52 protein-coding genes, 4 pseudogenes and 1 other annotated feature (2 of these 57 running past the window's edge) are annotated in these 57,671 nt (G+C 35.3%); of the genes and pseudogenes, 49 read left to right on the forward strand and 7 right to left on the reverse strand.

What is annotated here, in order from left to right:
* From D0S48_RS02090 to wecB, 9 genes and pseudogenes are all read left to right on the forward strand, one after another.
* Positions 1-249 carry the 3' portion of an NUDIX domain-containing protein gene (locus D0S48_RS02090; RefSeq protein WP_144536319.1) on the forward strand. 174 nt of this gene lie to the left of the window's left edge, so 249 of the gene's 423 nt are visible here — the last part of the coding sequence; the start codon falls outside the window, past its left edge; its stop codon occupies positions 247-249.
* A 141-nt stretch (positions 250-390) separates the two neighbouring features.
* Positions 391-1,422: an LCP family protein gene (locus tag D0S48_RS02095; protein ID WP_225321668.1), complete on the forward strand. Its 1,032-nt coding sequence runs from the start codon at positions 391-393 to the stop codon at positions 1,420-1,422.
* A gap of 127 nt (positions 1,423-1,549) precedes the next feature.
* A complete protein-coding gene (locus D0S48_RS02100) occupies positions 1,550-2,131 on the forward strand; it encodes a TetR/AcrR family transcriptional regulator (RefSeq protein WP_151109756.1) in 582 nt (193 codons plus the stop codon).
* 22 nt (positions 2,132-2,153) lie between these two features.
* The gene (locus D0S48_RS02105; protein WP_151109758.1) at positions 2,154-3,356 is read left to right on the forward strand and encodes an MFS transporter; all 1,203 of its coding nucleotides are present in this window, start codon (positions 2,154-2,156) and stop codon (positions 3,354-3,356) included.
* A 409-nt stretch (positions 3,357-3,765) separates the two neighbouring features.
* Positions 3,766-4,340: pseudogene (locus tag D0S48_RS02110) on the forward strand (recombinase family protein).
* 63 nt (positions 4,341-4,403) lie between these two features.
* Positions 4,404-5,366: a helix-turn-helix transcriptional regulator gene (locus D0S48_RS02115; protein ID WP_151109760.1), complete on the forward strand. Its 963-nt coding sequence runs from the start codon at positions 4,404-4,406 to the stop codon at positions 5,364-5,366.
* 74 nt (positions 5,367-5,440) lie between these two features.
* The gene (locus tag D0S48_RS02120; protein ID WP_151109762.1) at positions 5,441-6,073 is read left to right on the forward strand and encodes a type 1 glutamine amidotransferase family protein; all 633 of its coding nucleotides are present in this window, start codon (positions 5,441-5,443) and stop codon (positions 6,071-6,073) included.
* Positions 6,074-6,319: 246 nt separating this feature from the next.
* Positions 6,320-7,945, forward strand: coding sequence for a glycosyltransferase family 2 protein (locus D0S48_RS02125; protein ID WP_151109764.1), 1,626 nt, complete (start codon positions 6,320-6,322; stop codon positions 7,943-7,945).
* Entirely contained in the window at positions 7,942-9,060 is a 1,119-nt protein-coding gene (gene wecB / locus D0S48_RS02130; protein ID WP_151109766.1) for a non-hydrolyzing UDP-N-acetylglucosamine 2-epimerase, read from the forward strand. Before D0S48_RS02125 ends, wecB begins: the two co-directional genes overlap by 4 nt.
* Positions 9,061-9,212: 152 nt before the next feature.
* On the opposite strand, the gene D0S48_RS02135 is transcribed toward wecB, so the two are convergent.
* Complete coding sequence (locus D0S48_RS02135) at positions 9,213-9,425, reverse strand: hypothetical protein (protein ID WP_225216013.1); 213 nt, start codon at positions 9,423-9,425, stop codon at positions 9,213-9,215.
* Positions 9,426-9,679: 254 nt separating this feature from the next.
* Between D0S48_RS02135 and D0S48_RS02140 the strand changes: the two genes are divergently transcribed.
* From D0S48_RS02140 to D0S48_RS02200, 13 genes and pseudogenes are all read left to right on the forward strand, one after another.
* Positions 9,680-10,726: an ArsR/SmtB family transcription factor gene (locus tag D0S48_RS02140; protein WP_151109770.1), complete on the forward strand. Its 1,047-nt coding sequence runs from the start codon at positions 9,680-9,682 to the stop codon at positions 10,724-10,726.
* Positions 10,723-11,943 carry an MFS transporter gene (locus D0S48_RS02145; RefSeq protein ID WP_151109772.1) on the forward strand — a complete coding sequence of 407 codons (1,221 nt, stop codon included), beginning with the start codon at positions 10,723-10,725 and terminating at the stop codon, positions 11,941-11,943. The genes D0S48_RS02140 and D0S48_RS02145 overlap by 4 nt, the downstream gene beginning before the upstream one ends.
* A 51-nt stretch (positions 11,944-11,994) precedes the next feature.
* Positions 11,995-12,345, forward strand: a complete 351-nt coding sequence (locus D0S48_RS02150; protein WP_186318063.1) for a hypothetical protein — start codon at positions 11,995-11,997, stop codon at positions 12,343-12,345.
* Positions 12,346-12,590: 245 nt separating this feature from the next.
* Positions 12,591-13,346 carry a class I SAM-dependent methyltransferase gene (locus D0S48_RS02155; protein ID WP_151109774.1) on the forward strand — a complete coding sequence of 252 codons (756 nt, stop codon included), beginning with the start codon at positions 12,591-12,593 and terminating at the stop codon, positions 13,344-13,346.
* 358 nt (positions 13,347-13,704) lie between these two features.
* Positions 13,705-15,726 carry a right-handed parallel beta-helix repeat-containing protein gene (locus tag D0S48_RS02160; protein WP_151109776.1) on the forward strand — a complete coding sequence of 674 codons (2,022 nt, stop codon included), beginning with the start codon at positions 13,705-13,707 and terminating at the stop codon, positions 15,724-15,726.
* Positions 15,727-15,865: 139 nt separating this feature from the next.
* Positions 15,866-16,084: a binding site (T-box leader), on the forward strand.
* Between the two features lie 75 nt (positions 16,085-16,159).
* A complete protein-coding gene (gene trpD / locus D0S48_RS02165) occupies positions 16,160-17,191 on the forward strand; it encodes an anthranilate phosphoribosyltransferase (RefSeq protein ID WP_151109778.1) in 1,032 nt (343 codons plus the stop codon).
* Positions 17,192-17,241: 50 nt separating this feature from the next.
* Positions 17,242-17,978, forward strand: a pseudogene (trpC, locus tag D0S48_RS02170) (indole-3-glycerol phosphate synthase TrpC).
* Entirely contained in the window at positions 17,975-18,589 is a 615-nt protein-coding gene (locus tag D0S48_RS02175; RefSeq protein WP_151109780.1) for a phosphoribosylanthranilate isomerase, read from the forward strand. Before trpC ends, D0S48_RS02175 begins: the two are co-directional and overlap by 4 nt.
* Positions 18,590-18,591: 2 nt before the next feature.
* Complete coding sequence (gene trpB / locus D0S48_RS02180; RefSeq protein ID WP_151109782.1) at positions 18,592-19,785, forward strand: tryptophan synthase subunit beta; 1,194 nt, start codon at positions 18,592-18,594, stop codon at positions 19,783-19,785.
* Entirely contained in the window at positions 19,778-20,566 is a 789-nt protein-coding gene (gene trpA / locus D0S48_RS02185) for a tryptophan synthase subunit alpha (protein WP_151109784.1), read from the forward strand. The genes trpB and trpA overlap by 8 nt, the downstream gene beginning before the upstream one ends.
* 364 nt (positions 20,567-20,930) lie before the next feature.
* Positions 20,931-21,803 (forward strand): GNAT family N-acetyltransferase, encoded by an 873-nt coding sequence (locus D0S48_RS02190; RefSeq protein ID WP_151109786.1) that lies wholly within the window; start codon positions 20,931-20,933, stop codon positions 21,801-21,803.
* A gap of 191 nt (positions 21,804-21,994) precedes the next feature.
* A complete protein-coding gene (locus D0S48_RS02195; RefSeq protein WP_151109788.1) occupies positions 21,995-22,594 on the forward strand; it encodes a lysophospholipid acyltransferase family protein in 600 nt (199 codons plus the stop codon).
* A gap of 283 nt (positions 22,595-22,877) precedes the next feature.
* The gene (locus tag D0S48_RS02200; RefSeq protein ID WP_151109790.1) at positions 22,878-23,675 is read left to right on the forward strand and encodes a DUF4097 family beta strand repeat-containing protein; all 798 of its coding nucleotides are present in this window, start codon (positions 22,878-22,880) and stop codon (positions 23,673-23,675) included.
* Positions 23,676-23,730: 55 nt separating this feature from the next.
* On the opposite strand, the gene D0S48_RS02205 is transcribed toward D0S48_RS02200, so the two are convergent.
* Entirely contained in the window at positions 23,731-24,222 is a 492-nt protein-coding gene (locus D0S48_RS02205) for a GNAT family N-acetyltransferase (protein ID WP_151109792.1), read from the reverse strand.
* A 183-nt stretch (positions 24,223-24,405) separates the two neighbouring features.
* Here D0S48_RS02205 and D0S48_RS02210 point away from each other — a divergent pair, with 183 nt between their 5' ends.
* From D0S48_RS02210 to D0S48_RS02250, 9 genes are all read left to right on the forward strand, one after another.
* Complete coding sequence (locus tag D0S48_RS02210) at positions 24,406-25,311, forward strand: aminoglycoside phosphotransferase family protein (RefSeq protein WP_151109794.1); 906 nt, start codon at positions 24,406-24,408, stop codon at positions 25,309-25,311.
* A 210-nt stretch (positions 25,312-25,521) separates the two neighbouring features.
* Positions 25,522-27,126, forward strand: a complete 1,605-nt coding sequence (locus D0S48_RS02215) for a spore germination protein (protein WP_151109796.1) — start codon at positions 25,522-25,524, stop codon at positions 27,124-27,126.
* A gap of 5 nt (positions 27,127-27,131) precedes the next feature.
* Positions 27,132-28,319, forward strand: coding sequence for a Ger(x)C family spore germination protein (locus tag D0S48_RS02220; RefSeq protein WP_151109798.1), 1,188 nt, complete (start codon positions 27,132-27,134; stop codon positions 28,317-28,319).
* 5 nt (positions 28,320-28,324) lie between these two features.
* Positions 28,325-28,555, forward strand: a complete 231-nt coding sequence (locus tag D0S48_RS02225; RefSeq protein WP_151109800.1) for a hypothetical protein — start codon at positions 28,325-28,327, stop codon at positions 28,553-28,555.
* A gap of 33 nt (positions 28,556-28,588) precedes the next feature.
* Positions 28,589-29,698, forward strand: coding sequence for a GerAB/ArcD/ProY family transporter (locus D0S48_RS02230; RefSeq protein WP_225321733.1), 1,110 nt, complete (start codon positions 28,589-28,591; stop codon positions 29,696-29,698).
* 111 nt (positions 29,699-29,809) lie between these two features.
* Positions 29,810-30,391 carry a hypothetical protein gene (locus D0S48_RS02235; protein WP_151109804.1) on the forward strand — a complete coding sequence of 194 codons (582 nt, stop codon included), beginning with the start codon at positions 29,810-29,812 and terminating at the stop codon, positions 30,389-30,391.
* A 215-nt stretch (positions 30,392-30,606) separates the two neighbouring features.
* Complete coding sequence (locus D0S48_RS02240; RefSeq protein ID WP_151109806.1) at positions 30,607-31,563, forward strand: tyrosine recombinase XerC; 957 nt, start codon at positions 30,607-30,609, stop codon at positions 31,561-31,563.
* A gap of 381 nt (positions 31,564-31,944) precedes the next feature.
* A complete protein-coding gene (locus D0S48_RS02245) occupies positions 31,945-32,811 on the forward strand; it encodes a GNAT family N-acetyltransferase (RefSeq protein WP_151109808.1) in 867 nt (288 codons plus the stop codon).
* A gap of 414 nt (positions 32,812-33,225) precedes the next feature.
* Positions 33,226-33,414: a hypothetical protein gene (locus D0S48_RS02250; RefSeq protein WP_144536379.1), complete on the forward strand. Its 189-nt coding sequence runs from the start codon at positions 33,226-33,228 to the stop codon at positions 33,412-33,414.
* An 11-nt stretch (positions 33,415-33,425) separates the two neighbouring features.
* On the opposite strand, the gene D0S48_RS02255 is transcribed toward D0S48_RS02250, so the two are convergent.
* The 3 genes from D0S48_RS02255 to D0S48_RS02265 form a co-directional block, all read right to left on the reverse strand.
* Positions 33,426-33,626 (reverse strand): hypothetical protein, encoded by a 201-nt coding sequence (locus D0S48_RS02255; RefSeq protein WP_151109810.1) that lies wholly within the window; start codon positions 33,624-33,626, stop codon positions 33,426-33,428.
* Positions 33,627-33,658: 32 nt separating this feature from the next.
* Complete coding sequence (locus D0S48_RS02260) at positions 33,659-34,549, reverse strand: hypothetical protein (protein ID WP_151109812.1); 891 nt, start codon at positions 34,547-34,549, stop codon at positions 33,659-33,661.
* A 358-nt stretch (positions 34,550-34,907) separates the two neighbouring features.
* A complete protein-coding gene (locus tag D0S48_RS02265) occupies positions 34,908-36,665 on the reverse strand; it encodes a glycoside hydrolase family 13 protein (RefSeq protein WP_151109814.1) in 1,758 nt (585 codons plus the stop codon).
* A 321-nt stretch (positions 36,666-36,986) separates the two neighbouring features.
* Between D0S48_RS02265 and D0S48_RS02270 the strand changes: the two genes are divergently transcribed.
* From D0S48_RS02270 to D0S48_RS02305, 8 genes and pseudogenes are all read left to right on the forward strand, one after another.
* Positions 36,987-38,279, forward strand: coding sequence for an extracellular solute-binding protein (locus D0S48_RS02270; protein WP_151109816.1), 1,293 nt, complete (start codon positions 36,987-36,989; stop codon positions 38,277-38,279).
* A gap of 132 nt (positions 38,280-38,411) precedes the next feature.
* Positions 38,412-39,692, forward strand: coding sequence for a carbohydrate ABC transporter permease (locus D0S48_RS02275; RefSeq protein WP_144537180.1), 1,281 nt, complete (start codon positions 38,412-38,414; stop codon positions 39,690-39,692).
* Between the two features lies 1 nt (position 39,693).
* Positions 39,694-40,536, forward strand: a complete 843-nt coding sequence (locus D0S48_RS02280; protein WP_144536394.1) for a sugar ABC transporter permease — start codon at positions 39,694-39,696, stop codon at positions 40,534-40,536.
* 35 nt (positions 40,537-40,571) lie between these two features.
* Positions 40,572-42,104 (forward strand): alpha-amylase family glycosyl hydrolase, encoded by a 1,533-nt coding sequence (locus D0S48_RS02285; RefSeq protein WP_151113660.1) that lies wholly within the window; start codon positions 40,572-40,574, stop codon positions 42,102-42,104.
* A 114-nt stretch (positions 42,105-42,218) separates the two neighbouring features.
* Positions 42,219-43,883 carry a glycoside hydrolase family 13 protein gene (locus D0S48_RS02290; RefSeq protein ID WP_151109818.1) on the forward strand — a complete coding sequence of 555 codons (1,665 nt, stop codon included), beginning with the start codon at positions 42,219-42,221 and terminating at the stop codon, positions 43,881-43,883.
* A gap of 135 nt (positions 43,884-44,018) precedes the next feature.
* Positions 44,019-45,062, forward strand: a complete 1,044-nt coding sequence (locus D0S48_RS02295) for a LacI family DNA-binding transcriptional regulator (protein WP_144536399.1) — start codon at positions 44,019-44,021, stop codon at positions 45,060-45,062.
* A 143-nt stretch (positions 45,063-45,205) separates the two neighbouring features.
* Positions 45,206-45,748, forward strand: coding sequence for a GNAT family N-acetyltransferase (locus tag D0S48_RS02300; protein WP_151109820.1), 543 nt, complete (start codon positions 45,206-45,208; stop codon positions 45,746-45,748).
* A gap of 103 nt (positions 45,749-45,851) precedes the next feature.
* Positions 45,852-46,666 (forward strand): annotated as a pseudogene (locus tag D0S48_RS02305) (ZIP family metal transporter).
* 144 nt (positions 46,667-46,810) lie between these two features.
* Here D0S48_RS02305 and D0S48_RS02310 read toward each other — a convergent pair.
* Entirely contained in the window at positions 46,811-48,481 is a 1,671-nt protein-coding gene (locus D0S48_RS02310; protein ID WP_144536403.1) for a ribonuclease J, read from the reverse strand.
* A 223-nt stretch (positions 48,482-48,704) separates the two neighbouring features.
* Between D0S48_RS02310 and D0S48_RS02315 the strand changes: the two genes are divergently transcribed.
* The 8 genes and pseudogenes from D0S48_RS02315 to D0S48_RS02350 all read left to right on the forward strand — a co-directional run bounded on the left by D0S48_RS02315 (position 48,705) and on the right by D0S48_RS02350 (position 55,796).
* Entirely contained in the window at positions 48,705-48,998 is a 294-nt protein-coding gene (locus D0S48_RS02315) for a PadR family transcriptional regulator (protein WP_151113662.1), read from the forward strand.
* Positions 48,995-50,065, forward strand: a complete 1,071-nt coding sequence (locus D0S48_RS02320) for a DUF2812 domain-containing protein (protein WP_151109822.1) — start codon at positions 48,995-48,997, stop codon at positions 50,063-50,065. The genes D0S48_RS02315 and D0S48_RS02320 overlap by 4 nt, the downstream gene beginning before the upstream one ends.
* A gap of 382 nt (positions 50,066-50,447) precedes the next feature.
* Entirely contained in the window at positions 50,448-51,503 is a 1,056-nt protein-coding gene (gene rsgA / locus D0S48_RS02325; protein WP_151109824.1) for a ribosome small subunit-dependent GTPase A, read from the forward strand.
* Positions 51,504-51,539: 36 nt separating this feature from the next.
* Entirely contained in the window at positions 51,540-52,523 is a 984-nt protein-coding gene (locus D0S48_RS02330; protein WP_151109826.1) for a phosphotransferase enzyme family protein, read from the forward strand.
* Positions 52,524-52,783: 260 nt separating this feature from the next.
* Positions 52,784-52,963 carry a hypothetical protein gene (locus tag D0S48_RS02335; protein WP_144536412.1) on the forward strand — a complete coding sequence of 60 codons (180 nt, stop codon included), beginning with the start codon at positions 52,784-52,786 and terminating at the stop codon, positions 52,961-52,963.
* A gap of 86 nt (positions 52,964-53,049) precedes the next feature.
* Positions 53,050-54,180 carry a serine hydrolase domain-containing protein gene (locus D0S48_RS02340; RefSeq protein WP_151109829.1) on the forward strand — a complete coding sequence of 377 codons (1,131 nt, stop codon included), beginning with the start codon at positions 53,050-53,052 and terminating at the stop codon, positions 54,178-54,180.
* An 80-nt stretch (positions 54,181-54,260) separates the two neighbouring features.
* Positions 54,261-54,953: an AIM24 family protein gene (locus D0S48_RS02345; RefSeq protein ID WP_151109831.1), complete on the forward strand. Its 693-nt coding sequence runs from the start codon at positions 54,261-54,263 to the stop codon at positions 54,951-54,953.
* A gap of 372 nt (positions 54,954-55,325) precedes the next feature.
* Positions 55,326-55,796 (forward strand): annotated as a pseudogene (locus D0S48_RS02350) (DinB family protein).
* Between the two features lie 167 nt (positions 55,797-55,963).
* On the opposite strand, the gene D0S48_RS02355 reads toward D0S48_RS02350, so the two are convergent.
* Positions 55,964-56,473: a DUF6944 family repetitive protein gene (locus D0S48_RS02355; protein WP_151109833.1), complete on the reverse strand. Its 510-nt coding sequence runs from the start codon at positions 56,471-56,473 to the stop codon at positions 55,964-55,966.
* 205 nt (positions 56,474-56,678) lie between these two features.
* On the opposite strand from D0S48_RS02355, the gene D0S48_RS02360 reads away from it, so the two are divergent.
* On the forward strand, positions 56,679-57,203 hold the full coding sequence (locus D0S48_RS02360) for an SMI1/KNR4 family protein (protein WP_151109835.1): 525 nt from the start codon (positions 56,679-56,681) through the stop codon (positions 57,201-57,203).
* A 143-nt stretch (positions 57,204-57,346) separates the two neighbouring features.
* Positions 57,347-57,671 carry the 5' end (the start) of an SH3 domain-containing protein gene (locus D0S48_RS02365; RefSeq protein WP_151109837.1) on the forward strand. It continues 908 nt past the right edge of the window, so 325 of the gene's 1,233 nt are visible here — the first part of the coding sequence; it begins with the start codon at positions 57,347-57,349; its stop codon lies beyond the right edge, outside the window.

A 57,671-nucleotide genomic window follows, 5' to 3' on the forward strand; every position in this document is an offset into this window, starting at 1 on the left:
GAAGAGGTAGGTATTGAAGTTACAAACCTTCAATATGTAAACAGTTCTTCCTTTATATCAGATACTGGAAAATCTGTTGTTGATATTGTCTTTGTCTGTGACCATTCATTTGGTGAACCATACGTCAAATGCAGAGAAGAAGTGGATGAAATAGTTTGGCTGACGACTGAGCAAATATTAAGTAGTGATGAATTCCCTGATTATTTCAAGAGAAATATTACTCTAGCAGACCAATTTAAAAATACATGAAAAAGTAAAATAGTCTCATGAATAAAACCTAAAAGTCTTTATAAACTTGTAATTAAAAATATAAATGGTATAATTTAGAAAAATAATTATAAGATAATTTCAAGAAAAACATATATTAGACTTAAGGGAGAAAAGAACAAGATGAAAAATTCTCGAAGTCGAGTGAATAGAAAGACTTTTAAAAGAAAGAAAGTTATTTATACTATAACGATTAGTTCTATTTTACTGATGTCTGCAGTCATTTTCTTTGCCATCAATTTATCGTGGGAGGCAAAGCATGCGAATAATAAAATATTTGCGCCATTGATTAAGGACCTTGAAGAAGACACAAGTACGAAAGAAGTAAAATCTAAGTCTCCGTTTTCAATACTTTTAGCTGGCATTGAGCATGGAGAAAATGAAAAGTATGGTCGATCAGATATGCTAATTGTTGCAACAGTCAATCCAACTACCAACAAAATGTCAATGGTTAGCATACCTAGAGACACTTTAGTTTATATAGAAGGATTAGATAAAGAAGACAAAATAAACCATGCTTATTCAAATGGTGGTATCAATTGGACAACTGATACAATAGAAAACATGTTAGGGATACCTATTGACTATTACGTATCGACAGATTTTCAGGGTTTCCAGGATATAGTTGATACTTTGGGAGGGGTCGAAGTCGACGTTCCTTTTACCTTTAAAATTCAACTCGCTAATTTTGAGTGGAAGACCTATACAGAGGGACCTATGTTTTTAGAGGGAGACGAGGCTCTAGCATATGTACGTATGCGTAAAAAAGATCCAGAGGGTGATAAAGGACGAAATGAAAGACAGAAGCAAGTCATCCAATCACTTTTAAGCGAAATGACCAATGTGAGTATGATTACTAAAATAGATGATTTAATCAAGGATGTTGGAGAAAATGTCAAAACCAATATTCCTTCCTCAGACTATATAAAGCTAGCTAAAATGTATCAGCAGATAAAAGGAACGCCCATTGAACACTTACAGTTAGATGGTACAGGTAAAACCATATACAATAAAGAGGCTGGCCATGATCTCTGGTATTTTATAGCAGATGAAAACTCTATAAACGAAGTAAGCAAAAAGCTTAAAACTAACTTAGAGGATATTACTTATAAGGCGAATTCAGATGAAGTAAAGGACTTAACAATAGGTAACTAAAGTGCATCAGGATTATATCCTGATGCTTTTTTGTGGAATTTTTTAATACTTTGATCTAATTAACTTGCTTCCATGATTAAATTTTGTTAATATAACTGACGAACGTTCGTTAAAAGGAGTGAGAGATGTGAAAAGCCAAGAGCTCAAAGAATCAGCTCTTAAATATTTTACAATTCACGGCTATGAAGGTGCTTCGCTTTCCCAAATCGCTGAAGATGTGGGTATGAAAAAACAGTCTATTTATGCACACTATAAAGGTAAGGATGACCTTTTTCTTCAGGTTTTAAGAGATGCCAAGCAAACTGAATTGGATACTAAGTTAGAGTACTTTCGTCCATTAAACTCTAAGGATCCCCAGAATGATTTGTATGGATTCCTGCAAATGGTCATTAATCTTTTTCAAAAAGATGAGCATTTAAAGTTTTGGTTACGTATGTCATTTTTCCCACCTGCTCACTTAGCGAAGGAAATTGAAGAGGATGTACTTGATATAGAGAAACAAGTGCAAGCTATGTTAGAAGACAAATTTAAACAATGGATGGATGAAAATTTGGTTATTGGTGAGTCCGCGTTAATATTGACTTATGCATTTCTAAGCATGGTAGATTCAATGATGCTTGAACTGGTATATGTCAATGAAGAAAAACGTTTACACGAGAGGCTAAATGCCTCGTGGAAAGTATTTTGGCGAGGCATATCTATTCATTGATAGTAAAGAAAGAAGTGTATATATGAATAAATCTATAAAAGAACAAAAATCAGTAATTATTATCTTATTAAGTAATATTTTCATCGCGTTTTTAGGAATAGGACTCATTATTCCTGTGATGCCATCGTTTATGAATATCATGCATTTGTCCGGAAGCACAATGGGTTATTTAGTAGCAGTGTTTGCTGTCGCTCAACTGATCACATCTCCATTTGCTGGCCGCTGGGTAGACCAATTTGGTCGTAAAAAAATGATTACCATCGGTTTACTATTATTTAGTGTTTCCGAGCTTATTTTTGGGGCGGGTACAAACGTCTGGGTACTATACCTTTCAAGAGTATTAGGAGGCGTTAGTGCTGCATTTATTATGCCGGGTGTTACAGCATATATTGCTGATATTACGACGATTCAGGAGAGACCTAAAGCAATGGGCTATATTTCAGCAGCCATTAGCACAGGTTTTATCATAGGGCCAGGGATTGGCGGATTTATAGCAGAATTTGGGGTTAGATTGCCATTCTACTTTGCAGCAGGAATAGCATTTATCGCCTGTATTTCCTCTTTGTTTATACTGAAAGAACCACTTTCAAAAGAAGAATTAGCGGAAATATCAGCTAACAGTAAACAAACCAATTTTGTAGGCGATTTAAAAAAATCACTAAAACCAATGTACTTTATAGCTTTCATTATTATATTTGTTTTAGCCTTTGGTCTATCTGCATACGAAACGGTTTTTAGCCTATTCTCTGATCATAAGTTTGGTTTTACACCAAAGGACATCGCTGTCATTATTACCATAAGTTCCATATTTGGAGTAGTAGTACAAGTATTTATGTTTGGAAAGTTAGTAGACCTTTTAGGCGAAAAAAAACTAATTCAAATTTGCCTAATTGTAGGAGTGATTTTGGCATTCATTTCTACGGTCATTTCTAGCTTTATAATAGTCCTTATAGTAACGAGCTTTATATTTCTTGCATTCGATTTACTCCGTCCAGCACTCACAACATTTTTATCCAGAGCAGGCGGAAAAGAACAAGGATTTGTTGCGGGCATGAACTCAACATATACGAGTTTAGGAAATATTATTGGACCTGCACTAGGTGGTATCTTGTTTGATGTTAACATCAATTTTCCATACATTTTCGCGGGTATAATCATGGCAGTCGGCCTAGGGATTACATTTATGTGGAAAGAACAACAATTCAAAGATAGTTTTCTTAGTTAACGATAAGTATAGTTCTAATAAGAAAAACACAATTTAGCATCTTTTCCTGTAATGAAGGTGAACACTACATTACAAAAGAAAAGATGCTCTTTTTAATTCATTAATTAGCATAATTGTAGCGGCAGGCGGCGACAACGGCGGGATTGTGAGCCAAATGAACCCAAATGTAGTAGGTTCCTAGCACCCACTCATCTTCAGGAATTTGCATAAGAGCCCGTCAATGTTCCGGTGTAAGAAATTCTCTACCTCTCGGAATTTTCATAAAGTATCATCTCATTTCTGTAATTATTCAGTTAATTAATTTAATTAAATAACAATAGAGTGTACTCTATTGATACAAGTGTCGGAGACAGATAAAATCATAGTTAAGAGTGTCTCATAAGACTTGTCTCAAAAACGAGGTGATATTTTGCGAAAAATCGGTTATATACGTGTCAGTTCAACTTGCCTGAATCCTTCAAGGCAATTTCAGCAACTGAACGTAATCGCAAGGGATATTATTTTTGAAGAAAAAATTTCCGGAGCAACAAAAGATCGTGAGCAACTTCAAAAAATGTTAGAGGATATACAAGAAGGTGACATCATTTATGTTCGGATTTAACTCGGATTACTCGTATTAAACAAGATTTATTTGAATTAATCGATAACATACGAAGTAAAAAGGCAATTTTAAAATCCTTAAAAGATACTTGGCTAGATTTATCAGAAAATAATCCCTACAGTCAATTCTTAATTACTGTTATGACGGGTGTAAACCAATTGGAACGTCATCTTATCCGTATACGGCACCATGTAGAGACTGAACTGGCTAAGAAAGAAGGAAAGTTTAAAGGTCGGTTAAAGAAGTACCATAAAAACCATGCAGGAATGAATTATGCAGTAAAGCTTTATAAAGAGGGAGAAATGACTGTAAATCAAATTTGTGAAATCACAAATGTATCTAGGATCTCATTATATAGAAAGCTATCGGAAAGGAAATTTTGATGAGATATACCAAAGAGCGGAAATATAGAATAGAAAATAAGTTCCATATAGAGGTGGGAATATATGCCTAAAATTGACAATCTGTTAGCGATTCTATGGATGCTTCGTTCAGGTGAAAAAATTACTGCAAAACAAATTTCAGAAAAGTTAGAGATGAATATAAGGACTGTGTATCGTTATATTGATACAATTTCAACGAGTGGCGTACCTATAATTTCAGAACCAGGACATAACGGTGGATACACTTTATTGAACAATTTTATTGAGGCACCTCTTTTTTTTGATTTTGAAGAGCAAACTTCACTATTTCACGCTGCTGTTTTTGCAGAAGAAGCCGGATATTATGGAGGTGAAGCACTAAATAGGGCCATTACAAAACTAAGTAAATACTCAAATCAAGAGCAGGAAACAAAGATAAACCAACATTTAACTAGTCTTGAAGTAATAAGTCGATTAAGTTCACTCTCTATGGAACCTTTTTTGAAGGAGTTGGAGCAGGCTGTAACTGACGGGTACTCAGTAAAAATTCTTTACCATAAAAGTGGCGAAAAGCAATTAAATTATAGATTGGTCGATCCGTACAGAATTATCTATTGGAATAATAAGTGGTATGTGATTGGCTTTTGTCATCTTAGGAATGATATCCGTAGTTTTAGAGTAAATCGAATTGAAAGTCTAATGCTAGCCGCAAAAAAGTTTAACCGACCAGAAAATTTTTCAGCACGTGACTTTTTTATGAAAAATCTCCTTCCTACTATAGAAGATAAGGAAGGGATTACTTCTTTAGTTATTAATGGAAATGAAAGTACGCTGAATGATGTTTGCCAACATTGGTTTTTAGGACATTATTTACATGAACGAAATTCAAATCAAGCAGTTTTCCTTCTTGAAAGAGATATAGTACATACATATATACCTCATTTACTTTTACCGTACGGTAAATCTATTCAAATTATAGAGCCAATAAGTCTAAAAAAAAGACTTATTGAAGTTCTGTCGGAATTAATAAAATTTCATCAAGTATGATAACTTCCCTGACGCTAGCTGTCAGGGAAGTTATATTATAATTAGTATATAAATGTGATTGGGAGTGTTATTCGATGCAAACAAAAAAAGTTTATCTATATGTATTTAACACAATGTCAGACTGGGAATATGGGTATTTAATTGCCGAACTAAACACAGGAAGATATTTCAAAAAAGATATAGTACCTTTAAAAGTAGTAACAGTAGGAGCTAATAACGAAATGATTACCACGATGGGGGGACTTAGTATAAAACCAGATATTTCCCTTGATGAGTGTACTCTTGAGAGTAAAGATCTTTTAGTTTTGCCTGGAGGGACTACTTGGGGAGAAGTTATTCATCAACCAATCATGAAAAAAATTGGCGAAGCCTTAAAGCTCGGCACTATTGTCGCTGCAATTTGTGGTGCAACTGAGGCTCTTGCGAATATGGGATACTTAGATTCTAGAAAACACACAAGCAATGACTTACAGTATATTAAAATGGTCTGCCCTAATTATAAAGGAGAAAAATATTATGAGATGAGACCTGCGGTATCTGGTGAGAATTTGGTTACTGCATCAGGGGTTGCACCTCTGGAATTTACGATAGAAGTATTAAAAAAATTAGATGTATTTGCACCAGATACATTACATTCCTGGTATAACCTAAATAAGACTCATAAACCTGAATACTTCTTCCAGTTAATGAATTCAATAAATAGATGAGCTAAAAAAATCAACTTAGCAGATTTATATAAGTTAAATAAAAACCATGCTTTAGACAATGTCAAAGCATGGTTTTTAGTATTGAAAATTCCTTAACGTTGTAAATCCGCATTTTCCTGATGGTACCCCTAGCGAAGTATTCCCATTAATTATTCACTAGATAAAAGCCGTGTTCTCTTAGAAAGGGTTTCATATACTACTTAACCGATGTGAAATTCGGTATAAATAATAGGAAGTAGTGAATATATGTTCTTTAAAAATAAAAAGCACTTTTGGTTACCAAGTAAGCCTAAAGATAAGCAAAGTCATTTAAAAACAAGTACAAAGCAAAATAATATCGAACGTATACCAAATAAGGTAGGTATTGTAATGCCTGTTTACAATCAAGAAAAACAATATTTGATTGAATGTGTACATGCTATTGAACAACAAACCTATAAAAATTTTTCACTTGTGATTGTAATTGATGGTGCAAATGAGGAAACCGTTAAAACCGTTTATGAATTATCCAGTTACTTAACTTGCGACTTCATCATAATCGATAGGAAGATAAACAAAGGAATTGCCTACTCATTAAATGAAGGATTTGACAAACTCAAAGATTGTTCCTATTTAACTTGGATCTCCAGTGACAATAGACAAGCTCCCAATTTCCTAGAAAAGTTAGTTGAAACTATGAACACTTCACCATCAAATACTGCTCTCGTTTACTCCATGTATAGTCCAATTGATGAAAATGGAATGCCGCATCCTTCCACTCCATATTTTTACCCAGCTCTATACAAGATGATGAATCGTTCAAAAGAAGAGATCATGATGGTCAGTTTCATCGGTGCATCTTTTCTTTATACAAGAGAGGCTTTTGAAAAGACTGGTGGCTATGATTCTAAATACGACTTAGTATCTGATTATGAATTTTGGATTAGATTAATGAAACAAGGAGAATTTGTTTTTATACCTGAACCCTTAATGGAATATCGCTTAAACGGCAAACACTCATTAACAACTCTTACTCCTCCTGAGGAACTATATCTTAACAGCATGTCTGCTAGCTTAGAACACCGAACGAAAAATGGAGACATACCTAAGGTTTCAGTAATAATTACTGCTCACAATCATGGGAACTTTATAAAAAAATGCTTACAAAGTGTTTTTGATCAAACTTTTAAAAACTTTCATGTAATAGTTGTAGACGTTGGCTCTACTGATAATACCTTAGAAGAGATATATAGTTTACATGATACCCGTACTATCCCTATTCATATTAAGCAACGGACTAAAGCAGATGCATTAAATATTGCTTTAGACTATGTGTTGGGTGAATATGTCCTTGAACTTGATGGTGATGACTGGATAGAACCCATTACTTTGGAGGTCATGATTAGTGAAATGGATAATTTATCCTCTAAAGTAGGGATGGTTTTTGCAAATAGAAGGCTCTGGTATGAGGAAAACGGCGTTTTAGTCGAGGGGGACATTTATAAAGGCTCACCATTAAAAGATAAATATAAAATTCTAGAGAGTTTTCAGACTCACTGCCCTAGAATGTATCGGTATTCTGCACTAAAAGAGCTAAGCGGATGGATGACTACTTTACGAGGAGAACCACTAATTGCTGAAGACTTCATGATGTTTTTACGAGTCGCAGAACGCTTCAAAGTTCACTGGATTGATCAAACCTTATATAATCAGCGCAGACATAATAAAAATATAACAATTATTCAGAAGGAAAATTTAAATAAACAGTTTCGTATGGTAGTTGATGAAATGCTTATCCGTTGGGGAGATTCCTATAAAGCAAATTTTGAAGAAAGTGATGGCTATATTACTAAAATAAAGCTTGAAAAACGGAGAAAAGGAGACAGACAATGAAAGTGATGATTATATTCGGTACAAGACCTGAAGGAATCAAATTCGCGCCTATTATTAAAGAGCTTCAAACGAATAATAAATTTGAAACTGTTTTGGTTAACACCGGGCAACATATAGAAATGCTCGACCAAGTTTTATCCTTATTCTCCATAAAACCCGAATACGAACTAAAGCTTATGAAAACAAATCAAAAGCTAGAGGAATTATCCGCAGAACTAATACAAAAACTAGGTGAGGTTTTGGATAAAGAAAAACCTGATCTTGTTTTTGTTCTAGGAGACACTGCGACTACATTTGCAGGAGCATATACATCGTTTTTAAAACGTATCTCGGTAGCACATGTGGAAGCAGGTCTACGCACACACAATATTTCTTCTCCTTTTCCCGAAGAAATGTACCGACGAATCGTAACTAAGTTAAGTGATTATCACTTTGCACCAACTGAAAAAAACAAAGAGAATTTATTAGCTGAAGGAATTCCACAAGAAAGAATTATAATAACAGGGAATTCAGTAATAGATGCTCTTTATGACATTACAAATAGACCATATGTCTTTCCTGATCATCTGCAAAAAATATTTGATAGAGGAAAGAGAATTCTATTAGTTACTACTCATCGACGTGAAAATTTTATAAAGCTAAAAGGAATATACGAAGCTCTTACCAGTCTAGTAGAAGAGTTTGAGGATATTGAAATTATTTTCCCGGTGCACCCGAACCCTAATGTCAGAAAAGAGGTTAAAGATCATTTTCTAGCAAGTACTAAGAGTTCCACTATTCATATTATCGAGCCGCTAGACTATGAATGTTTTGCACATGTTATGAAGAAATCCTATCTAGTAATCACAGATTCAGGAGGTATACAGGAAGAAGCTCCAGCATTAGATATACCCGTTTTAGTTATAAGGGAAAGTACAGAACGTACGGAAGGAGTAAAGGCAGGAACTTTAAAATTAGTTGGAACTGAGAAAGACGATATTTTACAAGCAACTCGAATGTTACTCAATAATCCACAAGCATATGAAAACATGGCTCAAGCTAATAATCCATATGGAGATGGTACCACTTCCGAACAAATCTCATCCTATCTTGATAAAATTGCAAAAAAGATATGAGCATCTGAACTCATATCTTTTTTAAATCGGCTATATTAAAGTGACAGGTTAATTTATAATTTTAAAAAATGAGTTGGAGATACATTTTCCAGCTCATTATTGTTTTGATTTGCTTTTTTATTAAAGCACTTGTTAGTTTAAATAAGAACTTTTTATATTTTATCTTCTTTTATCCATGTCCAAATTCGGTAACTTCCGAATACTGATACTAAAAAAAGTAAAATCATAAATATAACGTAAATGGATAATCTATTGATTTCTTGTAACCCTTCCCTGTTAGCCACTGTCCAAATGGATAAACCAAATAGCATCAAGTAACAAAATACATTAGGAATAATCCATGCGATTCTCTTTTTGTATTTCAAAAATATTCCCCCTCAAACTATATATGAATAACAGTATGAATAGATTCCAAATAAGCCGTTAGTTTAAGTGTACCATTACACAAACAATACCTCCTCATGAAAAACAACCTTTGTCGTTAACAGAGCCTTTATGTCCAACCTATAAACTCTAACCACCTAAGATAGAAGATTGTCCATTTTTATTAATATTCTATTGATTCTAAAAATATAGAATGTTATATTCTAAATAAATAGAATTATAAGGAGAGAAATGCATGGATGTTTTAAATCTTTCAAGTAAAGAAAGAGAAACTTATGAAGTAGAGATTAACTATTCAATATTATGGGAATCTGCCTTAGGTATTGCAGCAATTACTAATACACGTCTATTAAACACTCTAGAAAAGCAAGCATCTTTTTGGGATTCCATTAAAAGTAGTTTGTCAGCGGGAATACTAAAAGAGTTAAATTATGTTGAAGAAAATAATACTTGGAAAGCTTTGCTTTTACTTTTACATGTGAAGGATTTTAAGAGTCTTAAGGAATTTACTTCTTATATAGATGAGTTATCTGCAGAGGAACTAAGGTTGACTTGTATGCCATACTTAGGAATAAAACATCAATACCTAAGACAAAGTGCTTCATTGGGTGATTTGACTTCTTTACAAAAAATGAAGGAAATTGCTAAAGATAATCCATTTTACCCTGCTTATATTGATTTTGTCTGCCAAGTAGATGCAGATAAGCTTAAACAGCATTTGACTAAAATAATGAGCGTTTGGGTTGAAGAGGTTATAACAATTGATAAGCAGAAAGAGATTACTAAAATACTTCAGGCAGATTATGAATCAAAGAGTAAGATGAAAGAAACTTTAAATAGTTTTGAATTAGTGGAATGGGCTACAGGCGGAGTTACTTACCATCCGGAGCCGAGCGTCACAAAGGTATTATTAATTCCTCAGTACATCTATAGACCATGGAATATAGAAGCGGATTTAGAAGGTACAAAAGTATTTTATTATCCTGTGGCAAATGAAAGTATTACACCAGAGGACCCATATACACCCAATCATTCACTAGTTCTCAAATATAAGGCGCTGGGTGATGAGGTTAGATTACGAATGGTAAAAATGCTTTACGAAAATGACCATACATTACAGGAAATTACAGACCACTTAAACCTTGGGAAATCAACTGTTCATCATCATTTAAAAATATTAAGGTCAGCGAGAATTGTTGCAATAAAAGATAATAAATACACTTTAAAAAGAAAGCCTTTAGATTCCATTTATATGGAACTAAATTCCTTTCTAAATCAATGAAACAGAGTGTTGTTTTTCATAATAAGAGCTTTTTAGTACTATGGATAGGAAATATCATTTCGGAACTAGGAGGAGTCCTAGGTACACTATGTAACTCATTTTTAATCTATCAGCTAACCAATTCTACTTTAGCGCTTAGTAGTATGTGGCTTCTATATTTTATACCATCATTGATTCTTCAATTATTTATTGGCCCATTCATTGATCGTTGGAGCAGAAAATGGATCATGATTCTATCACAGTGGGCTAGGGGAATAATTTTTATTCTTCCATTAATAGCTCTTGCTTCAAATCAATTAGAAGTATGGCATATTTATTTAGTACAAATAGTTGTCGGATTAATCACACCGATCTATACACCAGCCAATCAAGCTATTACACCTACGATTGTTCCTGAAGAGCTTTTGACTTCAGCGAATGCATACAATGACGGTGCTATAAGATTAATGACATTTATAGTTCCTTTCGTTGGAGGTATGATCATTGAGTTTCTAGGGTTAATCCCCTCGTTATTAGTAGTATGCTTAACGCTACTTACTAGTGGTATTCTCTTATTGTCTTTACAGGAAAAAAGGAATGCATTTACTGTGAGGAAAACGTGGCTAGAGCAATTTACAGAAGGGATTTTATATTTTTTTAAGCAGCGTATAATAGTTTGGCTAGGGATTTTTTTAGCATTTGTGCAATTTGGTGTAGGAGTAACAATGGTTATTACTTTGCCTTATATTACAGATGAGCTTTCTGGCTCCTACACTCAAGTCGGATATTTTATGGCTAGCTTCCCACTAGGTTATGTGATTGGCACTATGTTGGTTGGAAAAGTAAAGGCTAAAAGCCGTAGAATGTTAATGCTAGGCTCCTTAGCTGTAGGCGGGCTAACATTTATCTTTCTTTGCTTCAATACAAGTATTGTCCTTGCTCTCTTAACGGAGGGGATAGCAGGAATTGCGTTGGCCTTCTTTGGAGTACATAATATCACCATTTTTCAAAAATCAGTTCCAAATGAATTGATGGGTAAAGTTGCTTCCGTCCGATTGCTTATTATTAGAGGCGCAATGCCAGTAGGTGTATTAGTGGGAGGACTTTTAAGTGAGACATGGGGGATACGGCCCTTATATTTCTTCATCGGTTCAATTATTTGTACGGTATCCATAATAGGCCTGACTTTTCCTTATTTTAAATTCTTAAACAATTCTTCGGGAATTGAAGGGAATTAGCTTCTATTGATTGAATACTTTATATAAGAGCATATATAGGAGGTATCTATTTTGAACAAATTTTACCTGGTACTCTTTTTAATATTTCTTTTAATGGGCTGCTCCGAAAATGGAAATCCTACCCCTAGAGAGTTGCTGGGCGAAGAGGATGTTGATATTTTCCTAATGAACGAAGTCGTTTATGCGAAAGCTAGTGATATTGATTGGGTCACTGAGTCTGAATATACAATTGGAGAGGAAGTTGCTGAAATTAGTAAGCAACAGAACCGTGCAATAGGATTCAACAATGGAACAGCCAATATACTACCGGTCGGCACCAAAATATACGAGACAGGTCAGGGATTTGTTATTGCAATTGTAGGGGAAAAAGAGGTGCCTTATATTGCTTTACTTGAAGGGTGAGAAATGTTAATTTACTGTCAGTTTCAAATAAAATTCAATTGATTCATTAAAAAAAACGGTTAATTTTTCAAATAAATTTATTAGGTAAACAAATACTTTAAAGGATGTGAACTAAGTGATTAGAAGCAAACGAGATAAATACTCGGTGCATTTTTGATGGATAGCAGCATGCAACCGAGTACTAATGCTATCACCTAGGCTGCACTATCTTATTTGTACTAACTAAGAATAGGAGCTTATCATAGATGAATATAGAAACTCTGAAAAAAGATTGGAAGATGGAAGAAATAGAAAGCTTTAAAGGGTGGGATTTTTCTCATTTGGAAGGTCGGTGGAAGGAACAAGCTACACCGTGGGATTATCGGAAAATCATCGATAAATATCTTTCTCCAGAGAACGTACTTCTGGATATGGGAACAGGTGGCGGTGAATTTCTGATAACATTAGGCCATCCCTTCGAACGGACTTCTGTTACAGAGGGATGGGAACCAAATGTGAATTTGTGTAAAGAAAAATTGGAACCTCTCGGAATTTGCGTTAAGCAGGTATTCAATGACTCTGAACTTCCCTTTGAGGATAATGTTTTTGATATTATTATTAATCGACATGAATCCTATGACGTAAATGAAATACGGAGAATCCTGAAAAAGGGAGGCATCTTTATAACCCAACAGGTTGGAGGTAAGAACAACGAGTGGCTGTCCAATGCATTAATAAATAACTTTCAGCCCCTATATCCTAGCTTAAATCTAGAGAATGAAACTAAAAGATTTACTTCTGAAGGCTTTGCTATTTTATATGAGGATGAGTATTTTCCATCTTTAAAGTTTTTGGATGTAGGTGCAATTGTTTACTACGCTAAAATTATAGAATGGGAATTTCCTGGGTTTACGGTCGATTCATGCCTTGAACGTCTAATAGAACTTGAAAAAGTGATGCAGCTTCAAGGATATGTAGAAAGCTATGAACATCGATTTATATTAGTTGCTCGTAAAAGCTGAATGGTAACTTATTATACTGAACGGTCATAAATTTTTTTATCCGGTCATAAATCCTACTTGAACGGTCATAAAAATTCCTATCCGGTCATAAAACTCGATTGAACGGTCATAACGACCAAATCTTCTTTGACAAATAGGAAATTAAGCATAGTATGGACTGGTCTTTTTAACTGAAATACAGATTCTACTAACAATTGTAAAGGAAAATACCCTCTACTTATCGAATTAGTAATTACTAATCCTGATAGTAGGGGGTTATTCGTTATTTAGCACACAAAAAGGGGGGAGATACGAAAGAAGATGTATATATAAACAGCCGGTTGATCTTAGAACAATAATTTAAAGGGGAGATATAAAAATGACCAATTATACACCCAAGAAAAAATATTATATTCCAACTAACATTGAGGACAAACTTTCAAAGGACTTCGTTCAGGGAATCACGCGTAATTTTGAAATGTTAGATGAGATGGAAGGTGGAACAGCTAAGACGATTAAGGCCGATACAACTGGACGTACACGGATTCAAGAATTAATTCAAATTGCTTTTGATCATGCTAGGGATGGGGATACCTTGATCCTTCCACCGGGCCGTTATTGGCTTGAGAAAAACACCAAACTGGATGATTTTCCAAACAATGACCAACCATGCTTGCTACTTAGGGGGAAAAAAAGAATTCATTTGGTTGGTTACGGTGCTGTGTTATTTACTAGAACACATGCCCAAGGGATCTTAGAGCTACAACAATGTGAAAATTGTATAATCGAAGGCATTAAGTTTGAGGGGTATGGGGAGTTTCCAGGAATAGACCCAGTGACTGGATATGGAGAAAAAGGGACCAAAGCTGGAGGCTATCCAACTTCAGGCTTTTGGAATTATAGAAAAAACAATAGCTTTGATACGAGTGAGCGCGCCAGAAATGATGGGAAGCCGTTTGGCATATTTGGTGGTGGATTTATAGGAAACGTAGGTAGTGGTGTTTTAGTACATCGAGGTTGCAAAAATATTATCTTTAGATCATGTGAGAGCAGTGGCTTTAACTTTTCCGGATTTGCGGTTGGACATCTAGGGGACTATTTGCCAACAGACTTAGAATACGAAAACAATGCCGACATTACCTTCGTAGAGTGTAATGCACACGACAATTACTCTAGCAATTTTGTGTTCTCAGCTGTTGAAAGACCTCGAGTGCTCAACTGTATAAGCGATCGGGCTGGACACCCGAATGCCTCGAAGCTCCATACTTACGTTGATCCAGGCTACGGTATAAATGCACTTGGAACAATGTTTCCTAAAGCAAATGATCTTTTAGTTTCTGGATGTACTTTAAGAGGAAACAAGCGGAAAGCTATTGATGGTCATGCTGCAGGCGGTTTAATCGCAACAGACAATTTAATATCAGACTCGATGGTCGGTGGTGTTTTCTATAAATGGACAAATGGAGACCAGTTTACAAAAGACTGCATCATAGTAAACAATAAAATCGAGGATTGTGGCTATGCCAAAAACCCTCTAGGAGCCATTTATATTGGCGGTGTTCAGCGAGAGTCAAAAGAAAATCAAGAAATGAACACTATCATATCTAACAATCATATAAAAAATTGCTTTGGCACAGAGGGTGTGATCTTTGCAGGAGCATTCGATCGTCTCATAATTGAGGGAAATATCATTCATGGAATACCAGTGGAGTTAGATACCACTAACACTATTTTTGAGCCATATGTCATATATGCAGGATATTCCATAGCTTCTCAGCCGAACTTTGCCGGCAATATTTCTAATAATGTAATAGATGTTAACCACCCAAGAATTGCAGGTGGAATATTAGTTAGAAATTTACAGGACGGTACTGTTCAGGGCAACACAATCAAAACCGTTAACTCTCTGACTTTATATGGCTTGAGATTATGGAACTGTAAAGAGGTTGGAGCAGTCGGCAACACAATAAAAATGGGCACAGAAGGTTTGCCTTTAGATGCAGAAACAACTGGAGTAGTTGCACACAACACCTTGGTTGGTGGAAATGCTGCATTTCAGCCTCTACAGGGTCAAGCCATTATATTTACTATAGAAGCAAATAAAGGAAATGGAAATGTTCGTTTTAAAAATGGACAATCATATGTGTCGATAATCGAGAGCCATGAAATGGGACTGGAGGTCAAACTTCAGAATATTTCGTCAGGCATTATACCTACGGTGAAAGTATCTCAAACAGGACAAAAAGGACTTCTAGGAGCTGAGCATTCAATCGACTATATTTACAGTTGTCAAGAATCTCATAAAAATGTCTTTATTGTTCTAAAGCCTTCAAAAGAATTAAGTCACATGCCTTTTTCAAGTATGACTAATGGTGGTCTTGAAATTGAAATCATGATTTAGTGATTAAAATGCTTAAAAATAATTTGACAATTTAAAGTATTCCTATTATCATAGACAATAACTTTTATGTTCGGGTATAGGTTGAAGACATTGAGAGCAATGTCGCCTTGAGAACAGACGAGCCGAGATGAGATAGCTGAGAAATTGTTTAAATAAGAGAAGTAGCATTAGTTCTGCAATTTAGAGAGTCAGTGGTTGGTGAGAACTGATTTGCAACTGATGTGAATGGACTTATGAGAGCCTCCTTGAGAATGTCTTTTTGTTTTAGAGGTGGACGTATTTCCTACGTTACAAGGAAAAAAGGGGGAGTATATATACTCCAACTAGAGGTGGCAACGCGGTTAACATCGTCCTCTTCATGGGAATTTTATATTCCTATGAAGGGGACTTTTTTTATTTAGCTTAGACGAGAAGAGAGCAGAGGAGAGATTAGATGAGAGAGTATATTGAACAGGTCCTTAGAAAAGAAGATTTATCATTCGAAGAAATGCAGGAAGCATCTAGAATTATTTTGGATGAGAGTACGGATATGCAATTGATAAAACAATTTTTAATTGCTTTAGCTATAAAAGGAGAAACAGCAAATGAGGTAGCTGCTCTTGCGACAGTAATTAAATCATTTGCAATCACTTTAAATGTTCCTGAAGGAAATTATATGGATAACTGTGGAACAGGTGGTGACGGATCAAATAGCTTTAACATTAGTACAGCATCTGCCATTGTAATAGCTGGAGCTGGCGTGAGTATAGCAAAGCATGGAAATAGAAAAATCTCTAGTTCATCTGGAAGTACAGATGTATTAGAGGCATTAGGTATTCAAACGAACTTAGATATCCAGGCTTCCTTGAATATATTAAACAAAGAAGGTATTACTTTTTTATATGCACCGACTGTACATCCAAAACTAAAAAGAATTGGACTGGTGAGACAACAAATTGGAAAACCGACTATCTTTAATCTTGTAGGGCCTCTTACCAATCCGGTTCCACTTCTCAGCCAGTACACTGGCATAAACCGTCCTGATTTTACAATAGAATACGCAAAAGTACTTCATATGCTTGGAAGAGAGAGAGCAATTGTAGTTTGTGGGACGGGTGGGATGGATGAAGCATCGCTTGTAGGAAAAAACTCTTTAGTATTAGTCGAAAAAGGTGACCTGATACCCTTCACCCTTAGTCCGGAGGATGTGGGACTTTCCTTTTATTCTCCTGCTGCTGTAAGAGGGGGTACAGCAGAGGAAAACGCTCAAATTATGTTGAATTTGCTTAACGGTAAACAGGATGCTTATTTTGATAGCGTAATTTTTAACGCAGGAATAGGACTCTACGCAAATGGAGCAGTGAATAATATACCTGAAGGTGTAAAACTAGCAAAAGACAGTATTCTCTCTGGCAAAGCACTTGATAAATTGAAAGCAGTTGTTGCTTATAGCAATCCTAATTTTGCTCAGGAGGTACTATCATGACAACTATTCTAGATAAAATTCTTAAAGAAAAAGAGACGCTCATCAATCAAATGATTCATGAAACAATTCCTGTATGTAAAAAGAGACTGAAAAGACCTTCGCTATTTGATAGGTTGTTTCAGAACAATAAGCTCCAAGTAATTGCCGAAATTAAACGAGCCTCTCCTTCAAAAGGGTTAATTCAAGGAATAGTAGATCCAGCAAAACAAGCATTAGTTTACCAAGAAGCTGGGGCTGCTGCAATATCTGTTTTGACAGATTCCCCTTTTTTCAAGGTTCTTTTAAGGATTTACAAGCAGTAGCAGAAACCGTAGATTTACCGATCTTGTGTAAGGACTTTATCATTCATAAAGTACAGATTGATTTTGCTAAAAGTGCTGGTGCCTCTGTTGTTCTTCTCATTGTCGCAGCATTATCAAAGGAAAAAATAAAAGAATTATACACATATGCAATAGCGAAAGGTCTCGAGGTGCTAGTAGAGGTTCACAATATCCAAGAGCTAGAGGTAGCACTTCAATTAGACACTAAGCTTATAGGTGTAAATAACAGAGATTTACGCACTTTCCAAGTAGATTTATCTCACACCGGTGAATTGGCAAGTAATTTCCCTTTTAACGAGGGACGGGTATTAATTAGTGAAAGTGGTATTTGCAATAATGTGGATGCAATACAGGTTGCAAAATACGGTGCAAGTGCTGTATTAGTAGGTGAAGCTTTAATGCGAAGTGATGATCCGTATAAGACACTTCGTACATTGCAGGTGGAACGTGAAGTGATGGTCCAATGACTAAGGTGAAGATATGTGGATTGATGGAGAAAGAACATGTGGTAGCAGCAATAGAAGCTGGCGCGGATGCTGTTGGATTTGTTTTTGCACCAAGTAAAAGGAGAGTCACATTATCACAGGCTCATGACTTAGCAAAATGCATCCCTAAAGAAGTGTTAAAAATTGGCGTTTTTGTCAATCCAAACAGCGATGAACTAGAACAGGCAATTCGAGAGATTCCGTTGGATTTAATTCAATTACATGGTAATGAGGAACCAGATTTTATAGAAAATATTAAGTTTCCAACCATTAAGGCCCTATCTATCAGAGAAAGTCGTGATGTGGAAAAAGCGAAAGTGTTTAATACCGATTATATGCTGTTCGATGCTCCAGGAAAAGATTTTAAAGGAGGAAGTGGAGTAACGTTTGATTGGCAACTGTTAAATGATCTCAGCATTTCCCCTAATCAGATAATTCTAGCTGGTGGTTTAAATGCATCAAATATAAAAGAAGCGATTAGAAGAGTGAAGCCCTTTATGGTGGATGTATCTAGTGGAGTAGAGGTAAATGGTAGAAAAGATGAGCAATTGATACGCGAATTCATTCAAACGGTCAAAGATGAGGAGAGATAAGCATGGTACAAACAAAAGCTGGGCGATATGGACGTTTCGGAGGTCAATTTGTTCCTGAGACACTTATGACTGCATTAGTAGAATTAGAGAATGCCTATAAAACAGCAATCGAAGATGCTTCCTTTTTAGAAGAGGTAGAATATTACTTAAAGGACTACGTGGGAAGAGAAACTCCTCTCTATTTTGCTGAACGTCTTACAAAGGAAATCGGTGGAGCAAAAATTTTATTGAAGAGGGAAGATTTAAATCATACAGGCGCTCATAAAATAAACAATACAATCGGCCAAGCGCTACTGGCAGTCAGAATGGGTAAGAAGAAAATTGTAGCAGAAACAGGTGCAGGCCAGCATGGAGTTGCTACTGCTACTGTTTGTGCACTGTTTAATCTCGAGTGCATTGTTTTTATGGGAAAAGAAGATGTTCGCAGACAGGAACTGAACGTTTTCCGGATGGAGCTACTCGGTGCAAAGGTTGTATCGGTAGACCAAGGCTCTGGAACTTTAAAGGACGCAGTCAACGAAGCACTTAGATATTGGGTTGCAAATGTCGAGGACACCCATTATATTTTAGGCTCAGCTCTTGGTCCCCATCCTTTTCCGAGAATTGTTCGGGATTTTCAACGTGTTATCGGTGTAGAGACTAAGAAGCAAGTACTAGAAAAGGATGGAAAACTCCCTAATGCCATCGTTGCCTGTGTAGGCGGAGGAAGCAATGCAATAGGAATGTTCCATCCCTTTATAGACGATTCAGAAGTGGCTTTGTACGGTGTTGAAGCAGCGGGAGAGGGAATTGAAACTGGGAGACATGCAGCGGCAATTGCCGGGGGGAAAGAAGGTGTATTGCATGGAGCTTATATGTACGTTCTGCAAAATGAAGACGGATTTATACAGGAAGCACATTCAATTTCCGCCGGTTTAGATTATCCTGCGGTTGGTCCGGAGCATAGCTATTTACATGACATTGGAAGAGTGAAGTATCTTTCTGTGAAGGATTCTGAGGCATTAGAAGGATTACAATTACTAGCTAGAACGGAAGGAATTATTCCAGCTCTAGAGAGTTCCCATGCTATATATTTTGCAGCTAAACTTGCTAAGAAAATGAGCCCAGAGGATACAATAGTTATTTGTCTTTCTGGTCGTGGTGATAAAGACGTACACACAGTTAGAGATGCATTAGGAGGCTCAAATCATGTCTAAAAGAAAACTTACAAATTCATTAGTTAATTGTTTAAGCAGCGGCGATAAAGTATTTATTCCTTATATTATGGCTGGGGACGGGGGGCTGGATCAGTTAAAGGAGAGAGTTCTACTTCTCCAAGAGGCTGGAGCAACAGCTATTGAATTAGGAATTCCATTTTCTGATCCAGTGGCCGATGGACCAACTATCCAACAAGCTGGTGAACGAGCACTTAAAGTAGATGCTACATTGAAAAATATCATTGCTGAACTGGAAGGAATCTATCAAAAGATCCATATTCCATTAGTTATTATGACGTATTATAATCCTATGTTGAGCTATGGATTGAGTAATTTTGCACAGGATTGTGAACGACTTGGTATTGCCGGGTTAATCGTACCGGATGTGCCCTATGAGGAGAGTGACATTTTGAGAATCGCCTTAAGAGAAACAGATGTAGCTTTAGTGCCTCTTGTGTCACTGACTAGCCCGAAAGAACGTATAGTTAAAATCGTGAATGCTGGAGAAGGTTTTATATACGCTGTCACGGTCAACGGAATAACTGGTACTCGTGAAAAGTTCAATAAAGACTTAGTAGAGCATTTGAAATCTATCAAAGAACTTAGTAATATACCAGTGATGGCAGGATTCGGCATATCATCTCCTGAGCAAGTAGAGGAAATGACTAGTATGGCTGATGGAGTCATTGTCGGAAGTGCAATTGTAGAGGCATTTCATAAAAAAGATTTGAATAAAATTAAAATCTTGGTGAAAGCTTCTAAACGAAAAATTATATCTTAAAAACATAGACACATAAACGTCTTTCTTACAGACTAACAATTAATAAAATGATCTTAAGCAATCCGAAATAATGCTATCTCGGATTGCTTTTTTATTGAAGCATTTATTTTTAAATGGGAATAAAAAGGATTTTTAAAGGAAAGCTAGAATTTATTATAAAAGCTGCGAAATTAATCTCCAGTTGAATGGTTTCGAACAAGGATTTTCTCTTGAAAAAGATTACTAGTGATTAAGATGGATATTAATTTCAAGATTATTAGAAACAAATGATATTACTTGTCCCTAAGAGTAGAAAAAAGATTGTTCAAAACTAAAGGCGGTTGAAATACAATCACAAAAAATACTGATGAGTAGGTGCGGTTAAATGTTAAAGATAAAGAATCCAAAAGATATTCATCTTCTTTCGGAATTTCTCGAGAAATTGAATCTCCAGCCTGAGTATCATATCGGTTATTGTGGAGTTATTGCTAAAGAAATTGAAGATACTATTCTACATGATTTCTCTGACTTAGACTTTGAGCACTCATTTGTCATTGCCACTGAACATGCCATTATTAAAGGTGCTCTTGGCTTTGATGTGGATGAGCAATTAAGAACTATTGAAGTTTGGGGACCATTTGTTTTAGCTTCAGAGGAATACCGGGAGATAGCAGATGGAATGTGGAATCATTTAGTTTCACAGATGCCATTTGACGTAAAATCCTTTCAGTTCTTTGTTCATAAGGAGAATTTTCTTACAAGAGAGTACATTCGGGAAAAAGGGGGAGTGGAAATAGGACAGCATCTGATATTATCTATCATTAAGAAAAACCACTCATTTCCGCAAAACATCAAAATTATACAATACAGCCCATCATTCGAAGATTCCTTTACAGCTCTCCATACTGCATCATTTTCTAATACTTACTATAATAGCTCCGATATTCTGAGACGTTTGGACAATAAAAATAAGCTTTTTATATTTGCAGAGGGTCTAGAAAAAGTTAAAGGATATGTTTACGTAGAGATAGAATCAAGTCAAAACAATGGCTCTATTGAATATATAGCAGTTTCCAGTGAGTATCAGAAGCAAGGAATCGGGACTCAACTTATTCAATCCGCTCTCAATTACTTATTTTCTTATGACACTATTAAAGAAATTACATTGAGTGTCAGAGCTGAAAATGACAAAGCATTGGCTTTATATAAATCGGTAGGTTTTGAATTGAAGTATGAGCTCATAGCCTATAGGAAATAGTAGAAACACAAGGTCAACAGTCTGCTCCGATATTCAAACAATGAAAAAAGCAAGAACCCCCTGAAAGGATTAGTAAGAATATGAATCTAGTAGACAAGTAGATAAGTGAAAATTAAAAAAACCTAGTAATTTCCCGATATTTACTCTACAATTAGCACTAGGTGCTAATCGTAGATAATAAGGTGGGTTATATGTATAAATTTGTATTAAGTATTGCTAAAATAATTGTAAGGATATTCGGGAAAGTAGAAGTGCTAAACAAGGAACTGTTGCCGCAACAAGAAGCATACATTGTTACTTGTACTCATAGGGGCTGGCTAGAAATTGTTATATTAGGAATTGCTATTCCAAGACCAGTTCATTTCATGGCAAAAAAAGAACTATTTGATAATCCGATAATCGGAATTCTTTTACGCAAAATCAATGCATTTCCGGTAGATAGAGAAAATCCTTCTCCTAGCACTATTAAAATTCCCGTTAAACTATTAAAAAGAAAAGAAGTTGTCGGCATTTTCCCAAGCGGAACTCGAAATTCAGAGGGAGCGCCCTTAAAAAGAGGCGCAGTAACTATTGCAAACTTGTCGAAATCCCCGATTGTTCCAGCCTATTATTACGGTCCTCGAACATTGAAGGAGTTAAAAAGAATGAAAAAAGCTGTAATAATGTTTGGTGAACCAATTTTCATAAATGTTCAAAAAAAAGACGAACTAGCTAGCTATACAGAACTACTTAATGAAAGAACAAAATTATTAGAAGAAGAAATACAAACTACATTAGAAAATAAGAAATAATAATCAGACCTAAGCCTTACATAACAAGAGACTTAGGTCTATTTTTAACATTACATATTTTTATTATAATTTGGTAAATGTTAACTTTTGAAGGTTATTAGTAGCAAATAGCTCCTGGATATATCTTGCTTTTTCTAGGTGGAAGTCGATAAAACCATTCTATAACAATAATATGAAGAGCATATATTAAGCTATATACGGCTTAGGTCTTACACTTAAACAGCTCTTCAGACCATTTATATGTTTTTCAAACACACTATAATGAAGTTAAGGAGGGAAATATATGAACTTAAAAAAAATTATTATCTTATGTGTATCAATTTTACTCGTAGGAGCTATCATCAATATTGGTTTTGATATAAAAGGTCTATTTCAAGCAGACGCAGCTAAAGTGTCAACTATAGCAGAGACGTATGAAAATGTGGGGGTTGTATCAGACAATGCTTCCATTACAGTTTTACCTACAACCGATTCAAACACTAAGGTAGAATATACAGGAAATACAAAACAGAAGAAGAAATATAAGTTTTCAGCAAAAGTTAAGGGTGATACTCTTTATGTAGAGTTGTTAGAAAAAAGATGGAATACTTTTCAATTTGGTATTAATTCGGGTAGCACGAAACTAACGATTTATCTTCCAGAAAAGGTTTATGATGATATTAATCTTTCAACTTCAAATGGAAGTATCAAAGCAAACAATATTCAGGGTGATCAACTTATTTTTGAATCCAATAACGGGTCAGTATTACTAGAAGATATCGTTGGGAAAAATGTTCATGCTGAAACGGATAACGGAAAAGTTGCTTTGAAAAATATAGCTGGAATCATTGTGGCTGATTCAGATAACGGTGCGATAAGTCTAGAAACGAAAAATCTTGATCAACATATTAACCTCAGCACTGATAATGGAGCTATTGAAGTAAAGACAGAGAATGAACCGACGAATGCAACTATTCAAGCAAAAAACGACTTAGGCGGAATCGATCTTTTCGGTTCATCTGATTCTTCTATCACTTACGGTAAGGGAGAATATCTCATCAAACTTGATACTGATTTAGGTAGAATTTCTGTTCGAAAGTAGAATAATAAGTGAGCGGACTATGAATTTTCTATTTATAGTCCATTTTCTCATTATATTATTTTTCGGTTTCTCTTTCTAAGCTTATCGTCATTTTCCTGCTGATAGTTTCCATTCCTAACTTTTCATAAAAGGCAATAGCACTTTCATTGAAGTTCCACACATTAAGTTCCAAGGCTGTTGCTCCTTTACTATTTGCCCAGTACGTACACCCTTCAAATAGTACTTTTCCTATACCCATTCTTTTATGACTGCTTTTTACTCCAAAATCGTTTATGTATGCATATTTTCTTGGAGCAAGTGAGTCGAAAGGTGGAGCCTCCATTACCTCCAATATAGCGAAACCTAGGATTTGATTATTTTTTCTAACTACTAATACTTCACTTGCTGGTTCGATTAATAACGATTGAAAGTAATCGTGTGGCATTACTTGGTCGACTCTGCTAAAAATATGGGGTAAAGCTCGGTGGTGTTCATCTTGACTCTCTTTTACTATGGAGTTAACCTCATCAAAATCAGCTATGGTTGCAGTTTCTATTGCAATAGTCATTTTATCTCCAACTTTCAGTAGTTATTTCATTCTATTTTACTAAAGTATTTTTTAAATATAAATAACAATTCTCACAAATTAAATAAGAAGCACCAAAGATATTAGTAATTATTTTATACTTATAAGAGAAACTAATATATTTTAGAAATGGTAAATTAAGAGCTAGAGAATGGAGGTAGGGTTATGGAGTATCCCCAATCGTTTGTGCAAAAGATAAAGGGGGCATTTGGAGAAGAAGGCATACAATGGCTTAGTCATTTACATCAAATCATAGAAGTTTACGAAAAAAAGTGGGAACTAACAATATTAAGCCCGGTAGATAACTTATCCTACAACTATGTATTAAATGTTAAGCAAATAAACGGCTGTCCAGCAATTTTAAAAATCGGTGTCCCCAATATAGATTTTTCAAATGAAATCAACACCCTTGCTTCATATGATGGAAATGGAAGCGTAAAACTTTTGCGATATGAAAAGAAAGATGGAATAATGCTACTGGAGAAAATTATTCCAGGCAACATGCTGTTTGATTTATCAGAAGAAGAAGCAATTGAACAATACGCCACTGTGTGGTCAAAACTCCCTAGGAAGGTAAATCTATCACTTACGACGCCCAATATTAGTAATTGGTTCTCCGCCTTTGACCGATATGTAGAAAGTGATTATGACTTTGTCGAATATCCTCCAAAGAAGTTTGTACTTGAAGCAAAGCTTCATTCTCTGGACTTTATGAATCCATCCAATGAATTTCTTTTACATGGTGATTTACACCATGAAAACATCCTTTACTCAGATGAAAAAGGATGGACCGTAATTGATCCAAAAGGAGTGGTAGGTCATCTTTACTTAGACTTCACCTCTTTTATGGTTAATCATCTGCCAAAAAACAAAGATGTAAAACAGGTTCTCAATAATCGAATTAACCGTTTATCAAATCTTTTACACTTAGACAAACAAAAATTAGTTGAAGCTAGTTTCGTAATGGCAACCTTAAGCATGTGTTGGGCAATTGAAGATAATGATTCCTATTGGAGAAAGGTATATTATTGTGCCCAATGTTTTAAAGAACTTCTTATAGAGGATTGTTAATATAATAAGTAGTTGAAAACTTAAAAGTGGACAACAAAGGTTCGAGCACAACTTAAAAAGATGGAGAAAATGAATCATTTTCTCCATCTTTTTGTATTTAGGACTATTTAGACTTACCTAATTTTACTGTATATTGCAGTTTGATTTTGAATAAATAATGCATAAAATGGAAACACTTTTTCGTAGGATACTCACGAAAAGAGGGAAGAAATGTTTTTTTTAAAACGAAAGAAGAAAGTCGTATTATCATCATCGAGCACTGGTGATCGATTTGATTCGAAACAATTCGATAAACAACAATCCCTCAAGCAACAACTTGATGAAAATCTCAAGACTATAACAAGCTCCCTTGGTAATAGTAATGATATTATCATTCGAGAAATAAAAATTGGAACAAACGGAATTTTAAAAGCTGCAATTATATATACAGATGGACTTAGTGATGCTAATGCTATACAAGAATTTGTAATGGAATCATTAATGATTGATTTGAATGATATTCCAATTGGCGAAACTTTGATGAATGAATCTGAAATTATGAATACATTAAAGAATTATGCATTAACTGTTGGAGAATTAAAAGAAGTGAAAGATTTTAATGTGTTGTTCACCTCTTTACTATCAGGAAACACTATCTTATTGATTGACGGTGCAGAATTAGGTTTTATAATCGGAAACAAAAATTGGCAGCAACGTGCGGTAGCAGAGCCGACTTCACAAACTGTCATAAGAGGTCCTAAAGAAGCTTTTACAGAAAATTTAAGAGTTAATACTGCCCTAATCAGAAGAATTATAAAGGATACAAATCTATGGATGGAACAAGTTGAGCTGGGTACAAGGACCAAAACCAATATTGCCATTATGTATATTAACGGAGTTGCAGAAGAGTCTGTTATTAAAGAGGTTCATGCACGTTTGAATGAAATTAATATTGATGGAATATTAGAGAGTGCTTATGTCGAAGAATTAATACAGGATGAACCCAACACCCCTTTTCCAACAATCTATAATACGGAGCGACCTGATTCTGTAGCTGCTTGCTTGTTAGAAGGTAGGGTAGCAATTTTTGTAGATGGTTCTCCTTATGCTCTTATAGTACCTACATTATTTGTTCAATTTTTTCATTCCCCAGAGGACTTTTATCAAAGGCATTGGATGGCTACTTTTGTTCGATTATTGAGATTTTTCGCCTTTAGTATATCCTTGTTATTTCCCGCCATGTTCATAGCCTTAGTAAACTTTCATAGAGAAATGTTACCTACTGAATTATTAGTAAGTATAGCTTCTCAAAAAGAAAATACACCTTTTTCTACGCTTACTGAGGTAGTCGTGATGGAAATAGCTTTTGAACTTTTAAGAGAGGCAGGTCTCCGGATGCCTCGAGTTATAGGATCTGCGATGTCAATTGTCGGAGCTTTTGTAATAGGAACAGCAGCAGTAGAAGCTGGGTTAATATCTGCGGTAATGGTAATTGTAGTCTCGCTCACTGCAATTGCTAGCTTTGTAGCACCGACCTATAACATTGCAATCTCAGGAAGATTACTACGTTTTGGTTTTATATTATTGGCTGGTATGTTCGGATTATTTGGTATTGTACTAGGACTAATTTTGTTGATACTTCATTTATGTCATCTTAAATCTTTCGGAATCCCATATATGTATCCATTTGCGCCATTTCATTTAGTTGGACAGAAAGACACAGTATTGCGTTCACCTCTTCAGAAAATGACTCATCGTTCTTCCTACTTTTCTAAGAATTTGGTGAGACAACATGCTCCTAGCACTAAAGAGAAAAAGAGTAAGGGGAAAACATAAAAATTATGACAAAAAAAATGGCCTTAATGATTTGTTTATTGTTACTTTCCGGGTGTTGGGATAAATCAGAGTTAAATGAAATAGCAATAGCATTGGCTATTGGTATCGATTTAATAGATGATGAATACGTGGTAACAGCTCAAGTCATTGTACCATCAGAACTTTCTCAAAATGGGGGGACTGGGAACTCGCAAATTACAATGCTGAAAGCAAAAGATAAAAGTGTCATCGGAGCAATTAATAAAGTCACCGAAGCTTCACCTCGTGCAATATATCCTGGTCACCTTCAAATATTAATCTTTGGTGAAACATTAGCTCGAGAAAAAGGAATTGTAGAGACAGTTGATTCATTCACTAGAAATTGGGAGGTTCGGTCTGATTTTTTTATTGCTGTAGCAAAGGATACTAATGCAGAGGAGATATTAAAGGTACAGACCCCTCTTGAAATTGCTCCTATTCATATGTTTTACAGCATCCAGCAAACTGCCCAAAATAGTGGTAAAAGCGTTAGGATTTCATTAATCGAAATTGCACAAGAGTTAGAGAAGGTTGGAAAACAACCAGTATTAGCAAAAGTAGAATTAAAAGGGGATACAAAAAAAGGGGCAAGTAAACAAAATTTAGAAGGGATAAATCCAGAGGCTCATCTTAACATGTCAGGACTTAGTGTATTTAAAAAGGATAAATTAGTTGGATGGTTAGAGCAAGAGGATACAGTCAATTTTAACATTATAACGAATCATCTAAAATCAACAGTAGGTACTGTTTCTTGTCCTAAAGAAGGAAATATTGAACTAAGAATAAACAAGGCTAAATCCAAATTGAAAGGCAATGTTATCAATGGTCAGCCAAAAATTGATATGAACATAAAATTATCAGGAAATATAAATGCAATTGCTTGTGACATTGATCTCCAAGATGAAAATATCATTAAGGAATTAGAAACAAACTACGAAAAACAACTGAAAGCCTCTATGCTAAAAACAATAAAAAAATTACAGGACGAGCATCATTCAGATATATTCGGTTTTGGGAGGACTATATATGAAAATGATCCAAAGGGTTGGAACAAAATAAAAGAACAGTGGACAGAGGAATTATTCGCAGAGCTGGAAGTAAATATTGAAGTGGAAGCAACAATAAAAAATACAGGAATAACCAATAACTCTCTTTTGGGTAATGTAAAGGATTAAATTGAATGGTAAATAGCTTAATTATCATATCTATTGGGGTATTAATCATCAAATTGGATTTACCTTTATTGAAAAATAAATCAGGGAAAAAAGAGAAATTTTTATATTGGATTTTATTTTTTTTAGGATTGGGTCTTTGCTTTTTTATAGCATTCAGTATTCCAATTCCATTAGCAGATTTTTTGTCCAAATTATTTAAGCCTATTAGCAATTTACTTATGGACGAAAAATTGTAAAGAAAGGAGCGAAACATTATAACTTCCTATAACATAAATTCATTTCAATTTTTTGTGCTCGTTCTTTTTTTTACAATTGGTTCTAGCATCATATTCGTTCCGTCACATCTGGCACAGCATTCCGAGCAAGATGCCTGGATAGCTAGTATTATGGGAATACTGGGGAGTATAGTAATTGTCTATATGTATACCTTATTAGCTGGCTGGTTTCCAGGTTTAAATTATATTGCTATTAATAAGAAAATATTTGGAGGTTTTCTCGGGTCCATTTTTTCTATTTTCTTTATTATTTTGGTAATCATTTTCGCTGCAATATTACTGGCAGATGCGGGTTCATTTCTCACCACACAGATGCTACCTAAAACACCTCCGGTTATTATTAATGCCTTACTCGCATTATTGGTGGTAGTAGCTCTTAGATTAGGATTGAATACACTTGCACTTTCCGCAGAAATATTATTATTTATATTTCTCATCTTCTTTTCCTTTCTAGTGCTGTCTACTTTATCAATAGTAGATACACATAATTTATTGCCAGTGTTTCAGAAAAATATTGGCACTTTAGCAGATTCCTCTTTATTTTACATTGTAATATCCACTACCAATTCACTCGTTTTACTTATGGTTTACCCTTACGTTTCAGAAGGCGTGAAGAAGGCGAAAAAAGCTTATCTTTTCGGTAACTTTGTAGGGGGAGTATTAGTATTTATTGTTACTATCTTGTGCATTGCTGTACTAAGTGCACCTTTAACCTCCAGATTGACTTATCCAAGCTATTACCTTGCAAAACAAATTACGATTGGAGATGCAGTAAGCCGTATTGAAGCCTTGATGGCTGGTATTTGGATTATTAGTATATTCTTGAAGTTATGTTTATATTTTTTTGCTGCAATATTTGGGATTGTCCATCTTTTCAGATTGAAAAATTATAAATTACTTTGTTATCCCATTGGAATAATTGTTACCGCTCTTTCCATAATCATATTTCCAAATGTAGTAGTGCAACGAAATTTTGTTGGGAGTACTGTCGTTTCTATGAGTATTTTTGGCTTTTTATTCATCCCAATCTTAATGATGCTTGTGTATTCTATCCGCAGAAAATCATTAAAGGCACAAAATAAAACACTTGAAACAGATCCGTGATGAGTTAATTCATTGCTGGGTCTTTTTTTATTCCAATTTTTAAAAATTTATTGTTTACTACGTTCTACTCAGGGAAACCAATTAATAATGATAGGAAAAGGGGGGAAGAATATGAACGCTGCAATCCAATATAACGGATTGGTATTACTTTATGGCTATCTTCAAAGGTTATACGTTCATGAAAGAACAAAAGGGCTGCTTGATAATGGAGCTTTTAACGTGGAGAAAATAGATATTATTACACAACATTTAAAGAAAATACATGACATTACAGATGTATTTGACAACAATAAAAAATTAGATGAAACAAATCAGGCTTTGTTGTTAGACATAGCTAATGTTTGCAGCGAAATGTCTGATGAATACAAAAATGAAATCTTAAATAGCAAAACCTTTAAGGATGAGCTCGCAGTAGTTGCCTCTACCATTTACGCCGAGGAGCATATAAATAATGGAATCATAAAAATGGGCGAGTTATTTAATCCAGAAATTCAAGATCGGTTCATGCAACAAATATTATATTACAGAAATCGAGTAGCACTTGTAAATGCTGTAGTACAAAAAGAAACAGAAGGCAAAGAGATATCAGAAAAAGAAAAGGAACAAATAAAAAATTGGTACATGGAAACTTCGCAAACCTCTAGTTACATGAAAAAGGATTTTGATTCCATTAAGGAGTACATTCAAAGCTAAAAAGAGAATTATACTAGATTAGATTGAGAGCTCCCTTCAAGGTAATTATACGGAAATGATTTTCTAAAGTACTCTCAGAGCCAATCTCAAGCATTCATAAAAAACGACAAAAATCCTAAATAAAGTAAAATATTTAAAGAAATTTTAAAAAGGTTCCCAAATTCATATTTGGGAACCTTATTTTGTGATAAAATGGGTGTTATGAGGTGAGCGAATTGCAACGAGAAATCCCAAGATTACTTAAGGACTTTTTAGTATATTTAACAACAATTAAAGGGAAATCTCCCCGTACGAGAAAAGAGTATGAATATGATATAAGTTTGTTTCTTCGATTTATTAAATCATTGGATGATGATATACCAGCTAGGAAAATAGACGAGATAAACATAAAAGATGTTACCATTGATCGAATACGTAAAATTACATTAGAAGATTTATACATGTTTATAGAATTTTGTGAGATACAAAGAAACAATAGTGCTGCTACAAGAGCAAGAAAGGTAGCTACACTAAAATCTTTTTTCAAATATTTAAAAGGGAAAAGAAAATTATTGGAGGATAATCCTGCTGATGAGCTGGAAAGCCCCAAGATAGGAAAAAAATCTCCTATTTACATGAACCAAGGAGAGGCAGAGCAGTTTATAGCAGCTATCAAGCATAGCAACCACTATTACCGTAACTATTGCATGGTAATACTCTTTTTAAATTTAGGACTCCGAGTATCGGAGCTATGTGGCTTAAACATTAATTCGATTCATGATCGAACACTTCGAATTGTAGGTAAAGGAGACAAGGAGCGCACGGTATATTTAAATAATGCCTGTCTCAGCTCTATTCGCAATTATTTTGAAAAGGAAAGATCATCTATACATGGGGCGAATAGTAATACTGCTTTATTTCTATCCCAAAAAGGGACACGCCTAACTAGACAAACTGTGGCTAAAATTATTAAACAGATCAATATGGATTCTGGACTAAAAAACGATAATATCACTCCACATAAGCTGCGCCATTCAGCTGCAACCATTATGTATAAACACGGAGCTGATATTAGAAGCCTGCAGCAAATTTTAGGTCATACAAGTGTCTCTACCACTCAAATCTATACACATGTTGAAGATAAAGAGATTCAACATGTTTTGGAGAGTAATCCATTCAATCAAACTAATTAATAGGTTTACATAATATTATTATGTAAACCTATTTTTTAAAATCCATAACATTGTATTAACTTAACAGCAGGGAGTTTATACATTTTATATTGGTTCTTTATACATTCAAATATTCCTTTTTAATCATGTAAAAGTATGCAGAACGAAATAAGGACTTGATTTTACAACTTACTTACTAGATGTGACGATCTTATTTCAACGTCATCGAAAAATTATTAAATTTAAGGAGGATAATGCTCTTACATTGTCAAATAGAATTCTTAATATATTTTGGTGATGATACTTTAGAAATAGACTTGGGACTTAATACAAGCTATTCCAAGTAATGATGCTAAATATGGAATATAAGGGCATTAGTACAAACATAAAGGGGAATATGTAATGGAAATAAAGACATTAGCTAAATGCACTTTAGATGAGATCACTGAAGCATGGAATAAAGGATTTGAAGGTTATTTATTGCCTGCTACGATGGATACTCACTCATTAATCAAGAAAATAGTAGGTGAGGAGCTTTCGACTGATTTTTCTATCGTCGGTTTTATGGAAGGCAAACCAGTTGGCATTATTTTAACTGGCATAAGGGAAGATGGCGGCAAAAAATTAGCCTGGAATGGTGGAACAGGTGTTGCTCCTTCCTATAGAGGCAAAGGAGCTGCACTTAAAATGATGGAAGCACTTTTTGAAATCTATCGGAAAAATAATGTTTCAACAGCAACTCTTGAGGCACTTGAAAAAAATGAAAGAGCGATCGCTTTATATAAAAAGTTAGGATATGAAGTGAAGGATTATTTATTATTCATAAGTAAAAAGATTAATAGCGATGAATTTCCATTGCAAAATAACAAGTGGACAATGGAAGCAGTTTTACCTGAACAGCTTGCTAAAATTGATTTCTATACATCTAATATTCCATGGCAGTGCCAGTGGCAGAGCCTCAAACACGGGGATGCCTTTGTTGTTAAAGATCAGCTGGGAGGCAGTGTAGGCTATGGTCTTTACAAAAAAGTGATAAATGCAGAAGGCAAGGTTGAAAAGGTCAACATCTACGATTTGAATTATCAACCTGAAAAAATAAATAGTACAGAATTTACGAGGAAGTTTATATCTTACTTAGCAGCAAGTATGGAGAATTCGATTGAACTATCAACATTTAACTTTCCATCAAATAATCCTCTAGCAGAAGTTCTTATGGAGATTGGATTTGAAAAGAAAATTGTCCAAGTATATATGGAGAAGCTGATGTAATACCATTGCCGATAAATATACGAAAGAAAAGCGATTGCTTATATAATTAAAAACGGTCTCCATTTCTCATGAATTGAATTTGAGAAATGGAGATTTTCGTAATTCGAATCGCATACATCTGCTTAAAATGAGAGAAAAGTGATATTTATATGCGTTTATTCTAATAGAACTTCTATGTACGTCTGGAGCTTAAAATATCAAGACTAACCACCCTAGATGGTGCATGAGTATGGTTTATACTAATAGCTCCTGCTTTTTATGCATGTTCCATTTCATGTTCCACTTCCACTAAATTACTATAATAATATTATGTAAACTAATTATTATCTTCCATATTATGCAAGCAAGTACATACGTCTAATTAGCATAACTGAATATACTACAAAAGGAATATGTAGAAAACGAGGGGAAGCAATGAAAATAAGGGATATTTATGAGCGACTTCTAAGGGGAGAGAAGTTCAAAGGAGTAAATGAAATAAAGTTAAACCACTTACCCGTAAAACGACCAGCAGATTTGGTTGGGCCTTCGCCAATTATGCAGGAGATAGCTGAAAAGCACTCCAAACATTTTAAAGAAAAAAATAGAAAGTACCCACTTTGAACAAGTGGGTACTAACTGTTGTTTTGAAAATAAGTCATTCTCTTTACTAGCGGCTCGGACTTGTTTACATGGATTGGTTTAACTAAATCTCCGGTTATTGCAGCAGTCTTTAAAGGTTTCGAACTTTTTTTTGTCGTATTGAATCTACCCAGTTTTCTTGCTGCCCGATTTTTAACATCCTCGGTGCAAATAGGTACCTTTTCACTTAGCATACTCAACACTCCTTTAATGTATAAATTATATTTTATTGGTTTTCAATTGATTCTGAGTTAGTCAATGCCACCATGTATTCAATATTTTCAATATTTTTGGCAATTGTTTTATGAAGAAGCTCAAAAAGATATTTATCAATAATATCAAACGAGTAAGTAAAGCTTTCAATCACTGTCGTAAATTCTAAATTGTCATATGCAAAATAGTAAACTAAATAATTTTTCTTCCATACATTTAAGTCATCTGTCCTATTAAATACTACTGCCTCTCCAGTTTCCGTTGATTCATCTATTAGGTCCACAAACTTTTCAGGGGTGTCTCCTGTATACACAGCAAAAGAAAACGCACCGTTGATTGGTTGATTTTTGTAACCGATTTGTGTCTCCTCTAAAAAATATTCTAAAACCTCTTTAAAATCGATTGCCGACCTGAATAAGAACTCCAGAGTTCTTCCAGAGGCGTCGTCACCTGTAAAATAAGCCATGAGCTTTGCTTTTGTACCACTGATTTCCACTGTTTCAATAGCGGCTTGCTCAATATTATCTACTTCAAATTCTAAATTCAAAAACTTAAACCTTTTCAATCTCTTAAAAGCAACTGGGATTATTAAAAATAATAAAAACCATATAAATAGTAAAAAGAGTCCTCTAAAAATGACTTGGTTAAAATTTGATTCAACAAAGGGTTTTATAATAAGTGAAAAAGCAGTTTCTTGAACAGTTTGTACTGTATTAGAATTATCTACCTCGATTTCCTGAAGAAAAAATGCTTTAGGGTTCTCCTGCCATGTCGAAATGCCAATGATCAGGGAGGAGGTGGCCATCCACACCAAAATTAACAGAATTCCTATCGTATAAATATAGGGAATCATCATGTTTATCCATTGAAAGAGAGTACGTTTTTCTTGAAAACGGGAATTCATATGGGCTACGCCTCCGTCATATAAAACGAGTTGTCTATTTGTTTTATCAATTGATTGTATGTGACAGAGCCCAAAATATTACCTGATTCCTCTTTATCATATGAAAGGTTGCTCCAAAAATTGATAGTAGCGATAGAATAATAGAATGGAAAAATTTAAGGGGGGTGACCTAGTAGCTAAAAATGCATTTAATGTGCTATTATCCAGACATGCGAGAACAACGGACAGACCATAGACATAAAATAACGTTAAAAAAGATGGTGAGACCTTATGTCACACCATCCTCTCTATATTTTTCTATTAGTTAGAGTTTATTGTACATACTAAACATTTTTTATTTGATTAATTGAAGTTATGCTCATACCACAACGCTTGCATTTTTCTTTATAATTGCGAAACCATAACCATTTAAGCTTATTGCGGTGCTATTGAAACTTTTAGTATCGCTATATAATAGATCATATTTGCTTGTTTGGTCTAAATCCAGGGCCTGCTCCGTTTGTGATGGATTAAATAATACTAGTACGGAATAATCATCATTGAATTTCTCATAACCAAAAATACCATTTTCAGAAGAAGGACGGATAAATCTCACAGAGCCTTCGTTCGCAAGCAGCTTCTCTTGTTTTCTTAATTTAATTAGTGTTTTAATATGGGTTTTCATCTCCAGATTATGCTTTGATTCATCCCATTCCATACATTCTCTACAGCCAGGGTCTTGACCACCAGTTAATCCGATTTCATCTCCATAATAGATACAAGGTGTACCCATAAAGGTTAAAAGAACAGTGAAGATTTGTTTCGTTTTGTTAATATTGTTATCACATTCTGTTAATACTCTTGCCGTATCATGACTTCCAACAAGGTTAAAAGTATAGTCAAAAACATTTTTAGGATAGTTGTAATAAACTTGAGTAATATTTTCTACAAACTGTCGAGAACTAATACTTCCATTTACTAAAAGATTAAACAAATTGGTTTTAAAGGGATAGTTCATGACCGCATCAAACTCATCTCCTCGAAGCCAAGGCATCGAATCATGCCAAATCTCCCCTAATATATATATATCTGGCTTAATATTTTTTACTACAGTTCTAAACTCTCGCCAGAAATGATGATCCACTTCATTAGCAACATCTAATCTCCAGCCGTCTATGTCATACTCCTCAATCCAGTAAGCTCCTACATCTAATAAGTATTTCTTTACTTCAGGATTAGCTGTATTTAACTTTGGCATAGACTCTACAAAACCAAACGCCTCATAATTTGGTCTCTCTCCACCTCGGACAGGGAAGTCATGAATATGGAACCAATCCTTATAATGAGAACTTTCTCCATTTTTTAATACATCTTGAAAAGGGGGGAAGTAGTACCCACTATGATTGAAAACAGCATCTAGCATCACCTTTATGCCACGTTTATGACATTCTTTCACAAGAAGCTTTAAGGATTCTTTATCACCAAATTGAGGATCGATTTCTAAGTAGTTGATTGTGTCATACTTATGGTTGGAACTAGCTTGGAATACAGGTGTAAAATATATTCCATTTATACCCAAGTCATTTAAATAATCCAAATGTTGAATGACCCCGGCAAAGTCCCCACCAAAAAAATTATTTATTGCAGGAGGCTCGGAACCCCATGCCTTAGCGGTTGGAGGATTAATAGAGGGATCACCGTTTGCAAAGCGCTCTGGGAAAATTTGATACCAAACAGTGTCTTTTACCCAGGAAGGGGCCTCAAAAATATCATTGCTGTGCAAATATGGAAAACAAAAATAGTAGTCGGAATCATTAGGAGCTTCCGAGTAGAACCCTTTTTCTGTATAAACAATTTGCTCATCATTTGAAATTAACTTAAAGCCATAACGGATTCTATTCGTCTCAGAGAAAACCTTAATCTCCCAGTAATCATGCACTTCATCAGATCCTACCAAATACATTCTAGCCACGTTATATTTCCATTCTCCATTTTCCCAAATGTATGGATCTCCATGGATTAGTAATGCTTCGTTAAGATCATTTGCTTTCGTCTTTAAGCGTATATGCATTGTTTTTTCTTCTAATAGATACGCTAAGTTGTCTACCGGTCTATGAAATACAGCAGCTCTTTCCATATAACTCCCCTTTTCCAATTATCACTTCTACTAATTTGACTATATTTTTACACAAATAAAATATTTTTTAAAAAATTTAAAAAAGTGTTTGTGTAAACTTACTTTAAATGTATAATAAAACCATAAGTTGTGCAATCGCTTTCATAAAATTTAGTTGAAATAATATTTTTCTATTTAACTTACATACCATGCAATAACAGGAATAAATAGAAAATTATTTTCATAGATAAATTTTATGTTAGCGTTTTCATTAAATTTATTGTGCAAACGGTTGTACAACTTTGGTAAAAAAGAGAGACACAAATTGGGAGGGTTAAAGAAATGAAAAAGTCACTATCATTCTTATCTATTTTGGTTCTACTGATGGCTATTTTAGCAGCATGTGGACCAGATAGAGAAACTAACACGGGCACGTCTACTTCAAACAATAATGAAAATGCTGGTAGCTCGGATGAACCTGCTAAACCAGAAAAGCTAATTGTATGGGAAGATACAGATAAATCTGTAGCCTTAAAACCTGCAATAGAGTCTTTTGAAAAAGAATATGGTATTAAAGTAGAATTCAAAGAATTAGGTATGGCTGATAAAATGCGTGATCAGCTTCGTATGGACGGTCCATCTGGAACTGGTGCAGACGTAGTTACTTTACCTCATGACCAAATCGGCCAGGTAGTAACAGAAGGTCTTATACAAGAAATTGAAGTAAGTGATGAAGTTCTATCAATCTTCAGTGATTCTTCTGTAAATGCACAAAAATACGATGGCAAGCTTTATGGGCTTCCTAAAGCGACTGAGACACCAGTATTCATCTATAACAAGGCATTAATGTCTGAAGCACCGGAAACTATGGATGAGGTATATGAGTTTTCAAAAGGTTTTACAGATGGCAAACAATTTGGATTTATCGCAACTTGGGATGATTTCTATTTTGCACATGGGGTAATTGCTGGTATGGGCGGATACGTTTTCAAGGAAAATGATGGCGCTCTTGACAGAGACGATATCGGTTTAAATAACGAGGGAGCAATTGAAGGAGCTTCTTACATTCAAAAATGGTATTCAGAAGGATTATTCCCTAAAGGAATTATTGGGGAAAGTGGTGGTTCTACTAGAGACGGTCTATTCAACGAAGGAAAAATTGCTTCAGTTATGAATGGTCCATGGTCTTTCCAAAGCATGAAGGATGCTGGAATAGATATCGGTATTTCAGCAATGCCAAAGCTTCCGAATGGTGAACCAATGAAAACGTTCATGGGAGTTAAAGGATGGCATGTAACTGCTTTTACAGAACATAAATACTGGTCTACTAAATTAGTCGAGTGGTTAACAAACGAAGAAAATGCAAAAATTCGTTTTGAAACTACACAAGAAATTCCACCAGTTAAAACACTAGTAGAAGATCCAATCATTGCAGATAACGAAGGAGCTAAAGCTGTAGCACTTCAATCTCAATATGCAGTTCCAATGCCAAACATTCCAGAAATGGCTGAAGTATGGAGTCCGGCTGCTTCTGCATTGCAAACTATTGCAACTGGAAAAGCTGAGCCTAAGGCCGCAATGGATGATGCAGTTAAAAACATCAAAACAAATATTGAAACAAATCACCCTAAATGATTTTAAATGATTTTTAATCGCAAAGGCATGTTTCCTACACGGGGGCATGGCTTTGCTTATATTTAAAGGATTGTGAATACAATTTTGAGAGAAAATACTCCTTTCAAAGGAAAGAAGGAGGCCGCATTAGCAATGGACAGTAATGCCACCAACAAACATAGAAAAACAGCTGGGTTATTATCGATTATTCCAGGCATTGGTCAGTTTTACAATAAACAATATGTTAAAGGAATCATTTTCTTAGTTTTAACAGCCGCATTTTTTAGTAGTTTTTATCAAACGCTTAATTGGGGCTTTTGGGGATTGTTCACACTTGGAGAAATACCAGGTCTAGACCACTCCGTATTCTTATTAGTAGATGGAGTCATAGCCTTGCTAGTAGCAGCAATCGGTTTAGGTATTTATGCATTTAACATTTACGATGCGTATAACAACGGAAAAAAAAGAGATAAAGGCTTCGAGTTAAACAGTGTAAGAGAGCAATATCATAATTTAATAGACAATGGTTTTCCTTATCTTATGATTTCCCCTGGTTTTTTACTGTTAATCTTTGTTGTAATTTTCCCTATCTTTTTCGTAATATTACTTTCTTTTACTAACTATGATTTATACCACACGCCACCGGCTAAATTAGTCGATTGGGTAGGAATACAAAACTATATTGATATTTTCAAACTAGAGTTATGGCGCTCTACTTTCTTTAGTGTTCTTGGATGGACGATTGTATGGACTTTTGGAGCAACAACAATCCAGGTAGCAATCGGTATATTCCTCGCAGTTGTGATTAACCAAAAGGATTTAAAAGGAAAAGCTGTTTTCCGTACGATTTTAATACTTCCTTGGGCAGTACCAGCATTTATCTCGATTTTGATATTCTCTGGAATGTTCAATGAATCATTCGGAGTAATAAATGATGGCATACTAAGCTTTTTTGGAATAGATCCTGTCCCATGGATGACTTCTGAAATGTGGACCCGTATCGCCTTAATAGGTATACAATCGTGGCTTGGATTTCCTTTTATATTTGCTATGACAACTGGTGTTCTACAGTCTATTCCTGATGAATTATATGAGGCAGCTAACGTGGATGGTGCTTCTATTTGGCAAAAGTTTCGAAGCATCACATTACCGATGGTACTTTATGCGACTGCTCCGATTTTAATCACGCAATATACATTTAACTTTAATAATTTCAACGTTATTTTCTTATTCAACGGCGGTGGGCCAGCATTGCCTGGGCAAAATGCTGGAGGGACAGACATTTTAATCTCATGGATTTACAAGTTAACGATGACTTCCGCTCAGTATGGTAAAGCTGCAGCCATAACGATGCTATTATCCTTAGTTGTTGTAGCCGTTGCCCTATGGCAGTTTAAACGCACAAATTCATTTAAAGAGGAGGATATGATGTGATATGAATATGAAGACTGAAAAAATCATCAGACTGACACTTTCATACTTTATTCTCCTGGTAGCTGCTGTAGTTGTTATTTATCCACTTCTTTGGGTTATTGGTTCATCACTCAATCCGGGTCAAAGCCTTTCGGGATCTACCATGTTTCCTGAAAATCCGACTTTCAAACATTACTTAGACCTGTTCGATATGGAAAACTCTAACTATGTACTATGGTATATCAACTCAATGAAAATTAGCTTGATCACAATGGCTTTAGCTGTAATTAGTGTATCTCTAACTGCATACGCCTTCTCTAGATACCGATTTGTGGGCCGTAAGAATGGATTATTAACGTTCTTAGTACTTCAAATGATCCCTAACTTTGCAGCTCTTATAGCAATTTTTGTTCTTGCACAAAGAACAGAACTTTTAGATACTCATTTAGGATTAATCCTAATTTATACAGGTGGGCAAATCCCTATGAATACATGGCTTATGAAGGGATATTTAGATACTATCCCTAAAGAGCTTGATGAATCTGCAAGGATGGACGGCGCAAGTCACCTCCGTATATTCTGGCAAATCATTATGCCATTAGCTAAGCCAATTATTGCCGTAGTTGCTTTGTTCTCCTTTATAGCACCGTTCGGAGACTTTATACTTGCCCGTGTAATGCTACGCTCCGAGGAAAAATTTACGATGGGCGTAGGACTGTATGAATTAGTATCTAAGCAATTTGGTAATGAGTTTACGACATTTGCAGCTGGTTCCGTTTTAATCGCAATTCCTATAACAATTTTGTTCTTAACTTTCCAAAAGTATTTTATCTCTGGATTGACTGCTGGTGGAACAAAAGGCTGACAATAGTTCATGGAAATTGGCGGGGGTGTGTGACTATAAAAAGGTGTTTACATTTACTAATATTGCTAGTGCTTTTAGTTAGCTTCAATCCCTATCATGCTTCTGCTAATGTAGATGCTACAATGCAGGATGAGATTGTCTATATGATTATGGTGGACAGATTTAATAATGGTGACACTTCAAATGATAAGGACGCTAACCTAGAAGATCCTTATGCCTATCATGGTGGGGATTTTAAAGGAATAATGGATAAGCTTGATTATATAAAAGAAATGGGTTTTACAGCTATTTGGCTGACGCCCATCTTCGAGAACACTCCAAAAGGGTACCATGGGTATTGGACAAAAGATTATTATAAAACTAACGAGTATTTCGGTACAATGGAAGAATTTAAAGCGTTAGTGCAAGAAGCTCATGAAAGAGACATAAAGATTATCTTAGATTTTGTTGTGAATCATGTTGGACCGAATCATGAATGGCTAAATGATCCCTCTAAGGAAGAGTGGTTTCATCCAAATCAGCCAATTTCTAATTGGAATGACCAAGCTGAAGTTGAAAACGGCTGGTTGTATGACCTCCCTGATTTAAATCAAAGCAATCCAGAAGTAGCTGCATATTTGATAGAAGCTGCAAAGTGGTGGATCAAGGAAACCGATATAGACGGTTATCGTTTAGATACAGTTAAGCATGTTCCTAAGGAATATTGGATCGATTTCTCGAGTGCTATTAAAGCTGAAAAGGAAAACTTTTATCTTATAGGTGAGGTATGGCATGATAATCCAAATGTAATTGCTGAATATGAAGAAACAGGGATTGATGGCTTTTTTGATTTTTCTCAAAATGATAGCCTTCGTACAGCTTTTGAGAAATCTAACCAATCACTTGGCTGGTTATTTTCAAACGTCGAAAGAAACGAAAAATTATTTAATCGTTCCAATTTTCTCGGCCAATTTATTGATAACCATGACATGACTAGATTTAGTAATTTGGTACTTAACCAAAAAGAAGAGCCTAAATCTCAACTCAAGAAGAGTCTTACTTATTTGTACACCGCTCCTGGTATACCGATAATTTATTATGGGACTGAAATAGCGATGGATGGCGGAAATGACCCTGACAATCGAAGAATGATGCAATTTGATAGTGAAAACAATTTAGTTGACTATATTTCCAAACTTGGGTCGTTAAGGACAGAACATCTTTCCCTTACAAGAGGAAAAATGGAGGTCCTTCACGAGGAGGAAGGAATAGCTATATATTCTAGAGTGTATGAAGAAGAAACAATTGTGGTGGCTATTAATAACACTTCAGAGCAACAAAGGGTCGTTCTAGAGGGAAAGCTGGAAAATGGAAAAAGATTAATGAGCTTGCTGTCGGACTCTGTTATTAAATCCAACGGCAACCAGTACACGATTAATATAGAAAGCGGTCAATCAGAAATATACGAGCTAACGGAGAAAGCCGACACTAACTGGTTGTTTATAGTCTTATCTTCAGCCGTATTAGGTTCATTTATATTAATTCTCACATTGGGAATTAGAGAAGTTAAAAAACGATCAGTATTTTAGTTTATGCTAACCCTCTCTGTATACCGCGGATAGCATGATGCTTTCACTCGGATAGCCGATTGGTTGTGGCTACATATACTTAAAAAAGTTCAAGCGAGAGGAGTTTTTCATTACATGAAGAGAAATTGGTGGAAAGAAGCAGTCAGCTATCAGGTATACCCTAGAAGCTTTATGGATAGTAACGGGGACGGAATAGGTGATCTGCGTGGAGTAATCTCAAAACTAGATTACTTGAAGGATTTAGGTATAGACGTAATATGGGTATCTCCATTTTACAAATCTCCAAATGCCGATAATGGTTACGATATAAGTGATTACCAAGGTATTTCAGAGCAGTATGGAGACATGAAGGATTTTGATGAGTTATTGGCAGAAACTCATGCCCGTGACATGAAACTTATTCTAGATCTTGTTATTAATCATACAAGTGACGAGCATCCTTGGTTTGTTGAATCACGTTCTTCTATAGATAACCCAAAAAGAGATTGGTATATATGGAGAGACGGTAAAGGTACTGAGCCGCCAAACAATTGGGAGAGTATTTTTTCTGGTAGTGCTTGGGAATACGATACAGCGACAGCGCAGTATTATATGCACCTTTTTGCCATTAAACAACCAGACTTAAATTGGGAAAACAAAGAAGTAAGAATAGCATTACATAAGATGGTCAATTGGTGGTTGGACAAAGGAATCGATGGTTTTCGTGTAGACGCTATCAGTCATATTAAAAAACGTGAGGGTTTTCCTGATATGCCAAATCCAGAAGGCAATCAGTACGTTTCCTCATTTGACATGCATACTAACCAACCAGGTATACAGACATTCCTAAGCGAATTAAAAGAAGAAACGTTCGCAAAATATGATATTATGACGGTCGGAGAAGCTAATGGCGTTGGTATAGACGAGGCAGACGAATGGGTTGGTGAGACAAACGGGAAGTTTGATATGATTTTTCAGTTTGAACACCTTGGACTTTGGAATAAGGATAAAAATAAGACTGTTGATGTGCTCGGACTTAAAAAAACACTAACAAAATGGCAAAAGGGACTTCACGAAAGAGGTTGGAATGCACTCTTTCTAGAAAACCATGACCAAACAAGAAGTGTTTCTAGCTGGGGAAATGACCAGGAATATTGGAATGAAAGTGCAAAAATGCTGGGTGCTTGTTATTTCTTAATGCAGGGTACACCTTTTATCTATCAGGGCCAAGAAATTGGTATGACGAATGTTCAGTTCCCTTCTATAGAAGATTATGACGATATCGGTATGCAAAATTTTTATGAGATCGAAATTGCAAAAGGTCGTCCTCATTTGGAAGTAATGGAAACCATTTGGACAAACGGAAGGGACAACTCACGAACTCCTATGCAATGGGATAATACTGAGAATGCTGGATTTACAAGTGGGACTCCTTGGATGAAGGTTAACCCGAACTTTTCTAGTATTAATGTTCAGGCCCAACTTAAGGATGAGAATTCCATCTATCACTTCTTTAAAAATATGATTAAACTTCGCAAGGAAAATGAAGTTTTTGTATATGGCTCTTATGATCTATTATTAGAAAATGACCCAGATGTATATATCTATAAACGTTGTCTGAATGAAAAGACAGCAGTTGTCCTATGCAACTTCCGTAACAAAACGGTAGAAGTTAATCTACACGAGTTGGAGCAAAAGGATTACCATCTTATGTTAAGCAATTATAAAAAAACACCTGATTCACTAACAGAGAAAGTGATATTAAAGCCATACGAAACGAGAATATATTTGTCAAAGTAAGAAAGCTCTGATGAATAGATACAGTCACTAACAATTGGTCATATGACTTAATTGGGCTAGTTAATAATAACACTTATCTATATAATTATATTTTACAGAAACATTATGAAAACAGAAAAAGAGTGGTGATATCCTGTGGCAATTACGATTAAAGATGTAGCAAAATTAGCAAATGTCGCTCCCTCAACCGTCTCTCGGGTAATTGCCAATAATCCCCGGATTAGTGAGAAGACAAAGAAGTGTGTTAGAGAAGCAATGGAGCAGCTAGGATATCATCCTAATTTTATTGCACGTAGTCTTGCTAGCCAATCGACAAAGGTAATCGGTCTAGTATTGCCTCCATCGACTGGTGCATTCTTTCAAAACCCATTCTTTGCTGAGGTTATGCACGGATTAAGTGAAGGAGTGCATGAAAAGCATTATGCACTTCAGATGACTACTGGAACGACTGAGGAAGAACTATTCAATGGTGTAGTGCAGATGGTTCAGGGGGGTAGAGTGGATGGAATTATACTCCTTTACTCTCGAATAAATGACGATATCTTAAACTATTTGAGATCTAGAAACTTTCCATTTGTAATGATTGGGAAGCCTTATGAGCATGTGGCAAAAATCACTCATGTAGATAATGATAACTTCCTAGCAGCGAAAGAGGCAACAGAGTACCTTATCGGTCTTGGACATGAGAATATCGGCTTTATCGGGGGCAGTCCTAACCTCACAGTAACTTTGGACAGACTCCATGGCTATAAGGCAGCTCTGCAAGAAAATGATATATCTTTGCAAGAAGATTATATTATACATTCTGAACAATTTCTAAGAGAGGGTGGCCAGAAAGCAGTAAGTAAACTTTTCTCGGGTACCATTTCTCCTACAGCGTTAATCGTTACAGATGACTTGATAGCGCTAGGAGTTGTAAACTCTCTTACAGAAATGGCAATTGACATTCCGAGTCAGGTTTCCATTATAAGCTTCAATAATGCTTTGTTTGCGGAAATGTCTCGTCCACCTCTAACATCCATTAATATCAACATAGTTGAATTAGGATATCAGGCAGCCAGAAGCCTGATTCAGGTGTTGGAGAATGAAAATGAACCAGTAAAGCGTATTATCATTCCGCATCAACTAGTAGTTCGTAACTCATGTGCAGTGTCACAAAAAAACGTTTTCGAAAGATAGTAGTCCATTTTAAAAAGTAAAATGGTTATCCGAATAATTTGGATAACCATTTTTATGTTTGATAATATTATTATGTAAACAAATAAAATATTTCCATTATTGTAAAGTTAATTTATAATGCTCTATAAGGAGGGAGATATACTATGTTTACATTTAATATTGACGAAAAAACTAAACTAAAAATGCTAGATTTACGGGACTCGGAACAAGTGTTCGAATTGACTATCATGTCCAAGGATACATTAAAGGAATGGTTACCTTTTATTGATTTTACAAAAACTGTTTCTGACACGGAGAATTTCATCAAATCTACTATGAAACAGTTTAGTGAAAATAATGGAATCCAAGCAGGGATTTGGTATGAAGACAATCTTGCTGGTATAATTGGTTTTCATAAAATTGACTGGAACAACAAATCTACGAGCATTGGATATTGGTTGGGCGATGCCTTTGTTGGCTATGGTCTAATGACTAAATCAGTAAAGGCATTTGTAGATTATGCATTAATCGATTTAGGATTAAATCGTGTAGAAATCCGAGCTGCGGTTGAGAATAAGAAAAGCAGAGCAATTCCTGAAAGACTTGGGTTTACCCATGAGGGAACTATTCGTCAATCAGAGTGGCTATACGACCATTATGTCGATCATGAGGTCTACGGCATGCTAGCAGCCGATTGGAAGAAATAATGATTTAAATAACCAGGTTGGTACCGTTTAATTTCTTTATTATTAAATTCTCTACAAAATCATATAGTGATAATAAAAGAAGACAAAGAAGGGACAGGAAATGATGATTGCGTACATATCCACGCTTAGCCCAGTTATGCAGGCATTATTAGCAACTTTGTTTACTTGGGGAATGACAGCGCTAGGCGCCTCCCTAGTGTTTACAACAAAGACAGTAAACCAAAAATTAATGGATGGTATGCTTGGCTCTGCTGGAGGAATAATGATTGCAGCAAGCTTTTGGTCGCTTCTTTCCCCTGCTATAGAGATGTCAAAAGAAGGCCCTTTTCCAGTTTGGTTTCCAGCAGCTGCTGGATTCCTCTTGGGTGGATTTTTCCTTTGGATCGCAGATAAAATCATCCCCCATATGCACCCTTCCTCTCACACCAATCAAACCGAAGGGATTAATCCGAAGGGGAAAAGAAGAAGTACACTGCTTGTCTTTGCAATCACTTTACATAATATTCCGGAAGGCCTAGCTGTCGGTGTCGCTTTTGGAGCAGTTGCAGCTGGTCTCGATTCAGCGTCTTTAACTGCAGCTGTAGCTCTAGCAATCGGAATTGGTATTCAGAACCTTCCTGAGGGTGCAGCGGTTGCAATGCCTCTAAGAAGAGAGGGATGTCTCGTAGAAAGAGCTTCTTTTATGGACAATTCTCTGGAATGGTAGAACCAATTGCTGCAATTATCGGTGTCTTAGCAGTGTCCTTTATGTCTCCAATCTTACCTTTTGCTCTTGCATTCGCAGCTGGTGCTATGATTTTTGTTGTAGTGGAGGAGGTAATTCCTGGTTCACAGGAATACGGAAACGGAGATTTGGCAACTGTTTGCTTGATGATTGGATTTACAATTATGATGATTCTAGATGTAGCTTTTGGATGATGCCAAATAGGGTGAACGGTCATAATTTTTTTTATCCGGTCATAAAAGATCTCTGAACGGTTATAAATCTTGCCTATCCGGTCATAAAAAATTCTATCCGATAAAAAATCAACGCATCCTTTTTACTAGGATGCGTTGATTAGTTTAAATTTCAATAATAATAGGCAAAATCATCGGTTTTTTCTTTGTTCGTTTGTAAATCAAGTTTTCTACGGAGTTTTTAATATTCTTTTTGAGGGTACGTTGGTTTTTATTGTTATCCCATTTTTCTACAGTAGTGCGTACATTTTGATTGATAGAGTTAATAAGCTCTTCTGAATCTGGTCCATATACAAAGCCTCTTGTAAGAGTATCTGGACCATTCCATATTTTCTTCAGCCCTTTTTGTAGGCTTACGACTATAACAATCATTCCATCTCCAGCAAGAACCCTGCGGTCACGAAGAATTATTTCTCCTACATCTCCTATACCGGAGCCGTCCACAAAAACATCACCGGCCTCTATCGAGCGAGTTTGTATGACCTCATTTTCGTTAATAATATCGACAACATCCCCATTGTTCAGTAAAAATATATTGGAACGCTTAACACCGATGGACTGAGCGAGCTCTCTGTGAATATGCAGCATGCGATATTCACCATGTATAGGGATAAAATACTTTGGCTTCATCAAGGTCAGCATGAGCTTCAGCTCTTCTTGGTAAGCATGGCCAGATACATGCATCCCTGTTGCGCTTCCTGAACCATATATTACATTCGCTCCTAGGCGCAATAGATTGTCTACAACCCTCGTAACATTCGTTTCATTTCCAGGGATAGGGCTAGAAGAAAAGATTACTGTATCTTCTGGGAGAACTTCTAATTTACGGAACCGAGAGCTGGCTAGTCGAGAAAGAGCTGCCATTGGCTCACCTTGTCCACCTGTACAAAGAATCGCCACTTCTTCTGGTGACATTGAAGGAACCTCGCTTTCCTCTAGCAACATTCCTTCTGGTATTTTTAAATATCCTCGCTGAGTCGCTACCCTAACTACATTTACCATGCTTCTTCCAAGTAAAAGAATCTTTCTGTTGTTTCTAATGCAAGTGTCAACTATTTGCTGTACCCTGTGTACGTTTGAAGCGAAAGTAGTAATGAAAATTTTGCGAGTTGCCTTTCTAAAGGTTTCATCCAAATGTTCTTCTATTAGCCTTTCCGACGGGGAAGAGCCAGGTCGCTCTGCATTCGTACTTTCTGAAAGTAGCAATAGTACTCCGTCCTGACCAATTGCTGCCATACGATGTATATCTGCAGCTTGCTTATCCACGGGAGTCCAATCAAATTTAAAGTCTCCTGTATGCACAATTGTGCCTAGTGGCGTTTGAAAGGCTATACCAAGGCAATCTGGTATGCTATGGCTCGTCCGAAAAAAAGTTGTCCGAATAGTACCCAGCCTTAAGACATTATCCTCGTCTATCATAAAAAGCTTACTATCTCGAAGAATTCCATGTTCCTTTAACTTAATTTCAATCAAGCCGAGCGTCAGATTTGTGGCATAAACGGGTACATTCAACTGTTTTAAAAAGTAAGGTATTCCACCAATATGATCCTCATGGCCGTGTGTGACAATCAAACCACGTATTCTATCCTCGTTTTCTTTCAGATAGGTGATGTCAGGAATGATTAAATCTACGCCTGGAAGACTTTCATCGGGAAACTTCCCTCCACAGTCGATTATTACAATATCATCGTGTGATTCAATAACATACATGTTTTTTCCAATTTCATTTATACCGCCAAGCGCAAACACGGAAACGGTAGAATTTTTTGTATTCAAAAAAATACCTCCCTCATAAATAAACTATTTAAAGTATGAACTTTAAAAGCTTATTTATGAGGGAAAATCATGAAAGAAATTTTTATATTGCTTAACTAGTAAATATTAGGTTAAATTTTACATGTTTTGCTTGGCAAATATGTCACGTCGTGATATAGTCGTGTTGTGACATAGTACAAGAGGGTGGAGCAGCTTGGATAAATTAATCAAGAAATACATACCAATGACGGAAACAGCTTTCTATATACTTTTTTCATTGACTGAGCCACGACATGGTTATGGAATTATCAAAAGAGTAGAAGAACTGACTAACGGCAGACTACATTTAGGATCTGGCACTATTTATGGAACGCTCACTAAAATGCAGAACGATGAAATGATTACTGTATTCTCGGACGAAAAGAGAAAAACAATTTATGAAATTACCGAGCTTGGCAAGGTTATCATTCGGAAGGAAATGGAGCGTTTAAAAGAAGTACATAGCAATATTTTGCTTTATGAGGGGGAGTTCGATTGAAACAGTTCAAATTATTTTGGAGCTATCGTATATCATCCACTGAACGTTGGCTAGAAAGGATGACTTATAAAGGCTATATACTCAAAGACATTAACAGATTCACACGGATATTTACGTTTGATAAAACTGTGCCTCCTAACAAGGTTACCTTTTCAATACAATATAATTCCGGAGCGTTATCAGAAAGCTTAAAAAGCGATGGCTGGCAGGAGCATTCAACTACCGGTAAATGGGGTATTTTAAAAAATGAAGATATAATTGTTTCTTTTTATCCCTCCCGTGAAAGCTTGTTCAAAAGGATTCGTTTGCATGCGTATTTATTTCTTATGCTGTCCATATTTTATTTATCAACTGGCCCTATTAACTTGTTAATTTTTGAAACCATAAATACTAATGACCCTAATTATGCAGCACTTATTATTCCCGTACTAGTATTCTTGGCTTTAGCAGGACTATCGACTTTTGTTTTCATTTCCTATAGAACTTTTGAGAAAAAAACTTTTAATCTTAAGGACGAAATAAAATACGATAGAAAAAAAATAAGGAAAAATCAGCCACTCCAGACTAAAATATGGTTGGATGAGATGCATCATAAGGGCTACGAGCTTGAAAGTGTATTTGCTACAATCTTTTCTTTTGTTCCCTCTAGGCACGAAAAGATTGCATATGAGGTTACATTTGAACCAAAACTTAAATCTGATTATTATTTAATTCATAAAGAAATAGGATGGAAACTAAAATATACATCTAATATGTCTCTATTAAATTACTCTATTTGGGCGATGCCTTATGACGAGGCTAATAATAAACCAGCATTCTCCTATGACGTATCAGAAAAGCGACTCCAAATAAAAAAAGCCTTTAGGATGAATATGACAATCGCTATATTCTTGTTGTTTGTATTAGCACAGTCCATGTATATGCAATGGGTTCTTGACACAGATTCTTCTACAATTAATACTGTTTTAAAGTACCTTTTAACATGTATGACTATTTTTTGGATATTATTATCTGTCAAAATCATCACTGGATATAGGAAAGAAAAAAATTTACTAAAAGAATCCTAGAAATAGGATTCTTTTTTTTTTCTTCCAAGGAATTTTGCCATTGGACAAGATAAGTTATTGATTTATCAATAATTGAAATGGTATAATTTTCTTACAATTACTGAAGGGAGTGAGATTAAGCAATGACTAATTTAATGAAGATAACCTTGGAATTATATTTATTGCATCTCACTCATGCGGACTAAGTTATTAGGCTTTTGAACTTATTAATATAGGACATGTCAAGAGAGAAAATTGACTTTTTGTAAAGAAGAACGGAATGTCTAGTCACAGGGTTATTTTATATATCCTGTGGCTTTTTTCGTGTGAGTACAAAATATATTAAATAAATATAATTCCAGTTGTTCTTCTCCAAATTTATAACTAACTGGGGGCAAAATTAATGGAACCACATTTACTAGGTTGGAATGCTAATTTTGATGAATATTTTAGACCTTATAAAATAAAAGGTCTAAGAGCTGGTAGAGTGACATGCAAAATAAAAGATAATTATCTTGTAACATTTGAAGAGAAATCAATTACAGCTAGAATAACAGGAAGGTTTAGACATAATGCTCAATTAAATAAAGATTTTCCGGCAGTTGGAGATTGGGTAGTGTACGAAATTAAAAATAGTAATCCTCATGCTTTCATTCACGCTATTTTACCGAGAGAAAACGCTTATGTAAGGAAGCTTCCTATCTCTGGTGGGAGAAAATTAAATAATGGTGTTATTGGAGGAGGAAAAACAGAAGAACAAGTAATAGCTTCAAACATTAATACAGCATTTATCGTAGTTGGCTTAGATAATAATTTTGAAATTCGACGTATAGAAAGATTTTTAACTTTGATTTATAACAGTGGAATTGAACCAGTAGTTATTTTAAACAAAGTAGACTTATGTATTAATATTGCCGAATATATAAATCAAGTGAAAGAAATAGCAGATAAAGTAACTATTCATTCTGTCAGTGCAGAAAAAAATGTAAATATGGATATTTTCTTTAAATATTTAATGTGTGGAGAGACAGTTATATTTCTTGGATCATCTGGAGTAGGAAAATCAACAATAACTAACTTCTTGGTGGGTGATGAAATACAAAAAATACAGTCTATTAGTAAATTAACGGGCAAAGGAAAGCATACAACTACAAATTGTGAACTTATTTTCCTTCAAACTGGTGGCATAATCATAGATACTCCTGGTATAAGAGAATTGCAGCTATGGGGAGATGTAGAGATACTTGACCAAAGTTTTGAGGAAATCAAACAACTGAGTTACTATTGTAAATTTAAGAATTGTCAACATCGAAAAGAACGGGGCTGTGCCATTCAAAAAGCCATAAATGATAAACGTCTAAGTCAAAGCAGAGTTAATAGTTATAAAAAGCAGTTAGCTGAATTACAAAGATTAGACACAAGGAGAAGAGATTTCAAGAAAAAATTAAACAAAAAATGATGCAATATAACTTTAAGTAAGGGGAGTTGTCAGTTTATGTTGAAATTGAAATATCTTTTTAAAAATGAGGATTTAGCAGAAATGTTGTTGAGAAATTGGGAATTTGATGAACGCTCTCTTGATATGTTCAAGTACTACAGAATATCTTCAAATGCTATTTATCCATTTCAAGCAAGGGGCAAAACTCAATTTTTAAGATTTTCTCCAAAAACGGAGAAATTCGAAGAAAATATTTTAGCAGAATTGGACTTTATTTCTTACCTTCGATCCAAAAAGTATGGAGCAGTAGAAACTGCTGTATCAAAGAATGGGAAGGAGCTCGTCAAATTACAAACTCCATGGGGCGTATACTTTGCCTCTGTATTTAAACGTGTTGCAGGTGTGCAAATCATCAAGACCGATTTAAGTGACACAGTTATTTTTAATTATGGCAAAGCTTTAGGAAAGCTCCATCAGTTATCCAGTGAGTATAAAACTTCACAATACAAACGATGGTCATATAGCGACGTATTAAATTGGATTCACAATATTCTAGTTGATTTTCCTCTCGAAAAATCTGCATTGAAGGAAACCCTGTTATTACAAGATTATTTTGACTCAATTCCTAAGACAAACAACAATTTTGGACTGATTCATTATGATTTTGAATTTGATAATGTATTCTATGATGAAGAGTATAACTCTTGTAACGTTATTGATTTTGACGATGCCATGTATCACTGGTATGTAATGGATATCGAGCAATCACTTGATAGTTTACAGGATTGTATTCTGCCTGATATTTTTCAGCAGAAAAAAGAAAGCTTTTTGGACGGATATCGTACTGAATTTGAGATATCAGAAGATATGATGTCAATAATGCCAGCTTGTAGACGATTTGCAAATTTGTATAGTTATGTGCGTATTCTACGATCTGCGGAAGAAAAGTGGGACCAGGAACCGGAATGGTTAGCAGGTTTAAGAAAGAAATTAACAGAAGCTATGAAGAATAAATCATTGTGTTTTGGAATGGAAATATAATATTAGCCTTTTTATAGACCGACCATCGTCACATCCTCTAAACGAGGGACGGACTAATAAATCAACAAGTTATATTTGACTAAAAAGCCTGATTTCCTTCTATTTTATAGAGAAACAGGCTTTTATACTTGATATTAACTTAAAGTAAATCCACATTTTACTGATGTCATTTTCATTAACCTTAAAATTCGAAACTTTCTCAATATTTTTCCGTATGTGTATTAAGTGAACATACTATATCTGAAGAAGGAGAGGATGTTATGCATTGGATTATGTGGATTTTTTGGGGTTTCTTTGCTGCTATCATAATAGGTGCCTATCTCGTAGATCGGTTAAGTAGTAGGAATTATAACTTAACGCATAAGAAGACAATGAATCAAGTAGCCGCTCAAGCCAACTCAGACAGAGAGGTAGATCGTTACAACAACCAATTGTTCTAACTATATAAAAATGCAGCATAGGGTGTGGCATTAACCAAAAAGGAGCACTTTAATTAGAAAATTTAGCAATATGTAGGGAGCAAATAATGAAAACAATTGATAAAAAGATAGAAGAAATAAACAGTTTAATAAATGGAGTCATAGAAGAACAAGGAGTCGGGATTACTGTCTCTATAGTTAAAAAAGATGAACTAATTTTTGCAAAAGGATACGGTTACGCTCAGTTGGAGCCTACTACGAGCCTAATTGATGAAAATACAATCATGAGTATTCAAAGTGTAACAAAAAACTTTGTAGCAGTCTGCATTATGAAGCTTGTTGAAAAGGGCAGCATCCAACTCGATACACCAATCATTAAGTATTTGCCTTATTTCAGAACAAAAGATAAATACTTAAGCGATCAAATAACTGTAAAACATGTTTTAAGCCATACAACAGGCTTTCCAGCTGATTTAGGTATAGCCAATTTAGTTGCTCCAAATGTTAAAGAAATCTATTCAGACACACCTACTGAATGGGATGAGGCTTTAGCCTATTATAGGTTAGTAGAAGATGAATTAACTAGTATCCATACTAGAGAGGATATCACTAGGTGGTTTCGAAAAGTTAAGCTAGAATCACCCCCTGGACATGATTGGAACTATTGTACAGATGCATATGTTATTTTGGGAGATTTAATCGAGAAGGTTACCGGAGAAAGCTGGGAGACTTTCCTTCAAAATCAGTTCTTAACACCACTACAAATGACGCGAACTACTACAGATACAAATATCATTCTGACTGACAATAATTACGCAAAATATTATTTAGGTACCGACAAGGTTGAAACCCCTTATCCAACGAATTCTTTGGCTGCTCCAATAGGCTTTCTTTACTCTACAGCAACAGATTTGGCCAAGTATATGTCCTTTCATTTGAACTACAGTTCAAGTGAACAGCTTGAAAATACTCTCAAAAAGCAAATGCAAAATCCTGTATGTCGAGTGTCAGAAGAGTGGGATAATGAAACTAATACATGTTTTTATGGATTAGGCTGGTTTATCGAGGACTATAAGGGAAAAACCATCATCGAGCACGGCGGGGGACAGATGGCTGTAAGGGCATTAATCTCATTAATTCCAGAGGAAAACATTGGGGTAGCTGTTCTATTGAATTTTGATAGCACCGTCCATCGTTATATTAGCAGTAAAATCATAGATATTTTGCTAGATTTATAGATAAGAAAACCAATTTAAGGATGATTTTAAACATAGTTCTATTCATCATCGTATATCATAAGAGGAAGGGGTGTTTGTTGATGAATCGATACTCAGTAGCTGAATTTATACGCAAAACGGAGCAGGAGGATAAAGGAGAAGGCTTTTTCGAACTAGAAACAGAGCGCTTATTGGAGGTTAACCTGGAGGGGCTTGTTTGGGCTAAAGCAGGTGCCATGGTCGCTTATCACGGAAAAATTAAATTTGAGCGTGAGGGCGTTTTAGAGCATGGTGTGGGCGCAATGTTTAAAAAGGCTTTGACTGGTGAAGGTGCCTCACTAATGAAGGCAAATGGCCACGGTAAATTATATCTAGCTGACAGTGGAAAGAAAATCATTATTCTTCATCTTCAAAATGAAGCGATTTATGTAAATGGGAACGATTTGCTTGCTTTCGAGCCGTCCATTAATCACAATATCAAAATCATGAAAAAAGTGGCAGGAATGATGTCTGGCGGGTTGTTTAATGTGAGATGTGAAGGAACTGGTTTAGTTGCTATAACTTCTCATTACGAGCCTCTCACACTGCGTGTGACACCAGGAAAGCCCATTTTCACAGACCCAAATGCTACAGTGGCTTGGTCCGGTAATCTACAGCCTGATTTCCAAACAGATATCTCCTTTAAAACCTTTGTTGGTAGAGGAAGTGGAGAATCAATACAAATGAAGTTCGAAGGAGATGGCTTTGTCATTGTCCAGCCCTATGAAGAAGTATATTTTCAGAGACAGAGTTAAATATACATTTTAAAAACAAGCAAATAAAGAAACGGAGGGTTAGCTATCAATCAACCGTATTTTTATAAAGCTAACCTCGAAAAGCTAAGTTTCACAAAACTAGACAAATATTTTTGTTCTTAAAAAGAAATGTTTAATGGTTTCAACCATAAACGTTTCTTTTTTAATGAAACCATTTGCATATTATTTCGCATTTCTTACAAGGATTAATTTTTAACTTTAAACAACTATTCATTTAACAGCTAAATAACAGGTTTGTTACTAATGCAGCAAGTAATTGAAAAAGAGGAGAATAATCTTATCAACTAGAATAATTAACTATAGATAGAGGCATTTAAATGATGATAAACATTAAGGGGGAGTATAGCAGGTATGTTTCATGCAAAAGATGTTTTGTCTGACCAACTGTTAGCCAATGCAAACGATCCCAGTTGATACGTACCATTTTCAGAATCTGTAAATGGTTTGACAGAGGAACAAGCTTTTTGGAAGGCGAGTAAAGAAAATAATAGTATTGCAGAAATTGTACAGCATTTGCTTTATTGGAATAAAACCTGGCAAATAAGGTATAAGGAATCTAGTGTTAATGCAGTTCCAGCAGTTGGAAGTAATGACAGTACGTTTACCATCTCAAAAAATAAAACATTCGATGAACTAAAGAAACAACTTATAGAAGTTCTTTTACATTGGCAAATGATATTAACAGAAGAACAACTAGAAAAAAGTGTTCAAGAATACTCGAATGCCAATTGGTGGCAAGTAGTAGGGAATGTCACCACACATAATGCATATCACATCGGTCAAATTGTTTATATTAGGAAGCTACAAAAGAGCTGGAAATAGAGTATAAAATTTAAGTAAGATATTTAATAGTTATAGAATTAACAGCTTCTTCAATAAGGATGCTATACCTAAAATAAAGACAGAGGAATACGATAATCCACTGTCTTTATTTTAAATTTCATTCACATGAGAAGATTGACTTGTATTGCCTGGAGAAATCATTCAACTCATTCATCAACCGTTAGGGCTGAAAGAACTGCTCCAACGGCTTGTATCCAACTACCGACTGTATTCATTTCTTGCGCTTTTTGACTATTTGAAGGATATTTAATTGATAATGCTTGATAAATAGTTCCAATCACTTGGAGTACATTTCCAATATTGTTTAGTGCGTCTTCTATCGACTGATTTCCAGAATAATCTATCGTGAGAACTCCACCTAGCGCTTGAAGAAAATCACCCTGTGCACTTATGAGGGAACTCGTATTTTGATCCTCGATAAAAAATGACTCGAGCGTAATGAGATTACCTATGGCCCCTAGTTGACTTCCTACTTTATCCAGATAATCCGCATCCGTGGGGATTATACCACTCCCAATTGCTTGTAGAGCATCCCCTATGATGTTCAGGTCTCTTAACATTGCGTTTGATAATACTTGTGAAGGAGTACTACCTATTGCAGATATAACTGTACCTACTGCAATAATCCAAGAGCTTATTTGTGATACATTCCACATTTAAATCATTCCAATAACAATTGATTAAACCCTCTAAATAGTATATGCAAGCCTTTTAAGTACAATTGGTCAAATGATTGATATCGTTTTCTTTCTCAATAATTTAGCCTATGAAATAAAGATCTAGATTTTATATCTGTTTTTTGTTGCTAGTACTATGTAAAATATTTATGTATGGATTTACGAAGGAGAGAGGTAGAACAGAATGAACAATGCTGCAAACCTATGGAATCAGATAATCGCAAGAGGTGAAAAATTTGAGGAAGGGTTTAAAGAGTCATTAAACCTTCAACCTGGCGTCACTGACAAAGAATTGGATTTACTCCAACAAAAGCTGGAAGTTAAGCTACCAGAAGAAGTACAGAATTTTTACAGAGTGTATAACGGACAAGTTTGGGAGCCTGGTGTGAATCCATTTGTAAGAAATTTGGTTCTTTCTCCCATCCACAAAATTATAAAGGATTGGTCGTTTTTGCAGGAAGAATATGATCCCGATGATATGCAGCCAGAAAATGAAAAAGAAATAAAGCCATTTATATGGAATTCTAAGTGGATTCCAATTGCCGACAATGGTGCTGGTGACTATCTTTGCATGGACATGGATCCAACTGAAGCTGGAACAATCGGTCAGGTTTTATACTACTGGCACGATTGGGAGGATAGATCCCTTGATGCAAATAGCTTTTTTGAATTCATCGAAATTTGTTTGCTGGAGGATTACGATAACTAAGTGTTTATTCTTTTTTAACTCTATTGAATTTAGCTAGTTTTGTAGATAGCACCACTTTATTCCAATAATAATTTCTCCATTCATATTTTATGGTAATATATACTAATAAATATAAAATATTCAATGAAATGGGGATTAAATCAATGAAACTATTAAAAATGAGTTTAGCATTCTTAGCTTGCTTAATGCTATTGGCTTGGTCCAATGGAGAAGCTTCCGCTGAGTCAGCATGGACGTCTAAATGCTCTTCATATGGGGAAATAAAGCCAAACCAAAATCCATCTTTTCAGTATATGAACTGTCTACTTACGAATGCAGCCATAGAAGCAAAAATTCCTCCTGAAGTTGTGAAGGCTGTTGCTACTAAAGAAAATGGCGGTTGGAAACAATTCGATGCAAATGGTCAGCCTGTAATCTCAACGGATCAAGGGATTGGTCTTATGCAAGTTACCAATCAACTAAGCTATG

It is taken from the genome of Psychrobacillus sp. AK 1817, from assembly GCF_008807035.1.
GTDB classification, from domain to species: domain Bacteria; phylum Bacillota; class Bacilli; order Bacillales_A; family Planococcaceae; genus Psychrobacillus; species Psychrobacillus faecigallinarum.

Bases quoted from the DNA above. Each gene is read 5' to 3' on its own strand.
- D0S48_RS02235 (WP_151109804.1), top strand. From the start codon at position 29,810: ATGAACGCTGCAATCCAATATAACGGATTGGTATTACTTTATGGCTAT.
- D0S48_RS02275 (WP_144537180.1), top strand. From the start codon at position 38,412: ATGGACAGTAATGCCACCAACAAACATAGAAAAACAGCTGGGTTATTA.
- D0S48_RS02095 (WP_225321668.1), top strand. From the start codon at position 391: ATGAAAAATTCTCGAAGTCGAGTGAATAGAAAGACTTTTAAAAGAAAG.
- D0S48_RS02245 (WP_151109808.1), top strand. From the start codon at position 31,945: ATGGAAATAAAGACATTAGCTAAATGCACTTTAGATGAGATCACTGAA.
- rsgA (WP_151109824.1), top strand. From the start codon at position 50,448: ATGGAACCACATTTACTAGGTTGGAATGCTAATTTTGATGAATATTTT.
- D0S48_RS02355 (WP_151109833.1), bottom strand. From the start codon at position 56,473: ATGTGGAATGTATCACAAATAAGCTCTTGGATTATTGCAGTAGGTACA.
- D0S48_RS02120 (WP_151109762.1), top strand. From the start codon at position 5,441: ATGCAAACAAAAAAAGTTTATCTATATGTATTTAACACAATGTCAGAC.
- D0S48_RS02160 (WP_151109776.1), top strand. From the start codon at position 13,705: ATGACCAATTATACACCCAAGAAAAAATATTATATTCCAACTAACATT.
- D0S48_RS02105 (WP_151109758.1), top strand. From the start codon at position 2,154: ATGAATAAATCTATAAAAGAACAAAAATCAGTAATTATTATCTTATTA.
- D0S48_RS02330 (WP_151109826.1), top strand. From the start codon at position 51,540: ATGTTGAAATTGAAATATCTTTTTAAAAATGAGGATTTAGCAGAAATG.
- D0S48_RS02270 (WP_151109816.1), top strand. From the start codon at position 36,987: ATGAAAAAGTCACTATCATTCTTATCTATTTTGGTTCTACTGATGGCT.
- trpB (WP_151109782.1), top strand. From the start codon at position 18,592: ATGGTACAAACAAAAGCTGGGCGATATGGACGTTTCGGAGGTCAATTT.
- trpD (WP_151109778.1), top strand. From the start codon at position 16,160: ATGAGAGAGTATATTGAACAGGTCCTTAGAAAAGAAGATTTATCATTC.
- D0S48_RS02210 (WP_151109794.1), top strand. From the start codon at position 24,406: ATGGAGTATCCCCAATCGTTTGTGCAAAAGATAAAGGGGGCATTTGGA.
- trpA (WP_151109784.1), top strand. From the start codon at position 19,778: ATGTCTAAAAGAAAACTTACAAATTCATTAGTTAATTGTTTAAGCAGC.
- D0S48_RS02190 (WP_151109786.1), top strand. From the start codon at position 20,931: ATGTTAAAGATAAAGAATCCAAAAGATATTCATCTTCTTTCGGAATTT.
- D0S48_RS02255 (WP_151109810.1), bottom strand. From the start codon at position 33,626: ATGCTAAGTGAAAAGGTACCTATTTGCACCGAGGATGTTAAAAATCGG.
- D0S48_RS02200 (WP_151109790.1), top strand. From the start codon at position 22,878: ATGAACTTAAAAAAAATTATTATCTTATGTGTATCAATTTTACTCGTA.
- D0S48_RS02360 (WP_151109835.1), top strand. From the start codon at position 56,679: ATGAACAATGCTGCAAACCTATGGAATCAGATAATCGCAAGAGGTGAA.
- D0S48_RS02115 (WP_151109760.1), top strand. From the start codon at position 4,404: ATGCCTAAAATTGACAATCTGTTAGCGATTCTATGGATGCTTCGTTCA.
- D0S48_RS02175 (WP_151109780.1), top strand. From the start codon at position 17,975: ATGACTAAGGTGAAGATATGTGGATTGATGGAGAAAGAACATGTGGTA.
- D0S48_RS02280 (WP_144536394.1), top strand. From the start codon at position 39,694: ATGAATATGAAGACTGAAAAAATCATCAGACTGACACTTTCATACTTT.
- D0S48_RS02300 (WP_151109820.1), top strand. From the start codon at position 45,206: ATGTTTACATTTAATATTGACGAAAAAACTAAACTAAAAATGCTAGAT.
- D0S48_RS02290 (WP_151109818.1), top strand. From the start codon at position 42,219: ATGAAGAGAAATTGGTGGAAAGAAGCAGTCAGCTATCAGGTATACCCT.
- D0S48_RS02220 (WP_151109798.1), top strand. From the start codon at position 27,132: ATGACAAAAAAAATGGCCTTAATGATTTGTTTATTGTTACTTTCCGGG.
- D0S48_RS02140 (WP_151109770.1), top strand. From the start codon at position 9,680: ATGGATGTTTTAAATCTTTCAAGTAAAGAAAGAGAAACTTATGAAGTA.
- D0S48_RS02250 (WP_144536379.1), top strand. From the start codon at position 33,226: ATGAAAATAAGGGATATTTATGAGCGACTTCTAAGGGGAGAGAAGTTC.
- D0S48_RS02260 (WP_151109812.1), bottom strand. From the start codon at position 34,549: ATGAATTCCCGTTTTCAAGAAAAACGTACTCTCTTTCAATGGATAAAC.
- D0S48_RS02205 (WP_151109792.1), bottom strand. From the start codon at position 24,222: ATGACTATTGCAATAGAAACTGCAACCATAGCTGATTTTGATGAGGTT.
- wecB (WP_151109766.1), top strand. From the start codon at position 7,942: ATGAAAGTGATGATTATATTCGGTACAAGACCTGAAGGAATCAAATTC.
- D0S48_RS02345 (WP_151109831.1), top strand. From the start codon at position 54,261: ATGAATCGATACTCAGTAGCTGAATTTATACGCAAAACGGAGCAGGAG.
- D0S48_RS02315 (WP_151113662.1), top strand. From the start codon at position 48,705: ATGACGGAAACAGCTTTCTATATACTTTTTTCATTGACTGAGCCACGA.
- D0S48_RS02225 (WP_151109800.1), top strand. From the start codon at position 28,325: ATGGTAAATAGCTTAATTATCATATCTATTGGGGTATTAATCATCAAA.
- D0S48_RS02145 (WP_151109772.1), top strand. From the start codon at position 10,723: ATGAAACAGAGTGTTGTTTTTCATAATAAGAGCTTTTTAGTACTATGG.
- D0S48_RS02195 (WP_151109788.1), top strand. From the start codon at position 21,995: ATGTATAAATTTGTATTAAGTATTGCTAAAATAATTGTAAGGATATTC.
- D0S48_RS02125 (WP_151109764.1), top strand. From the start codon at position 6,320: ATGTTCTTTAAAAATAAAAAGCACTTTTGGTTACCAAGTAAGCCTAAA.
- D0S48_RS02265 (WP_151109814.1), bottom strand. From the start codon at position 36,665: ATGGAAAGAGCTGCTGTATTTCATAGACCGGTAGACAACTTAGCGTAT.
- D0S48_RS02335 (WP_144536412.1), top strand. From the start codon at position 52,784: ATGCATTGGATTATGTGGATTTTTTGGGGTTTCTTTGCTGCTATCATA.
- D0S48_RS02215 (WP_151109796.1), top strand. From the start codon at position 25,522: ATGTTTTTTTTAAAACGAAAGAAGAAAGTCGTATTATCATCATCGAGC.
- D0S48_RS02155 (WP_151109774.1), top strand. From the start codon at position 12,591: ATGAATATAGAAACTCTGAAAAAAGATTGGAAGATGGAAGAAATAGAA.
- D0S48_RS02340 (WP_151109829.1), top strand. From the start codon at position 53,050: ATGAAAACAATTGATAAAAAGATAGAAGAAATAAACAGTTTAATAAAT.